Raw genomic sequence first — 55,801 nt, forward strand, 5'->3', positions numbered from 1 at the left:
CGCTTGGACAGGTGGTGCAGGTCGGCCATCAGCAGCATGTTCTCCTCGCCGGTGATCAGCCCGTCCACCGCCGAGAACTGCCCGGTCACCCCGATGGCCGCCCGGACCGCCTGGGCCTCGGCGGTGAGGTCGTGCCCGGAGATCCTCGCCGCGCCGCCGTCGGCGGAGATCAGCGTGGACAGGATGCTGACCACCGTGGTCTTGCCGGCGCCGTTCGGGCCGAGCAGGGAGAAGACCGTGCCGGCGGGCACCTGGATGTCGATGCCGTCGAGGACGTTCTTGTCCCCGTAGGCCTTGCGCAACCCGGTGGCCGAGATCGCGAGTTCGTGTTCCGTCGTCGTCATGCCCCAGATCGTGCGGCCGGGGCGGTTCAGCGCGGCTTCAACCGGGTTTCAGCCGTGCGGGACGGGCTTCAGCCCGCTGAAACCCGCAGGTGGGCGGTGGGTGCCGAGGGTCGGCGCGACGGCCTTTAGGCTTCTTCTTGCAGGCAAACCGCTTCGGAAACTCGGAATGGGGTCCCGTTGAGCTTCTGGTCGATCTACCAGCACGGCTTCGCGCGCGTCGCCGCGTGTACGGGCCACACCGTCATCGCCGACCCGCCCGCCAACGCCGAGACGGTCCTGCGCCACGCACGCCGGTGCGCCGAGGAGGGCGTCGCCGTCGCCGTGTTCCCGGAGCTGTGCCTGTCCGGGTACGCGATCGACGACCTGCTGCTGCAGGACGCCATGCTCGACGACGTCGAGACGGCGCTCGCCACGATCGTGGCCGAGTCGGCGGAGCTGCTGCCGGTCCTGGTCGTCGGCGCCCCGCTGCGCCACAGCGACCGGATCTTCAACTGCGCGGTGGTCGTGCACCGCGGCCGGATCCTCGGGGTCGTGCCGAAGTCGTACCCGCCGAACTACCGCGAGTTCTACGAGCGCCGGCAGATCGCCGGGGGCGACGACGAGCGCGGCGGAACGATCCGGCTGGGCGGCGCGGAGGTCCCCTTCGGCGTGGACCTGCTCTTCGCCGCGGCTGACGTCCCCGGTCTCGTGCTGCACGCGGAGATCTGCGAGGACATGTGGGTGCCGGTGCCGCCGAGCGCGGAGGCGGCGCTGGCCGGGGCGACCGTCCTCGTCAACCTGTCGGGCAGCCCGATCACCGTCGGCCGGGCCGAGGACCGCAAGCTGCTGTGCCGCTCGGCGTCCTCCCGCTGCCTCGCCGCGTACGTCTACGCGGCGGCCGGCCTCGGCGAGTCGACCACCGACCTGTCCTGGGACGGCCAGACCCTGATCTACGAGAACGGGGCGCTGCTGGCCGAGACCGAGCGCTTCCCGCTGGGCGAGCAGTACGCGGTGGCGGACGTGGACCTCGACCTGCTGCGGCAGGAGCGGCAGCGGACGGGCACGTTCGGCGAGAACCGCCGAACCCACGCCGCCCGCACCTCCGACTTCCGCACGGTGTCCTTCGAACTCGCCCCGCCGGTGACCGACCTGGGCCTGCGCCGCCGCGTCGAGCGCTTCCCGTTCGTGCCGGCCGACGCCGAGCGCCTCGCCCTGGACTGCTACGAGGCGTACAACATCCAGGTCGCGGGGTTGCAGCAGCGCCTGGCGTCGATCGGCGGCCCCAAGGTGGTCATCGGAGTCTCCGGCGGCCTGGACTCCACGCATGCGTTGATCGTCGCCGCCCGGGCGATGGACCGCGCCCGCCGCCCGCGCAGCGACATCCTCGCCTTCACCCTGCCCGGCTTCGCCACCAGCGACCACACCAAGGACAACGCCCACCGGCTGATGCGGGCGCTCGGCGTGACCGCTTCCGAGCTGGACATCACACCGACCGCGCGGCTGATGCTGAAGGAGATCGGCCACCCCTTCGCGGCCGGCGAGCCGGTGTACGACGTCACCTTCGAGAACGTCCAGGCGGGTCTGCGCACCGACTACCTGTTCCGGCTGGCCAACCAGCGCGGCGGCATCGTCCTCGGCACCGGCGACCTCTCCGAGCTGGCGCTCGGCTGGTCGACGTACGGCGTCGGCGACCAGATGAGCCACTACAACGTGAACTCCGGTGTGCCGAAGACACTGATCCAGCACCTCATCCGCTGGGTCATCGGCAGCGGCCAGTTCGACGACGAGACGGGCAAGATCCTGGCCGCGATCCTCGACACCGAGATCAGCCCCGAGCTCGTGCCCGGCGAGGAACTGCAGTCCACCGAGTCGAAGATCGGCCCGTACGCGCTGCACGACTTCACCCTGTTCCACGTGCTGCGCTACGGCTTCCGGCCCTCGAAGATCGCCTTCCTGGCCTGGCACGCCTGGCACGACCCGCAGGCGGGCGCCTGGCCCCCCGGCTTCCCGGAGGCCGACCGCGGCTCCTACGACCTGGCCCAGATCCGCCACTGGCTGGAGGTCTTCATCCGCCGCTTCTTCGCCTTCTCCCAGTTCAAACGCTCGGCCATGCCCAACGGCCCCAAGGTCTCGGCGGGCGGCTCCCTCTCCCCCCGCGGCGACTGGCGGGCCCCGTCGGACGGCACGGCCCATGCGTGGCTGAGGGACCTGGAGCGCTGCGACCTCGACTCCCCGGCCCGGTAGGGGTACGCCACGGCGTCACCGTGCTGCTGCACCCGGGGTGACCCCGCACACGATCGTGCCGGTGGCCGAAACACCGGCCGTTGCCGGGCGCGCTCAGTTGTTCCAGGTCTCGTCGTACGGGTCGTGCGGGACCGGGACCGGCTTTGCCGAGGTGACCCGCAGATACGGGATGGGGCCGTTGTTCACGGGGTCACGGCTCAGCCGGGGGCTGTACGTGCCGGTCACCTCCAGCCAGGCGTCCGGACGCAGGACCGGCGGCAGCTCGCCGGTGAGGGCGATCTTGACCGGCTGGGCGTCGGCCGCACAGCAGTTGAGGGCCATGCGGACCAGGTACGGCGCGCCCGAGTGGTCCAGGGCGAGGAACCCGGTGACGCGGACCGCGCGGCCGTGCAGGGAGCGGCCGTGGTCGTAGGCGGCGCGGGAGGCGTAGTCGACCACGGAGAGCGGGGCCGGGTCGGCGGCGGGCATCCGGCCGAGGGCGTACGGCTTCTGCAGGGCCGTCCCCGAGCGCAGGGCGCTGTAGGAGCCGAGGGCGGGCGGGGCGATGAGGATGAGGGCGAGGAGGGGGAGCAACAGGAGCCAGGAGATGCGGGGTTCGGGGTGGTGGTGGTCGTGTGCCTCGGCAGCGGAGCTCTTGGCGCGGCGGCGCTCGTACCAGACCGTCGCCGGTGCCGCCGCGATCAGGACCGCGCCCGAGGCCAGCAGCAGCGGTTGCAGTCCCTCCTTGACGTACCGGAGGTAGAGGTCGGTGCTGCCCGCGTGCAGGAGGGCGGCGCCGAGCAGGAACATGACGGCGGCCTGGGCCTGGCGGTTCACAGGAGCACCGTCCCGGTCACCACGGCGCCCGCGACGGCCATCGCGAAGGTGGCGGGGGCGAAGCGGAGGGCGAAGGCACGGCCGAAGGTGCCGGCCTGCATCGCGAAGAGCTTGAGGTCGATCATCGGGCCCACCACCAGGAACACCAGCTTGGCCGTCAGGGAGAACTGGGTGAGGGAGGCCGCGACGAACGCGTCCGCCTCCGAGCAGATGGACAGCAGCACGGCGAGGACGGCCAGGGCGAGGATCGCGACCAGGGGATTGCCGGCGGCCGTGCGCAGCCAGGACGCCGGGGCCACCGCCTTCAGGGTGGCCGCGGCCATCGCCCCGAGCACCAGGAAGCCGCCCGCGTGCATGGTGTCGTGCCGTACCGAGTTCCAGAACGCCTCCCCCTTGGTCGCACCCTCGTGCGCGCCGTGGGCGGGCGGGCGCAGCCAGTCGGTACGGCCCAGCCGCTGCCACAGCCAGCCCATCGCACACGCCACCAGCAGGCTCGCCAGGAACCGGCCCAGCACCATCTCCGGGTTGCGGGGGAAGGCGACGGCGGTCGCGGTGAGGACGATGGGGTTGATCGCGGGGGCGGACAGGAGGAAGGCCAGGGCGGCGGCCGGGGTGACCCCCCTGCGCACCAGAGCGCCCGCCACCGGCACCGACGCGCACTCGCAGCCCGGCAGCACTGCTCCCGCGACCCCCGCCACGGGGACCGCCAGCGCCGGGCGGCGCGGCAGGGCGCGCGCGAAGAAGGCCGGCGGCACGAAGACCGCGATCGCCGCCGACAGCAGCACCCCGAGGACGAGGAAGGGCAGCGCCTGGACCGTCACCGCGACGAACACCGTCATCCAGCTCTGCATCAGCGGGGTCCCGAGGAGCCCGCGGATCGGCGACTGGGCGAGCACCGCGAGGAGCAGCGTCAGCGTCAGCACGAGGGGGGAGCTGAGCCTGCGGCCGTCCTGGCCGGGCGGCGCTCCGGCGGGTCCGGCCTCCGCGCCCGGCGGGGCGTCTTCCGTGATGGCCACGTGCGGTTACCTCCGGCTGGCTGTCCTCGTTCGCTCCCTCCCCCTCGGTACGTGAGTCGTCCCCACGGTGTTCACACCCTTGCTGGAACCACTCCGCTCCTTGGGGCAGTCTTTTCCCTCGTGGGGAGCGTTCCGTATCAAGGTGGGCCCAGTGGGCCGCACATGGTGGTGTGCGGGGACGACGGGCTCGCGCACCGGCTGGCCGCCGAGTTGCGCGGAGTCTACGGCGAGCAGGTCACCCTCGTGGTACCGCCGAACGAGCGCACCGCCAGACCTCCGGTGGTCGGACGGGCCCGGTCCGCTTCGGCCGCGCTGTTCGACCGCGTGGTGAGCGCCGCGGTCGGCCGCGGCGGCAACGGATCCGGCTCCGGATCCGGATCGGGAGCCGGGTCCGGCTCCGGACCGGCCGCACGACCCACCGCGCGACCGGCCGCCACGGCCACGAGCACGGGTGGTACCGGCAGCACCGCCGACGGCGGCACCGGCGGCGGGGCCGAACGGGTGCTGGAGGCCGCCGAGATCACCGAGTCCGTGCTCGCCGAGGCCGGTGTGGAACGGGCCGCCGCGCTCGCCCTCGTCTTCGACGACGACGAGACCAACATCCGGGCCGCGCTGACCGCCCGCCGGATCAACCCGCGGCTGCGGCTCGTCCTCAGGCTCTACAACCGGCGGTTGGGCCAGCACATCGAGGAACTCCTCGACCAGGCGGCCGCGTTGGTCACCGGCGACGGCGCGGGCGGCACCGACGCGTCCACCACCGTGCTGTCCGATGCCGACACCGCCGCGCCCGCGCTGGCCGCCACCGCCGTCGCCGGCACCAGCAAGGTCGTCCAGACCGAGGGACTGCTGCTGCGGGCCGTCGAACGGCCGACGGCCGGCACCGGACTGTGCACGCTCGCCCTGCTGTCCCCGCCGGGCGCGGATCCGGAGGGCGGCGGGGACCAGGAGTCCCGGCTGCTGCCGGACGAGGACGAGGTACGGCAGGCCGCGGGGCGGCCGGCCGTGGTGCTGGAGCAGGTGTCCTCGGCGGGCGGCGGCGAGTCGGCCGCGCCCGGCCGTGGCGGGGTGCCGCCGCTCGCCTCGCTGTTCTCCCCGCGGCTGCGGTGGTCGCTGGCGGGCATGGTGGCGTGCGTGGTCGCGCTCGCCGTCGCGCTGTGGGTGGTCACCGGGATGCATCCGCTCAGTGCCTTCTATCTGACCTTGCTGGACCTCTTCGCGATCGACAATCCGGCCATCGGCGCGTCCCTGGGCCGGCAGATCCTCCAACTCCTCTCCGGGCTCGTCGGGTTGCTGCTGCTGCCGGTGCTGCTGGCGGCCGTGCTGGAGGCACTCGGCACCTTCCGCACCGCCTCCGCCCTGCGGAAGCCGCCGCGCGGTCTCGGCGGGCACGTGGTGCTGCTCGGGCTCGGGAAGATCGGCACCCGGGTGCTGACCCGGCTGCGTGAGCTGAACATCCCCGTCGTGTGCGTCGAGTCCGACCCGGAGGCGCGGGGCCTTGCGACCGCGCGGCGCCTGCGGGTGCCGGTGGTGCTCGGGGACGTCACCCAGGAAGGGGTGCTGGAGTCCGCCAAGATCCACCGGGCGTACGCGCTGCTCGCGGTGACCAGCGCGGACACCACGAACCTGGAGGCCGTGCTGTACGCGCGCAACGTACGGCCCGATCTGCGGGTCGTACTGCGGCTGTACGACGACGACTTCGCCACCGCGGTGTACCGCACCCTGCGGGCCGCCTACCCGCACGCCCTGACCCGGAGCCGGAGCGTCACGCACCTGGCCGCGCCCGCGTTCGCCGGGGCGATGCTGGGGCGGCAGGTGCTGGGCGCCATCGCGGTGGAACGGCGGGTGCTGCTGTTCGCCGCGGTCGACGTCGACGGGCACCCCCAGCTGGAGGGGCGCACGGTACGGGATGCTTTCCGCGCCGGGTCCTGGCGGGTCCTGGCGTTGTCGGGGCGTGCGGACACGTCTGCTGATCACGTACTGGAGAAGGGCGACCGGGTGGTGGTCGCCGCCACCCGCAGAGGGCTCGCGGAGCTGCGCTGACCAGCCAGGGGGCTCGGACGGCGTCCTACGCGCCCACATGCCGTGCCGCGAAGGCCATTTCCAGTCTCACCTGTTTGATCCGCTCGTCCACCACCAGGGAGCCGTGCCCGGCGTCGTAGCGGTAGACCTCGTGGGTCGTGCCTCTGGCCTCCAGGCGCTTGACGTAGTTGTCGATCTGGCGGATCGGGCAGCGGGGGTCGTTGACGCCCGCCGAGATGTAGACCGGGGCCTTGACCGCGTCGACGTACGTGAGCGGGGACGAGGCCTCGAAGCGCTCGGGGACCTCCTCGGGGGTACCGCCCAGCAGGGTGCGGTCCATCGCCTTCAGCGCCTCCATCTCGTCGTGGTACGCGGTGACGTAGTCCGCGACGGGTACGACCGCGATGCCCACCGTCCACGCGTCGGGCTGGGTGCCGAGACCGAGCAGGGTGAGGTAGCCGCCCCAGGAGGCGCCCGTGAGGACCAGCCGGGCGGGATCGGCGAGCCCCGAGGAGACCGCCCAGTCGCGGACCGCTGCCACGTCCTCCAGCTCGATCAGGCCGACCCGGTGCTTCAGGGCGTCGGTCCAGGCGCGGCCGTAGCCGGTGGAGCCGCGGTAGTTGATGCGGATCACCGCATACCCCTGGTCGACCCACGCGGCCGGGCCTGCCGCGAAGGAGTCGCTGTCGTGCCAGGTCGGGCCGCCGTGCAGGTCGAAGACCGTGGGCAGCGGGCCGCTCGCGCCCGCCGGCTTCTGGATCAGGGCGTGGATGCGGCCGCCGGGGCCCTCGACCCAGGCGTCCTCCACCGGCACCGAAGGGGGGCAGGCCATGCCGGGCGGGTCCAGGACGACACCGCCGGAGGTGGACCGCACCGCCGGGGGCTCGGCGGCCGACGACCACAGGTACTCCACGCTGCCGTCGGGGCGGGCGGTGGCGCCGGAGACCGTGCCGGGCGGGGTGGGGATGCGGGTCAGCTCGTGGCTCGCCAGGTCGTAGCGGAACAGCTCGCTGCGGGCCTCGAAGCCGTGGGCGATCAGGAGGGCCGAGCCGTCCGGGTACCACTCGGCGCTGACGTCACCCGGCAGGTCCAGGGCGAGGTCGGTCTCCTCGCCCGTCGCCACGTCCCACACCATCGGCTCCCAGCGGCCCCGGCGCTGGTGGCCGATGAGGAGCCGGGTGTCGCCGTCGACCGGCGCGAAGCCCAGCACCTCCAGGCCGAGTTCCTCGGTGCCGCCCTTGGTGTCGTCCAGCTCGGCGACCGGCGTGCCGTCCGGGCGGAGCACGCGCAGCGCCGCGTGCATGGCGTCGCCGTGCTCGGTGTGTTCGACGGCGATCAGGGTGCCGTCGTGCGAGAGGTCGCCGACGCCCGCCGACTCGCGGTGCCGGTAGATCTCGACCGGGTCCTCGCCCTCGCGCGCCAGGTGGATCGTCGTGCCCTCGTCGTCGGTGGAGCGGCCGACGACCGCCGTGCGCCCGTCCCGGGACAGGGCGAGCCCGGCCGGGTAGGACGGATCGAGCCCCGGGACGGCCGGCTCGTCCTCGCCGCCCCCGAAGGGCTGGCGGCGCCAGATGCCGAACTCGTCGCCGTCCTTGTCGTCGAACCACCAGATCCAGGCGCCGTCCGGGGAGAGCGCACCGTCCGTCGTGCCGTTCGGCCGGTGCGTCGCCTGCCGCTGCCCGCCCGTCGCGCGGTCCCATGCGTACAGCTCGTAGGTGCCCGTCGCGTTCGACACGAACAGGGAGCGGTCCGGCGCGTCCTCCGCCCAGTCGGGCAGCGACACGCGTGGCGCCCGAAACCGCTTCTCCCAGTCCGGCATGCCGGCCGCATCCACCGCGCCCGGCCCGTTGCTCTCACTCATCGCCCCAGTCATGCGCCCATACTGCCTGGCCCCGCCGACAATTGGGTGGCGGGCGTGCGCAGCCTGTGGATAACTTCCCGACCATGAGCACCTATGCCGACCCCAAACCCGCCCCCGACGGCTGGCGCGAGGACAACCGGGCCATGTGGGACGAGCGCGTCCCCGTGCATGTCGCCGGTGAGTACTACGACCTCGACGGCTTCCGCGCCCACCCGGACGTGCTGCGGGACTTCGAGACCGCCGAGGTCGGCGACGTCACCGGCAGGACGCTCCTGCACCTGCAGTGCCACATCGGGACCGACACCCTCTCCTGGGCCCACCGGGGCGCCGCCCGCGTCGTCGGCCTGGACTTCTCCGCCCCGGCCGTCGAGGCCGCCCGCTCCCTCGCCGCCGGCCTCGGGTACGGCCCCGAGCGCGCCGCCTTCGTCACCGGCGACGTGTACGACGCGGCCGACGCCGTGCCCGAGGCCGCGTACGACATCGTCTACACCGGGCTCGGGGCGCTGTGCTGGCTGCCCGACATCCGCCGCTGGGCAAGGACGGCGGCCTCGCTGGTCGCCCCCGGCGGGTTCCTGTACCTCGCCGAGTTCCACCCGATCACCGAGGCCCTGGACGACGCGACCGGCTCGCGGATCGTGCGCGACTACTTCGCCCGCGACGCCCAGGTGTGGGACGAGCCCGGCACCTACGCCGATCCGGGTGCCGAGACGGTTCACAACCGCAGCGTCCAGTGGCAGCACACGCTCGCGGACGTCGTCTCCGCGCTCGCCGCGGCCGGGCTGAGGATCGAGTTCCTGCACGAGCACGACGTGTCGCTGTTCCCGCGCTTCGAGAACTTCGAGGTACGGGACGGCTACCACCGCTTTCCCGCGGACCATCCGCGCATCCCGCTGATCTACTCGCTCAAGGCCACGAAGAGCCGATAGCCGACCCGCGGGCGGGCGCCCCGCGGCGGCGCCGTACCGTGGAGGGCGTGTACCGGTTTCTGCTGACACCCCGCTGGTGGGGGATCAACGTCTTCGTGCTGCTCGCCATCCCGTTCTGTGTCTTCATGGGGTCCTGGCAGCTGAGCCGGTTCGAGGGGCGGGTGCAGGAGCACCGGAGCGCGACGCGGCAGGCCGGCTCCGACCAGCACGAGACCGCGCGCCCGCTGCGGGCCATGCTGCCCGTCGACAAGGCCACCTCGGGCCGCCGGGTCACCGTGAGCGGGCACTACGGCACCCAGCTGCTGGTGCCCGGCCGGCAGCTGGACGGCCGGAACGGCTTCTACGTCCTCACCCTGCTGCGCACCGACTCCGGCAAGGCGCTGCCGGTGGTGCGGGGCTGGCTGCCGGGCACGGCGGACCCGGCGAAGGCGCCCGCGCCGCCGAGCGGTGAGGTCACCGTCACCGGTGCGCTCCAGGCGTCCGAGACGCCCGGGGACAACGGGGTCAGCGCGGCCGGCGGGCTGCCGGCCGGGCAGACGGCGGCGATCAGCTCGGCGTCGCTGGTGAACCTGGTGCCGTACAAGCTGTACGACGCCTGGGTGACCCTCGACAGGGGCGACGCCGGGATGAAGGCCGTGCCCGCGACGGCGCCGGACGGCACCGGGCTGGACCTGAAGGCGTTCCAGAACCTCGGCTACACCGGCGAGTGGTTCGTCTTCGCCGGCTTCGTGGTGTTCATGTGGTTCCGGCTGGTGCGGCGTGAGGCGGAGTACCAGCGGGACGCCGCGCTGGGCCTGCTGCCGGAGGAGACACCGGCACCGGTGCCCAGTAGCTGACCGTACGACGGCGCTCCTACGCCCCCGCCAGTACCCCGGTGTAGATCACGGTCCCCGCGCACTCCCCCGCCAGCGTCGCCGTGGCCGAGGGCGAGCCCCCCTGCGCCTTGTGGGTGATCTGTACGCTGCCGTCGGCCGTGCCGTCCTCGGTCGTCAGCTGGGTGGTGGTGCCGCCCGACCCCGCGCTCTCGGTCGAACCGCCGGAGGCGGTCGGCGACGGGTCCGGCGTGGCACCACCGGTGGCGGAGCCGGCGCTGGTGCCGGTGCCGCCACCGGTGGTGGGGCAGGTCTCGGAGGGTACGAAGGCGAACTTCTCCTCGTAGGCCGCGCCCGGCTGCAGGACCAGCCCGGAGACCTCCAGCGAGGGGTCGGGCAGGCTGGTCGCCGCGTCCCCGGCCACGTGCCGGGCGGTGCTGATCTTGGTCTGGTCGGCCGCGCCCACCGCGGTCGGGGTGATGGTGCCCGCGCCGGCGACGGTGCAGGCGGCGGTGGAGACGTTGACGACGCGGAAGGTGCCGTAGACCACGCCCGCGGAGTCGGGGGCGTCGGCGGTGCCGGTGGCCGAGCCGAGCTGGGCCGTCGTACACAGCGGGACGCCGCTCGGGGCGAGGCTGGAGGACGGGTCGGCGCCGCCGGTGGAGCCGGTGCTGCCGCCGCCGGTCCGGCCCTTCCCCCCGGGCGTGCCGGACTCCTTGCCGCCGGGCCTGGCGCTCGCGCTGCCGGTGTCCTTCCTGCCGCCCGTGTCGCCGCCCTTGTCCTTGCCCTGCCCGGTGCCGCCCTGGGCCTGGGAGGACTGGCCGGCCATGGCGGTGTTGGGGTCGGTGCCGCCGGACTCGGAGACGTGCACGAGGGCGGGGACGGCGGTGCCGATGAACAGGGCCGCGGCGGCCATGCCGACGGCGGCCTGCCGCTTGCGGGCCCGGCGCGCGGGCACGGCCCGGCGCAGATGCTCCAGGGTGCCGGTGCGCGGCTCGATGTCGTCGACCGCGGAGTGCAGCATCCGGCGCAGCGCCGACTCGTCGTCACCGAGGCCGTCGAGACCGGTCCCGAGGCCGTCCAGCTCGAACCCGTCGGGACCGGCGCCATGACCGTCCCGACCCGGGCCGCGCCCCTCGGGGCCGTCGCCGCGTCCCTCGGGTCCCGGGCCCTGGTCGAGGCCCTCGGGGCCCTTCTCGTCGGGGCCGTGGTTCACAGTTCCGTTCCCAGCGTGCGATGGCGTGTGCTCTTGCTCGTCCCTCGTCGGCTCGTGCCAGGCGAAGGGCTCGTGACGTTCGTGGGAGTGACGTTCATCGGAATCGCCCCCTTGGGCGCGCTCGCTCATGCCGGTGCCCCCATGGCCACCCGCAGCGCGGCGATGCCCCGCGAGCCGTACGCCTTCACCGAGCCCAGGGAGATCCCCAGGGTCTCGGCGACCTGGGCCTCGGTCATGTCCGCGAAGTAGCGCAGGACCAGGACCTCGCGCTGGCGGCGCTGCAGGCCCTTCATCGCCTTGATGAGGTCGCGGCGCTCCAGCTGGTCGTAGGCGCCCTCCTCCGCGCTCGCCATGTCCGGCATCGGCTTGGAGAGCAGCTTCAGGCCGAGGATGCGGCGACGCAGGGTCGAACGGGAGAGGTTGACGACCGTCTGCCGGAGGTAGGCGAGGGTCTTCTCGGGGTCGCGGACGCGTTTGCGGGCCGAGTGCACGCGGATGAAGGCCTCCTGGACCACGTCCTCGCAGGAGGCGGTGTCGTCGAGGAGCAGCGCGGCGAGACCGAGCAGCGAGCGGTAGTGCGCCCGGTAGGTCTCGGTGAGGTGGTCGACGGTCGTGCCGGCGGCCTCGGTCGCGGTCGGCGCCGCGGCCTCCTCGGCACCGTCACGCTGACTGGGTATGCGGGCGGGCCGCGCTGCGGGCATGGGCGCGATCACCGGCATGCCGCCGGGCGTGCGGGGCCGGAGCGCCGCACGGGGCGGCCGTAGGACCGCCGTGCCGCGGGCCGCGCTGAGTTCGAGTACCTCTGCCACGCCAGTTGGACACGTCTACCCCCACCAGGGTTGTACGTGCCGGGCGCCACATCTGCGACAACCGGCCGTACCTCAAGTGCCGTCATGCGTCCCGCTCTTCCCCTATGTCCGATATGGACGGGCGTCCCCGCACCCGGCCCGACCACGGCGTCCCCACGCCCGAAGGGTGACCGCAAAGACGCTCCCCGCCCTCCGCACGGTTGCGGGGACGGGGAGGGAAATCATCTGTTGCCCTGAGCAATGATTCAAGTGGTTTGGACCCCTGCTCGCGACCACACTTCTTACACGGATCCTACAAACCTCTGGCCAGGCCTTCTCTCAGTGGTCGGCGTCCCGGCGGTCGGCCCACTCCGCGGCGACCAGCTCCGCGATCTGCGCGGTGTTCAACGCGGCGCCCTTGCGCAGGTTGTCGCCGCACACGAAGAGTTCGAGCGCGGTCGGGTCGTCCAGGGCCCGCCGCAGCCGGCCCACCCAGGTCGGGTCGGTGCCCACGACGTCCGCGGGGGTGGGGTACTCACCGGCGGCCGGGTCGTCGCACAGCACCACACCAGGGGCGGTGGCGAGGATCTCCCGGGCGCGGTCGACCGTGACCTCGCCCTGGAAGCGGGCGTGCACGGTCAGGGAGTGGGTGGTGATCACCGGGACGCGTACGCAGGTCACGGCGACCGGCAGCCGCGGCAGTCCGAGGATCTTGCGGGACTCGTCGCGGACCTTCATCTCCTCCGACGACCAGCCGTCCTCCCTGAACGACCCGGCCCACGGCACGACGTTCAGCACGACCGGCTCCGGGAACGGCCCGGTGTCCTCCCCAACGGCCCGCCGTACGTCGCCGGGCTTGGTGCCCAGCTCCGTGCCGGCCACCAGGGACAGCTGGGCCCGCAGCGCGTCCACCCCGGCCCGCCCGGCTCCGCTCACCGCCTGGTACGACGACACCACCAGCTCGCGCAGCCCGAACTCGGCGTGCAGCGCGCCCAGGGCGACGATCATCGTCAGGGTCGTGCAGTTGGGGTTGGCGACGATCCCGCGCGGCCGGGTGCGTACGGCGTGCGGGTTCACCTCGGGGACCACGAGCGGCACCTCGGGGTCCAGCCGGAAGGCCGCGGAGTTGTCGACGACCACCGCGCCGCGTGCGGCGGCGATCGGCGCCCAGTGCGCGGCGACCTCGTCGGGCACGTCGAACATCGCGACGTCGACCCCGTCGAAGGCCTCCTCGCCCAGGGCCACCACCTCGACCTCCTCCCCGCGCACGGCCAGCTTGCGGCCGGCCGAGCGGGGGGAGGCGATCAGGCGGATCTCGCCCCAGACGTCCGCGCGCTGGGACAGGATCTGGAGCATGACCGCGCCGACGGCTCCGGTCGCTCCCACGACCGCGAGCGTCGGCTTGGCGGTCATCGGCGGGTACCCGCGCTCACCGGCCGGTGCCGCCGTAGACGACGGCCTCGTCCGTGTCGGAGTCGAGCCCGAAGGCGGTGTGCACGGCACGCACGGCCTCCGGCACGTCGTCCTGGCGGGTGACGACCGAGATGCGGATCTCGGAGGTCGAGATCAGCTCGATGTTCACCCCCGCGTCGGACAGCGCCTCGAAGAAGGAGGCGGTGACGCCCGGGTTGGTCTTCATGCCCGCGCCGACGAGCGAGATCTTCCCGATCTGGTCGTCGTACCGAAGGGAATCGAAGCCGATCCCGGGCCGGTTCTTCTCCAGCGCGTCGATGGCCTTGCGGCCCTCGGTCTTGGGCAGCGTGAAGGAGATGTCCGTCAGGCCCGTGGCGGCGGCGGACACGTTCTGCACGACCATGTCGATGTTGATCTCGGCATCGGCGATGGTCCGGAAGATCGCGGCGGCCTCGCCCGGCTTGTCCGGCACGCCGACGACCGTGATCTTGGCCTCGGAGGTGTCGTGCGCGACACCGGAGATGATGGCCTGCTCCACCTGCTTGTCCCCAATCGGCTCACTGCTGACCCAGGTGCCCTGCAGCCCGCTGAAGCTGGACCGGACATGGATCGGGATGTTGTAGCGACGGGCGTACTCCACACAGCGGTGGAGCAGCACCTTGGAGCCGGACGCGGCCAGCTCCAGCATGTCCTCGAAGGAGATCCAGTCGATCTTCTTCGCCTTCTTCACCACACGCGGGTCGGCGGTGAACACGCCGTCGACGTCGGTGTAGATCTCGCAGACCTCGGCGTCGAGCGCGGCGGCGAGCGCCACGGCCGTGGTGTCGGACCCACCACGGCCGAGCGTGGTGATGTCCTTCTTGTCGGCGCTGACGCCCTGGAACCCGGCGACGATCGCGATGTTGCCCCTGTCCAGCGAGTCGCGGATCCGCCCGGGGGTGACGTCGATGATCCGGGCTTTGTTGTGGACCGAGTCGGTGATGACGCCTGCCTGGCTGCCGGTGAAGGACTGGGCCTCGTGACCCAGGTTTTTGATCGCCATCGCCAGCAGGGCCATGGAGATCCGCTCTCCGGCGGTCAGCAGCATGTCGAATTCACGCCCGGCAGGCATCGGAGAAACCTGCTCGGCGAGATCGATCAGCTCGTCCGTCGTGTCGCCCATCGCGGAAACGACGACGACAACCTGGTTGCCGTTCTTCTTCGCTTCCACGATCCGCTTGGCGACGCGCTTGATGCCCTCGGCATCGGCTACGGAGGAGCCTCCGTACTTCTGCACGACAAGGCCCACGTGCGCTCCTCGCTCGGTTCGTTTGTGTCGGCTCAGTCTAACGAGCGCCCGAATTCCACCGCCCTGCTCCCGCATGGTGAGACATCGGCCGCTCGGTTCCGGAAGGGCTCTTGCCCACCACACGGGGGACCACGCAGAACGTGCCCCGGGTCACAGCGAGCACCGCTAGCGTTCATGGTGAGGGGGGCATGACATGACCGTGGTGCTGCTGGCCGGGATCGTCCTGCTCGGCGGATGCGTGCAGTGGCTGACCGGCATGGGCTTCGCCCTGGTCGCCGTGCCGGCGCTGGTGCTGCTGCTCGGCCCCGCCGACGGAGTGGTGCTCGCCAACTGCGCAGCCGGCGCCATCAGTGTCGTGGGCCTGGCGGGCGGCTGGCGCCGCGTCCGCCCGGCGGCGATGGTGCCGTTGTGCCTGGCGGCGGCCTGCACGGTCCCGTTGGGTGCCTGGACGACCCGCCAACTCCCCCGTCCGGGCCCTGCTGTTGACGATGGGCGCCCTGGTGACGGCGGCCGTCCTGCTGGTGATGCGCGGCGCCCGTCTCCCGGCTCTCGGGGGCGGCAAGGGAGCGGTGACGGCCGGCGCGCTGGGCGGCTTCATGAACGCGGCCGCGGGCGTCGGCGGCCCACCGGTCTCCCTCTACGCCCTGAACGCGGGCTGGACGGTACGGGAGTTCGTCCCCAACGCCCAGTTCTACGGCGTGGCCGTCAACGCCTTCTCGATCGCGGCGAACGGCACGCCCCGGCTGACCGGCGTGCAGTGGGCCGTCGCCGGCGCGGCGATGGCGGTGGGCGCGCTGATCGGCAACACGATCGCCGGCCGCATCCCGGAGCACCGGGCGCGGCACCTGGTCCTGCTGCTGGCGCTGGCGGGCGGGGGGACGGCGATGGGGAAGGGCGCGTGGGGGGTGTGGCCCGGGCATTGAGGCGGCGTTGCACAACCGCCCGGCGCGCACGGCGGACGGCCGTACCCGTCCGGAGGTCACTGATCCGGGCGCCCACGACCGGCTCGGCCGGTCCCGTCCCGGCCCGGACGAGGAGTCCGCCCACGCAGCCGGCGCTCGTACACCGTCACCCGCCTTCCACGGACCTGCTCGTCCGCCACGGCCGTGAAGTACTCCCTCAGCACGGCTGCCTTCGCCCTGTCGCGCTCCCCCGACACCGGCTTGGCCACGGTGGCCGCGTCCGTCACCAGCAGGTCCGCCGCTGAGCCAGCATCGAGGCCCGAATGCGGGCCGGCCCGGCTTCCTCACCCTTCAGCGTCCCGGAAGCCACCGGGCTCTCGGCCAGCGCGATGTCCCGCAGACCGGCGAAGGCCTCGGGCGAGACCAGCGCGGTGTCGCGACGGGCCGCAGGGACGAAGAGGACCGCGTCCCCGGTGTTCTTCAGTCGCTGGACATCGGCCGCCACCGCCAGGACGTCGTCCACCCTGCTCGCCGGAGACCGCTTGGCCAGCAACTGCGGCAGCAGCGCTACCACCGCCACGGCGACCACCACAGGCACCAGCCACATCGACGCTCTCGGGAACCGCGGGGCGGCCGCGCGTACCGCCGCGTCGAGCCCGGTACCGATCAGCAGCGCCAGCCCGAGCAGGCTGAACAGAATGTACCGGTCCACGAACAGCGGCTGGATCAGGGAGAGGCCGATCAGCCCGAGCTGGGGCACCGCCAGCAGCGGCAGCCCGACGGCCGCCACCGACAGTCGGCCGTCCCGCGGCCGGTCCAGCAGCGCGCCGAGACCACCGATCGCCAGCAGGACGGCCGGGGCGATCATCATGTGCCAGGTCAGCGGCGGTATCCAGGACACCTGATCGGACTGCCCCCGGCTGAACAGGATCAACGGCAGTACGCACACCACGGCGGACGCCTAGGCCAGGGCCCAGAGCATCCACTCCCTGCGCCGGGCCCGCGTCCAGACCAAGGTCACCGCATGCGCGGGCAGGATCAGCAGCGAGAGCCACTTCAGCAGCGCGGACAGCAGGATCACGCCGCCGTACGCCATCCAGTACGCCCCCCGGCCACCCCTCTGCAGCAGTGTCACCAGAAGCAGTGTCGCGCCCCCCGCACCGGCCGCGACCAGCGCGTAGGGGCGGCCTTCCTGAAGGTAGAACTGCGCGGACGGGACCAGCCCCAACGCCAGCCCGCCCCCCAGGCCCGCCCAGAACCCCGCCAGTCGTCGGCCCACGACGGCCACACAGGCCGCGGCTGCGGCCATGGCGAGCACGGACGGCAGACGCAACGTCGTGGTGCCGGGCCCGAAGCACTCGAAGAGGACGTGCATCAGGAGGTAGTAGAGCCCGTGCACGGCGTCGACCTGCCCCAGCATGTGCCAAATCTCGGCAACCGGCCGCCGGGCCACTTGCCAGGTCGCGGCCTCGTCCCGCCATACGCTGTGCCGCCGGGACAGCCCCCACAGGCCAAGGCCCAGAGTCCACAACAGCGGGGCCGGCCAGACGGGCAGGCGATGCCGGAGACCGGCTATGTGAGATGCCATGGAGCGGGCGGATCCTCGCTGGGTGTCATGAACAGAACCAACACCCCAGACGGCAAAAGCTCCCGATCGGTGCCATCCACTCGGCAGTCGCGGCGTGTTGATCAAGTCACATGAAGATCCGAACGCGTGACGCCCCGTCACATAATCAAGATGTGTTCGGCAGGCCGGGACAAGCGCACCGCGCTGGTCGGCGCGTTGGGTGGTGGCCAGCGCCATCGGTTCTGTCTCGACATCGGCGAATCGGCGGTTCCCGTGCTGGCCGGTGCGGTGTCGGGCACGCTTCCGGCTCTCGTGGCGATGACGACGGACCGCGTCCGTCTGCCCTGGATCGGCTACTTCCTGTCCGGCGCCGACCTGCGGCACTGGTGGTGGGCCGTCGCCCTGGCAGGCTGCGCGGGAGCAGCGGCCACCTTGCTCCTCGTCTGTCTGATGCACCGCCCCGGCAGACAGTCACGCGCCCGGACCAGCCGGCTGTCGGCTCGTCAGGGACAGGTTGTCCGCTGGGCGGCGCTGGCCTGTCCGCTGCTGGTCTTCGCCACCGTCTGGGGTCCGGCGCTCCTGGATCCCGCACAGTACGCGGATCTCAGGATGAAGCTGTACAACGCGGGTGTGGTGGCGGTCCTGGCCACCTTCCCCTGTGCGGTTGCCCTCGGCGCAGCAGCGGCTGGCTCCAGGATGGCAAACACCGTTCGCCGTACGGGCAGTTCAGGGGCCCTCGTCGCCGGTCGGCACATCGCCGCCCATCCAGGGGTGACCGCTCGGCTGGTCGCCGGGATGGGGATCGCCATGGTGCTGGTCAGCCAGGTCCAGCTGAAGAACTCGCAGTTCGGCGCGAGCGCACAGGCTGCTCAGGGCACTGCGCACCGCATCGGGCGCAGCGTCGTACTGCTCCAGGTCGACCCCACTCGGGTGTCTCGCGAGCAGTTCGCCGATACGCTGCGGCACCTGCCGGAGCACACCGAGAGCCTTGCGCTGTACTCGCCGACGGACTCCGCCCCGAACGGCCTCCCCCGTATCCAGGCGCCCTGCACTGCTCTTCGGGCCGTAGCGCTGCCCTGCTCGCACCAGGTCACGACGACCGGCACACCCCAGGCGGCCCCGCGGATCACCGAAGCCGTGCACTGGTCCGTCCCGGCCGGTGACCGCATCGCCGTACAGGAGGGAAACGTACTCCCGGACAACTGGAAGAAGGCACCGCGGAATCTCGTCCTCACCTCCTCCGACGGGCGGGACCTGGCCTATGACGAGATCAAACGGCTCCTGAGAGACACCCTCCCCGTTGCGGCTGTCACCGCGGAGCTTCCGGGCGAAGGGTGGCTGGTGGGCGCACGAAACGGAGTAGCCCATGGCAGATGGGTCGTCTTCCTCGGGGTACCGGGCCTCCTCATCGTCGCCGTAGCCGCCGCTCTCGGCAATCTCGCCGAGTTCCTGCAGTTGAGCCGCCTCGTCGCGCCACTGAGCGTGCTGACCGGCAGACGGCGGGTCTACTACTCGGCCGCCGCGTGGGCCCTCCTCGCACCGCTCCTGACGGCAATCGCCGCCAGCATCGTCGTCGCGTCCTGGCTGGCCGCTCCCCAGGAGAGCCCGGCCGACGGCATCGGGCTCTCAGGCAGCACATTGTCCGCCACCGCATCGGCGCTCGCCGTCCTGGCCGTTCTCATCTGGTGGTGGGGAGCCCACGCGGCACTCCGCCAGGCGGCCCGGTGGCGCCCCTACGGCGAGTAGGAGCGCGGACGCGCAGGGTGCTGATGCGCGTCCATCCCGCTCAGTCGCTGAACTCCTTGAGCGGCTCGGTTTCCAGGGTGATGTTCACGGGGTCGGGGAGCTTGACGGAGGCGCCGAAGGGCAGCTTCTCCTCGTGCCGGTAGCGGCCGTCCTCGGGCTGGTTGAACACCACGACCGAGCAGTCGTCACGGTCGATGAGGAGGTAGACGGGGATTCCGGCGGCGGCGTAGCCGTCGGGCTTCTCGACGCGGTCGCGCTGGTTCGTGTCGGAGTCGTACGAGGTGATCTCCACCGCCATCAGGGCACTCTCCGACTCCGACCACTCCCCGTGCCCCTTGAGACCCCCGACCCGAACGAGGACTCCATCGGCACGGGCGCGCCCCTTGCGGTACTTCTCCGTCTTCAGACCGCTCTCGGAATGCAACCAGAGGTCCGGACGATGCTGCATGCACACCCGTTGCAGCCACGCGATCATCTCGCGATGGTTGCCGTCCGCCATGGGCTTCGCCACGACCTTTCCGTTGATGAACTCCAGCCACACGGTCTCCGGGGCATGGCGTTCCAGTTCCTCGAACTCCTCGACGGTCATCTGCGGCCGGTCTTCGATCCTGGGGGTCATGGCGTCGCCTCCTCGACTCCATGGTGCCCTGACCGGCGCGTCCTGCACGCTCATACGCCCTCCCACAGCGCCTTGCCGCCGGGCGAGCGCAGTCCACCCGCCGCCCGCACCTGGGCCGCCCAGCGGTGCACCTCCTCGGCACTGGGGATCGGCCCGGCGAGAAACGTCTCCGGCAGGGGCGGGATCGGCTCCCCGTCGGGCGTGTCCAGCCCGAGCTCCACCCGGCAGGCCCGGCACACCCCGCCGACGATCTCCACGGTCCGCTCGTCCTCGTCGCATGTGGCGCAGGCGATCAGCACCCGATCGACACGACCACGGAGCCGGGCCTTCTTCTGACGCACTTTGGCCTTCTTCGGCGGCATCTGCTTCTCCAGTCGATTGCGGGCGAGTCCGCCCGGGTTGGTCACGGGGTTGGGAAGTCCGGCGGTGAGGGCGCGGGTGATGTCCTCGGGAGTCGAGCCGCGCGCCAGCCACTCGGTGGCGAGGGATTCGAGAGACCGGCAGTCAGATTCGGACAGCGGCATACGGCGGTCTGTTTCACGAATTTCCGCCAGCGTCCGGTACGCCACGGTGCCCTGTGGCCCGCCGTCCGGCGCCTGGACGGCCTCGGCCTCCGGGGGCGTCCGCTCGGCCTCCTCGACGTGGGCCAGTCCGTCGCAGTGGTCGTCGGTGACGATCCTGCCGTTGCGCGACCGCGCGAATTCCTGCCACCACTCCACCGACCTGGGAGTACGCGACCAGTATGTCCGCGTGACCCACCGCATCGAGTTGTCTTCGAGGGTGATGTGCTCCCTGATCCGGTGCAGGTGCCCGGCGCGACTCAGGTGTCCCTGCGCGACGCGCACCGCTTGCTGGCCGTAGACCGGGTGCACGGCGGCGATCGCCTTGTAGCCCGCCGCATGGCCGTCTTCCAGGCGGTCCATGAAGATGGCGAGCTCGCGTTCCCGCCCACTCAGGTGTGCGAAGTCCGCGTCCGCGTGCGGGTCTTCGTCACCGGCGGAGCGTTTGCCGTAACCCGTTTTGGCCATGGGGTGAGACGGGGACGGCAGGGCGGGGCTAGGGTAGGCGCAAGCCACCATCGAAGGTTCCGTTCGATGAGTAGGTCCAGGCCCCGGAGCCGGTGTTGGCGCACCGACCGGGGCCGATCTATTTGCCGCGAAACTAGAGCCGCTTTACGTTCCGGCGCAAGCCGATCACGGAACGTCACCCGTTCGGGTTAGACCCGCCTAACTCACGTACAGGCTTGGCTGGTTGGGAGGTTCAACCAAGCCCAAAAACCCAGGGGAAGGGCTCGAGGCCCGAGGCTCAAGCCCCGGGCTGAAGTGCGGCGATGAACGCCGTCCAGGCGGGGGCGGGGAGGTGGAGTTCGGGGCCGGTGGGGGCCGTCTTGGAGTCGCGGATGTGGATGGTGGCGGGGGTGGGGGCGACTTCGACGCAGGCGCCGCCCTCGTTGTCGCTGTAGCTCGACTTGAACCACGTGAGCTGGTCAGTCATGGCGATCCACCATCCGCTCGATGAAACGGGACGACTCAGCGGGGCTGAGGGCCTGTGCGCGGATCATGCTAAGCCGCCCGGTCACCCGGCTGACAACCTCCGGATCGGCCGAGAGTTCGCTGGCGAACGGGCCTTCCGTGAATGCGAACCGCTCGTGGTCCCGATCCTCCAGCAGAACCATGGGGCCCAAGTGGGCGTCGCTGGTGGCCCGTTCGAACGGCAGCACCTGCACATCGACGTTCCGCAGGCCCGACGCCTCCTGCAAGTGGCGCAGTTGGTCGGCGTAGACGAACGGGCCGCGCAGAGCTGCCTCATGGACAACGAAGCTGAGGGCCACCAGCGGCTTCCTGTCGGTGAGGATCGCCTGCCGCTCCATCCGCGCCGCGATCCGCTTCTCGACCGTCTCCTCGTCCAGCGGCGGGTAGCGGCTCTCGATGAGGGCGCGTGCGTACGTCTCAGTCTGCAACAGCCCGGGGATGAGCATGGTCTCGTACCACCAGAGGCCGATCGCCTCTCTCTCCCGCTCCATGAACTCCTGGGCCCTGGGCGGGAACTTCTCCCTGCTGAGGTACTCCTTCGCCGCGCTCAGCATCCCCTCCGCCCGGCACAACTCGTCGGCCACGTCGAGGATTCGGGGTGTCGGCATGCGTACCCCCTGCTCCATCGCCTTGACGGTGTCCGGGGAGTAGTTGGAGGCGGCGGCCAGTTGCTCGCGGCTGACGTTGGCCTTCGTGCGCCAGCGTTTCAGCTGGTTGCCGCTGAAGCGCCACATGACGGGCGCCTGGGACACCGCATGCACCTCCGACCGGTACATCTTGCCGTGTATCACCTGGGTCACTACCGAGGGTAGCCACAAAGGCAGCAACTTGTGACCATGACGAACGCAATTCACCGGCCCCCCTGGGTCCCCCTCCGTGGCCACCGACTGCGCGTCGCCGGCGTGCACTTCGACGCCGTGCGGATCGAGGGAAGATGGGGAGAGGCCGTCGCCGACTCGCTGATCGAGCGGAGCGACGACGCGGGGCCCATCGTGTGCGCCGGCGGCAGCGGCACGCGGTGGGTGTACTTCCTGCTGTCGCCCGGGGTCGTACACCACTACGACTGGCCACTCGGCGTGCAGTACTTCGGCCGACGCATCGACCGGACGACCGTCACCTACGTGGGCGTTCCCGCGCTGGACGGCGACACCTGGCCGCTGCGCTGGTACAGCGAGCCGACGCCGACCGCGCCGTACGTCGACGCGGAGGCGCTGCTCGTGGCTACTTCCCCGGCCGCATCCCCAGGGGCGCGCCGATCTCCTCGGCCATGACGCGGCCCGCCTCGAACTCCAGGGTCTCGTCGCCCATGTCGGACTGGTCGGTGTCGAGGCCGTCCAGTTCCTCCAGGGGCTGGTTGAGGCGGACGTGGATGAGGACCGACTGCAGGGCGCGCAGGACGGCGGAGGACGTGGGGCCCCAGTTGGAGAAGTAGGAGAACTGCCACCACCACAGGGCCTCCGTGGTGCGGCCCGCGCGGTAGTGGGCCATGCCGTGGCGGAGGTCGGTGATGATGTCCGCGAGATCGTCGGAGAGACGGGCCGGGACCGGGGCCTTGCGCGGCTCGTAGGGGTCGAAGACCTCCGAGTACACGTCCACCGGCTCCAGCAGGCGGGCCAGGTTCTCGCGCAGCCCGTCCACGTCGGCGTCGGGGCCCGTGTCCGGCTCGTAGCGCTCGTCGGGGACGATGTCCTCGTGGGCGCCCAGGCGGCCGCCGGCCAGCAGCAGCTGGGAGACCTCCAGGAGGAGGAAGGGGACGGTCGAGCCCGGCTCGTCGCCCCTCGCCACCTCCGTGACGGCCACCAGGAAGCTCTCGATCTGGTCCGCGATCTGGACCGCGAAATCGTCCGGGTTCTGAGCGGTCGCGTGCAGTGTGGCGTCAGACATCTAGGAGTCGTCTCCCCTCGAAGGCGCGGCCGAGGGTGACCTCGTCCGCGTATTCCAGGTCGCCACCCACCGGGAGGCCGCTGGCCAGGCGGGTGACCTTCAGGCCCATGGGTTTGATCATCCGGGCGAGGTAGGTGGCCGTGGCCTCGCCCTCCAGATTGGGGTCCGTCGCAAGGATCAGCTCCGTGACCGTCCCGTCGGCCAACCGCGCGAGAAGTTCTCGTATACGCAGGTCGTCGGGGCCCACGCCCTCGATCGGGCTGATGGCGCCGCCGAGCACGTGGTAGCGGCCGCGGAACTCGCGGGTGCGCTCGATGGCGACCACGTCCTTGGGCTCCTCGACCACGCAGATGACCGACGGATCGCGGCGCGGGTCACGGCAGATGTTGCACAGCTCCTCCTGCGCCACGTTGCCGCACGTCGCGCAGAAGCGGACCTTCGCCTTGACCTCCAGGAGCGCCTGCGCGAGCCGCTTCACGTCCGTCGGCTCGGCCTGCAGGATGTGGAAGGCGATCCGCTGCGCGCTCTTGGGACCGACGCCGGGCAGCCGCCCCAGCTCGTCGATGAGGTCCTGGACCACGCCTTCGTACACCGGACTGCCCTTCCCTAAGACCTTTCGGTACGTACCGTAGTTGGCCCGGCCTCAGAAAGGCAGACCGGGGATGCCCGTGCCGCCGCCGAGCCCCTGGGCGAGCGGGCCGAGCTTCTGCTGCTGCAGCGTCTGCGCGTTCTCGTTGGCCGCCTGTACGGCCGCCACGATCAGGTCGGCGAGGGTCTCGGTGTCCTCGGGGTCGACCGCCTTCGGGTCGATCTTCAGCGCACGCAGCTCGCCGGAGCCGGTCACGGTGGCCTTCACCAGGCCTCCGCCCGCCTGCCCGTCGACCTCCGTGTTCGCCAGTTCCTCCTGCGCCCGCTGGAGATCCTGCTGCATCTTCTGGGCCTGCTGGAGCAACTGCTGCATGTTGGGCTGGCCACCACCGGGGATCACGATCAGCTCCTCTACGTTTTTCTCCGCTGAGCATGAGCCTACGTGGTCCACGCGGCCATCGCCCCGCCACTCTTTCGAGTGAGAAGCACGGGTGCCCTATACCTGATCAAGGCCCTCTTCCGGGCGGAAAAGTCGGGAAAGCGTCCTCTCCACCACCCATTGGGCGGTAGGAAGGGTCCCGCGCGTCGTCATGGAATGTCACGGAACGTGACCGGTCGTGATCAGTAGGGAGTGCCGGGTGGGTCAGCCGGAGATGCAGCCCGAGGGTCCGCCTCAGGACGGGCGGGGCGAGGGTGCGGCCGGGCTGCGGCCGGGCGATCTGACCGGGCGGGCGTTTCCGCTCGGGGACTGGGGCGAGCCGGCCGAGCGGCTCGACGAGCTGTACCGGTGGGTGGAGCGCGGGGCGCTGCAGACGGCGTCCTGGTATCTGCGGGACCGGGTGTGGAAGCGGCGCGGTGCCCGGGTGCTGCGTTGCGGCGCGGCCGCGGGCGCGGCGGCCGGGGCGGCACTTCCCCTGCTGGACCTCACCGGGACGGCCCACGGGGTCGCGCCCTGGGGCTGTCTGGCGCTGCTGCTCGCCGTCGGCTGCGTGGGCATCGACCGGTTCTTCGGCGTGACGTCCGGCTGGATAAGGGACGTGGCCACCGCACAGGCCGTACAGCGGCGGCTGCAGGCGTTGCAGTTCGACTGGGCCTCCGAGAGCATCCGGGAGGTGCTGGGCCCGGCGGAGGGCACGGCTGGCGAGGCGGCCGAGCGGTGCCTGGGGGTTCTGCGGCGCTTCGCGGAGGACGTCACTGAGCTGGTCCGTACGGAAACCACCGACTGGATGGTCGAGTTCCGCACCGGTTCCGCCCCGCTGGGCATGCAGGCCGCGGTGGCGTACGTGCCCCGGCAGGAGCCCGGCGCCCCGGCGGGCCGCTTCCCCCTCCCACCCGCCAACGGAACCCGCCCGAACATGCCCAGGCAACGGCCGCCGGAGCCGCGGTAGACCCGGAGCCGCGGTAGGGCACGGTCGGGGTCGCTCACCAGCTGCCTCGGCGGAGCCCTACTGTTTTGTATACGTCAGGCTCTCCCCGCCGCCCACCTTCGCCCGCTTCAGCCTGCCGTCCGGCAGCAGTGTGACCTCGGTGGCCTCGCCCGGGGTGCAGGAGGAGGCGGGTTCGCCGCTGGTGACGGTGGACGGACCGATCTCCAACGGCCCGCCCGCGCCGGGCTGTTCGGCGAGCGTGGCGTCGAAGACACAGTGGTAGGTGCCGCCGCCGTCGGTCGGCCCGTCCGCGACCAGCGTCAGCACACTCTGTCCCACCTGGCCCTGCCGGATGGTCAGTTGGCGGGTGTTGGTGCCGTTGGCGTTGTCGATGGTCGTCTCCCAGGTCCCCAGGTAACCGGCCGGAATCGGCCCGTCCGACGAGGCGGAGGCGGAGGCGGAGTCGGACGGCGTGGGCCCGGCCGTGCTGGGCGCCCCCGAGGTGCCGGAGCCGCTGACGGTGGGCGCCGGGCTGACGGTCCCGCCGCCCTTGTCGTCGCCCCCGCCGCCGTTCCGCATCAGCGCGTACACCGAGCCGCCCGCGCCCAGCGCCACCACCAGCGCGATCACGACGAGCAGCGCGGTCGAGCGCCCGTTGCGCGGCTCCCGCTCCCGCGCCCCACCGACGGGCGGCGGCCCGTACGGCGGCGTGGACCCGAGCCCGCCGCCGTAGGGGGCGTACGGCTGCGGGTAGCCGTAGGCGCCGCCCGGCTGCGCATACGGCTGAGGCTGAGGCTGTGGATGCTGCTGTGCATACCCGTACGCCCCCGGTGGGGCCCCGAACCCCGGGGCGACCGGCGGCGCGCCCGGCGGCGGAGTCTGCCCCGCGACGACGGTCGGCAGATGATTCACACCGCCCCCGGCACCCGGCTCCCCCGGCGCGTTCCCGTCATCGGCAACGGCAGCGTGCTCGGCCGGCACGGCGCCGGCACCACCCGCACCCGCCGACGGCGATTCCGCCCCACCAGGGCCACCCGCACCCGAAGACGCACCAGCACCCGACGCCGCCTCCGAACCCGCACCGGGCGCCGCATCCGTCCTCGGACCCCCCTCCTGCTCCGGGTCCTCCACCTCCAGCAACTGCACCGCATGCCGGCCGAGTTGTGCGACCAGCGCCCCCGGCAGCCAGGGATCCCGGGACCGCCCGCCGGTCACGGTGTCCTCCGCCCCCGTCCGCTCCAGAACCGCATCCAGCGAGGGCCGGGCCCCCGGATCCTTGCGCAGGCAGTTCCGCACCAGGTCGGCGATCCCCTCCGGCACCCCCGCCAGATCCGGCTCCTCCTGGGCGATCCGGAACATCAGCGCGTGCACCCCGCTGTTGGCGGTGCCGAAGGGCAGCTTCCCGGTCGCCGCGTACGCCAGCACCGACCCGAGGCAGAAGACGTCGCACGCCGGTGTGATCCGGTCCCCCCGCACCTGCTCGGGCGCCATGAACCCCGGCGACCCGACCAGCGACCCGGTCCGGGTCAGCCCCTCCCCGCCCAGCGAGGTCGTCTCCAGCGCCCGCGCGATCCCGAAGTCGATGACACGGGGACCGTCGATGGTGACGAGGACGTTCGACGGCTTCAGGTCCCGGTGCACGATCCCCGCCGCGTGGATGTCCTTCAGCGCGTGCGCGAGCCCCGCCGCGAGGATCCGTACCGACCGCTCGGGCAGCGCCCCGTGATCGTGACCGACCACCTGCTGCAGGCTCGGCCCTGCGACGTACCCGGTGGCCACCCACGGCACCGCCGCCTCGGTGTCCGCGTCCAGCACGGGCGCGGTCCAGTACCCGCCGACCCGCCGCGCGGCCTGCACCTCCTGCCGGAACCGCGCCCGGAACTCCTCCTGCTCGGCGAGTTCCTCGCGGACCAGTTTCACGGCGACGGTACGGCCCCGGTCCGACCGGGCCAGATACACGTGCCCCATGCCGCCCGCGCCCAGCCGCGCCAGCAGCCGGTAGCCCCCGATGCGCTGCGGATCCCCCGCCCCGAGCTTCTCCATGCCCGCCCTGCCCTCCCCCGGGACACACGCCGCATACGTGTGCAACAGACTGAGAATAATGCGGCCCCACCGGGGAGTCGCGCGGCCCGGCGCCTACGGTTCCGTAACAGGCTCGTCCGGCCCTGCGCAGTTCGTCCAGAACCGCCGACAGCCGCTCCGGCAGCCGTGCCGAGTGTCGACAACCTGTCGCGGAATCCCCTCGCCCAGGGAACAGGACGCCGATGTCGCTTCCGCATCGCGGACATTTACCCTCACCGGCATGACCCCTCAGCCCAACCCCGACGCCGGCGCCGCAGTCAAGGCCGCGGACCGCGCGCACGTCTTCCACTCCTGGTCCGCCCAGGACCTCATCGACCCACTCGCCGTCGCCGGCGCCGAGGGGTCGTACTTCTGGGACTACGACGGCAAGCGGTACCTGGACTTCACCAGCGGGCTGGTGTACACGAACATCGGCTACCAGCACCCGAAGGTCGTCGCGGCCATCCAGGAGCAGGCGGCGCGGATGACGACCTTCGCGCCCGCCTTCGCGATCGAGGCGCGCTCGGAGGCGGCCCGGCTGATCGCCGAGCGGACCCCCGGCGACCTGGACAAGATCTTCTTCACCAACGGCGGCGCCGACGCCGTGGAGCACGCGGTGCGCATGGCCCGGCTGCACACGGGCCGCCCCAAGGTGCTCTCGGCGTACCGCTCGTACCACGGCGGCACCCAGCAGGCGATCAACATCACCGGTGACCCGCGCCGCTGGGCGAGCGACAGCGCGGCAGGCGGTGTCGTCCACTTCTGGGCGCCGTTCCTGTACCGCTCCCGCTTCTACGCCGAGACCGAGGAGCAGGAGACCGCGCGGGCGCTGGAGCACCTGGAGACGACGATCGCCTTCGAGGGGCCGGGGACGGTTGCCGCGATCATCCTCGAGACCATCCCCGGCACGGCCGGGATCATGGTCCCGCCGCCCGGCTATCTGGCCGGGGTCCGCGAGATCTGTGACCGCCACGGCATCGTCTTCATCCTGGACGAGGTCATGGCGGGCTTCGGGCGCACGGGTGAGTGGTTCGCCGCCGATCTCTTCGGTGTCGTACCCGACCTGTTGACCTTCGCCAAGGGTGTGAACTCGGGTTACGTGCCCCTCGGCGGTGTCGCGATCTCACAGGAGATCGCCGCGACCTTCGGCAAGCGGCCCTACCCCGGCGGTCTGACGTACTCCGGGCACCCGCTGGCCTGCGCCGCCGCCGTCGCCACGATCAACGTGATGGCGGAGGAGGGCGTCGTCGAGAACGCGCGGCAGCTCGGCGAGAGTGTCCTCGCCCCCGCCCTCGCCGAGCTGGCCGGGCGCCACCCGAGCGTCGGCGAGGTACGCGGTGTCGGCATGTTCTGGGCGCTGGACCTCGTGAAGAACCGCGAGACCCGCGAGCCGCTGGTGCCGTACAACGCGGCCGGCGAGACGAACGCCCCGATGGCGGCGTTCGCGGCCGCCGCCAAGCGGCACGGCGTGTGGCCCTTCGTGAACATGAACCGCACCCACGTGGTCCCGCCGTGCAATGTCACGGAGGCCGAGCTGAAGGAGGGCCTCGCCGCCCTGGACGCGGCGCTGGGCGTGGCCGACGAACACATGGAGTAGCCGTACCGCACCTGCCGCCGGGGAGGTTCGAACGCGTAAGGTGACGTGCTCGTACGCAATCTCGTAGGAGATGCCCGAGCACGTCGTCTACGCGCAAGGAGTGACCCCGACCATGCCCGGCAACGGCGCCGTGACACGCAGCACCCTGCGCCAGCAGATCGCGGACGCGCTCCGTGACGAGGTGCTCGCGGGGCGGCTGCGGCCGGGCCGGGCGTTCACGGTCAAGGAGATCGCCGATCAGTACGGCGTCTCCGCCACCCCCGTCCGCGAGGCGCTGGTCGACCTGTCCGCGCAGGGCATCCTGGAGGCCGACCAGCACCGCGGCTTCCGGGTGCCGGAGTACTCCGTCACCGACTACCGGAACATGATCGAGGCCCGCAGCCTGGTCACCGACGGCATGTTCCAGGCCCTCAGCACCGGCCACCCCGCCTTCCGCACCCCGCCCGAGGACCCCCGTACGAGGGCCGCGCTGACCACGGTGCGCCGGCGCGGCGAGGAGGCCGCGCGGGCCGCCGCGGCCGGTGACCTCACCATCCTCATCGGCTATGACCTGCGCTTCTGGCGCGAGCTCAGCGCGCTCTTCGGCAACCCCTACCTCGGCGACTTCCTCAACCGCCTGCGCGTGCAGTCCTGGGTGTGCGCGGTGCAGCACCTGCTCCGCCTGCCCGACCTGCGCGGCCGCCTGTGGGCCGGGCACACGGACCTGGTCGACGCGCTGTCCCGCCGCGAGGCCGACACCGCCCGCGGCATCGTCGCGGCGTCCAACGCCCATTCGCTTCAGCTGCTGGAACACCTGACCAACGGGTAGATGACCAGTACCCTGCCCTGACCACCTGCTGTGCGGACCCTTCTGTGCGAGGAGCTCTCTTTGGCCTGTGACCTGTGGCTGGTACCGCTCGTGGACGTGTTGTGCCACACCCCGGACAACCCGTTCGCCGAGGAACTCGGGCAGTACAACGACGCACTGGCGGCGGCAGGCCTCCCGCCGGTGCCGGTGTACCAGTACATGCCGGGCCTGTCCGGCGAGGTCGCGCCCGTGGCCGGCTTCGACTACGACGCCCTCCACTTCCTGCGCCGCGCGTATCTGCTCCAGGTCTGCGGCCTGCCGGTGACCCCGGTGGACGAGCTGGGCGGCGACTACGAACAGCTCCTGGAGATGTTCGAGTCGACGGCCCAGCAGTCCCATCTGGTCTGGCACTACGACCACGCGGGCGCGTACGTCCCGGTGGACTTCCCGCACCCGCTGTCGAACGACGAACTCCTCGCGGGCGGCGGCCCGTTGGGCAGCTCCCAGTCGCTGCTGCGCGAACTGGAGTACGTCGCCGCGACGATCGGCATCGACCCGGCCAACCCCCCGGCCGCGCCGGCCCCGCCCACGGCCCCCACGGAACTGGAGGAACCGGCCGTCCCGGCGCCGTACGACCCCAGCCCCTTCGCCCGCGAACGGCACGTGTGGCTGGGCCTGCACGCGGCGGCGACCCGCTCACTGGCCCAGGGCTCGATGATCGTGTTCAGCTGAGGGTCACATCGGCGCGGTGTGATTTCACCCACCTGTTCTTGCCGTGGGGGAAATGCCCGGCCTACGTTCGAGGGCATGTCCCCCCACGGCCCCACCTTCGACTTCAGCCTCGACCTGAGCGCGCACGAGATGCTCCGGCGGACCCACGTCATGGCCGCACTCGGCCCCGGCTGGGACCCCGCGGCGGCGCTGCGGGGCGAGGAGGAGGCGCGTGCGCTGCTGTACTCCGGCCTGGACACCGAGCAGCAGCGCATCTACGACGAGCTGGTGGCGGCCGGTGTGCTCCCGGCGGAGCCCGGCGATGCTGCCGCTTGACCCACAGGCCGACAGGGCCCGGCGCGCCTGGGGGGTGGACTGCCCGAACTGCGACGACCGGAGCGGGTGGCGCTACCTGCTCTCCAACACCGGCAGCCTGCTGCACCTGCAGTGCCCCGCGTGCCACCACGTGTGGACGCACGAGACCCATTTCGGCGCCACCCGCTCCACCCCCTGACGCGACCTGTTCAGCCCTGCGGCAGCGGCCACCCGAGCTGCACGAACAGGCCCGGCCGGTCGGCTCCGGCATGCGCGGATGCGCCCCGCCGTGGACGCCCCGCTGGGTCACGCGGGCCACCACCCGGTCGCCCTCGCCGATGAGCTCGTCGACCTGGACGGTGAGCGGTGCGAGGGCCGCTCACCACTCCCCCTGTCCTGAAGAACGTTCCGCTCAGAAGACCGGCGTGCCCGCCTGCGTCAGCTTCCAGTTGGTGACGGCGAAGTCGGCCGGGTCGAGGGTCTTCTTCGCGGTCACGTAGTCGATCATCAGCTGACGGATCTCGTTCGTCGAGCTGTACGCGATCGGGGCGGAAGCGATGTGCGGGTAGCCCGAACCACCGTTCGCGCGGTAGTTGTTGACCGCGACGACGAAGACCTGGTCGTCGGCCACCGGAGCGCCGTTGTAGCTGAGGTTCTTGATCCTCGAGCCCTCCGGCTGCGCGATGTCGATCTCGTAGTCGACGCCCGCCGCCGTGTCGTACATGTAGTCCCAGAAGTTGTTGGCGTTGGTCAGCGTCGCGGTGTCGACCTTCGTGCCGGCCGGGACCTGGTGGTAGTACTTCGCCGCGTACTCCAGGTAGTCCCGGAGCTGAGCACCCGTCAGCTTCTTGCCGTACAGGGTGTTGTCGTAGATGTAGAGGCCGGCGATGTCCTTGATGGTGACGTTGCCCTGGGGGATGTCCGCCGTGCGGGAGAACGGGGCCGCGACCGAGATGAGGGGGAGGGCGGCGTCCGACGCGGACAGGCCCGCCTTCACGCTCTCCGTCTGGACCTTGTGGATGAAGTCCATGATGGGGACGTCCTTCCAGCAGGAGTCCGCCGCCGACAGGTCCGCCGTGCAGGTGCCGACCGCCGTGTTGACGTACTTGACCACCAGCTCGTGGTCGGCCTCCAGGAGCTTCTTGATCTCCGGGTCCTCGTCCACGTCCTTGGGGTTGAGGGTCTGCGCCGTCTTGCTCGTCACCTTCCACTGTCCGTGGTGGAGTTCGAGCTCGAAGTCGAAGACGCTGAGGCGGTAGCCCCAGCAGTACGGCTCGGAGAGGAGGACCTCCTCGCCGGTCTCCGCGTTCTTCACCGTGTAGGACGGGACCTCGACGTGGGTGTGGCCCACCAGGATCGCGTCGATGCCCGGCACCTGCTCGGCCACCAGGTTCGACGCGTTCTCGACGTACGGGAGTTCGTCGCCGTACGAGGACGAGCCGTCCAGGCCCGAGTGGTCCGTCAGGAAGACGACGTCACAGCCCAGCGCGCGCAGGCGCGGCACGTACTTCTTCGCCTGCTCCACCAGACCCGGGAACACCATCTTCCCGCTGACGTTGTCCTTGTCCCACAGCGCGATACCGGGGTTGGTCAGGCCGAGGATGCCGACCTTGATGTCCGGGGCGCCCGGCACACAGATGCGTTTCACGGTGTACGGCTGGAAGGCCGGGCGCAGGGTCTTGGCGTCGAGGGCGTTGGCGCCGAGCAGCGGGAAGTGGCACTGGCTCTCGAACTTGCGCAGCACCTCGATGCCGTAGTTGAACTCGTGGTTGCCGAGGGCGGCGGCGTCGTAGCGCATGTGGTTCATGGCCGCGGCCATCGGGTGCCTGGGGCCCTTCTTGCCGTCGGTGCCCGTGATCGGGTCGACGCGCGCGAAGTAGTAGGCCAGGGAGGTGCCCTGGATGATGTCGCCGGCGTCGACGAGGAGGACGTGGTCCTCGCCCTTGGCCTCGCGCTGCTGCTTGATGAGGGTGGCCACGCGCGCCACGCCCACGGAGTTGCCCGCCTTGTCGGTGTAGGGGGCGTCCTTGTAGTAGTCCCAGTCGAAGACGTGGCTGTGCAGGTCGGTCGTGCCGAGGATGGAGAACGACCAGGTGCGGGGCGGCTTTCCGGGGCGGTGGTGGGCCTCGGCCGCCTGCGCGGTACCGGTGCCGACGGCCCCGGCGGCGGCCACCGCCGCACCGGTGACGGCCGACTTCTTCACGAACTCCCGGCGGTTCATGGGACTGAGGGGCATTCAGGGCTCCTGGTATGGCTGGAAATGGGCGACGAGCAGCGGCGGGTGCAGTGCGGAGGCTACCCGCGTAGATGCTGCTCGCGCCCATGATTGCCGGAAAACCAGGGAATGACCATGTCCAGGTCAAGGATGGGTCAGTGCGCGCCCTGGGCGAACTCCAGGGAAACAGCCGGTGTCAGATACGGCCGATCATCCTGATCTCCGGCGGCCACAGCACCCCGCTCGCCAGCAGCAGGGAGGGGCCGAGATGCACCGGGCACACCCGGAGCGGGGGCAGCTGGTACCGGGCGACCTCGAAGACCGCGGGATCGGAGCAGTCCGTGCCGTCGGCGGCGACACCTTCGCCGCCGTACGGTCCCCGGCACCGTGCGTTCCGGTGGACGCTCATACCTCGATTGTCCACCGCAACGCACGACCGCGGCTCCTCTACAGGAACGAGTTGATCTCGATCGTCTCGTCCCGGCCCGGGCCCACGCCGATCGCGGAGATCGGGGCGCCGGACATCTCCTCCAGCGCCTTGACGTAGTTCTGGGCGTTCTTCGGCAGGTCGGAGAAGGACTTCGCCTTGGTGATGTCCTCGGACCAGCCCGGCAGGGTCTCGTAGACCGGCTTCGCGTGGTGGAAGTCGGTCTGGGAGTACGGCAGCTCCTCGACGCGCTTGCCGTCGATCTCGTACGCCACGCAGACCGGGATCTGCTCCCAGCCGGTCAGCACGTCCAGCTTGGTGAGGAAGAAGTCGGTCAGGCCGTTGACGCGGGTCGCGTACCGGGCGATGACGGCGTCGAACCAGCCGCAGCGCCGGTCACGGCCCGTCGTCACGCCCCGCTCGCCGCCGATCCGGCGCAGCGCCTCGCCGTCCTCGTCGAACAGCTCGGTCGGGAAGGGACCGGCGCCGACGCGGGTGGTGTAGGCCTTGAGGATGCCGATGACCCGGCTGATCTTCGTCGGACCCACGCCGGCGCCGGTGCAGGCGCCGCCCGCGGTCGGGTTCGAGGAGGTCACGAAGGGGTACGTGCCGTGGTCGATGTCGAGCAGCGTGCCCTGGCCGCCCTCGAACAGGACGACCTTGTCGTCCTCCAGGGCCTGGTTCAGGACCAGCACGGTGTCGGCGACGTACGGCTCGATCCGCTCGGCGTAGCCCAGCAGCTCCTCGACCACCTGGTCCACGGCGATCGCGCGCCGGTTGTACAGCTTGGTGAGGATCTGGTTCTTGACGTCGAGGGCCGCCTCGACCTTCTGGGTCAGGATCGACTCGTCGTACAGGTCCTGGACCCGGATGCCGACGCGGTTGATCTTGTCGGCGTAGGTCGGGCCGATGCCGCGCCCCGTCGTCCCGATCTTCCGCTTGCCGAGGAAGCGCTCCGTCACCTTGTCGACGGTCACGTTGTACGGCGTGATGATGTGCGCGTTGCCGCTGATCAGGAGCTTGGACGTGTCGACGCCACGCTCGTTCAGACCGCTCAGCTCGGAGAGCAGTACCGACGGGTCGACGACGACACCGTTACCGATGACCGGAACACACGTGGGCGAGAGGATTCCGGAAGGGAGGAGGTGGAGCGCGTACTTCTGGTCGCCGACGACGACCGTGTGGCCGGCGTTGTTGCCGCCCTGGTACCGCACTACATAGTCCACCGAGCCACCGAGCAGGTCGGTCGCCTTTCCCTTGCCTTCGTCACCCCACTGAGCACCGAGCAGCACAAGTGCGGGCACGCGCGTACACCCCTTCCGGGCGGGGCATGTCCAAGGTCGGGGGCGTGGGCGTAAGGTTCACCGCCGCGTGCCACAGCGACCGCCGTTGGTCGCACAACCGTCGGACCGGATGCCCCGGAATAGACGAAGCCCCTGGCGCAATAGCGCAAGGGGCTCTTGCACAAAGATGCTACCCGAGGAAGCGAGGCAGGACCGAGGTGGCGACTTTCGCGATGTCCGAACAGCTGCTGGTGATCATCGATCCGGCGGCACGGCAGACGGACGGGGAGTCCGTACGGATCGCGAAAGACGTGCTCAGCGCGGGTGCGGCGGCGAAGGTGTGCCTGCCGGACGGGCCGGAGGAATTCGCCCGCGCGCTGGGCCGGAGGGGTTCCAGGCGGCCGGTCGTGGTGGGCGACGGTCACGCTCTGGTACGGGCCGTGACGCTGCTGCACCGGATGCGCGAGCTGGCCGGATGTGCGCTGTCGGTGGTCCCGGTGGGTGACACCGGCCTCGCCGAGTCGCTGGGCGTGCCGGGTGGCACCGTGGCGGCGGCGCGGGCCGTGCTGGACGGCTCCGAGCGGCGGCTGGACCTGCTGGTCGACGAGAGCGACGGGGTCGTGCTGAGCCGGCTGGGCATCCCGCCGGAGCCGGTGCTGCGGGTGCCGGCGGCCGAGCCGGTCCCCGTCGCCTCCGGCCGCCCCTGGTACCGCTCCCTGGTCCGCACCCTCGCCCCCCGCCCGCCCCGGCTCTCCGCCGTACCGGCGCCGGGCCCCTCCCGGCTCCGGGTCGAGGTCGACGGGGAGACGGTGGTCGACCTGGGCCAGCCCGTGGAGGCCGTCTCGGTCACCCCGGGCACCGGCGGGCTCGCGGAGGTGGAGGTACGGCCCCTGTCGGTGGGCGCGGAGGCCACGCCGGTACGGACGTCCGGCCGGACGGTGACCGTGCTCGGCGCCGATTTCCGGTACCGGGCGGACGCGGCGGTGACGGGGCCGGTACGCCGGCGGACGTGGCGGGTGGCGGAGGGGGCTTGGGGGCTGGTGTTGCCGTCAGCTTGAGGCGGGGGCCTGGAAGCCGGTGGTGTCGAGGGTGCAGTCGAAGGGCGCCGGGATGTGGAGCTTCTCGCCGAAGGGCTTGGTGAAGCGAGCCTCGTAGCCCTGGGGCGAGGGCGACCAGAACACGGTGGCGTGTTCTTCCTGCATGTCCAGGAGCAGGTGGACGGGGATGCCGGCTCTTGCGTACACGAGGGCCTTGTCCGTGATGTCATCGTCCCGGGTCGAGGAGGACGTCAGCTCGGCGACAAAGGAGAGGGCCTCGCCGTCGAGGCGGTTGCTGTCCGTCTCGAAGACCTGCTCAGGTGCGGCATGGATGTCAGGACCGTACGCACGCTCGTCGCCGGGGAAGACGTACAGAAAGGGTCCTTCTGCGATGAGGTGCCCCTCGGGAAGGTGGGGCCGCATCTGTTCGCACACCGAGCGCATGACGAGGGCGCAGTATCCCGGGTGCCACGGAGACAGGACGATGTTCCCCCTGATGATCTCGGCCTTGTAGCCGTCCGGCGCGATCAGCCGGTCCAAGTCGTCCAGCAGGTTCTCGAAGCTTGTCATCATCGCTCACAGTAGCGGACTGCACGCGTGGCGCTACGGAGACCTCAACAGGAGCCGGCCAATGGTCTGGTGACAGATATTTAACCGCGCCGACCCCTTCCCGTGCCCCCGTGTCGTCCACCATCCTGCTGAGTCAGAGCCCACCAGGACTCATGGACCGGACACGGAGGGGGCCACCCGATGGCAATAGACGAGGGCGTCGCCCCGGCGGCCGACACAGGGGACGGCGAAGCGGTTCACCGGCTGAAACCCAACGCCGTGGGGCTGCTAGGGGTGGTCTTCATGGCCGTCGCCACCGCCGCCCCGATCACCGCGATGACCGGCAACGTGCCCTTCATGGTGTCGTCCGGCAACGGCATCGGGGCGCCCGCGAGTTATCTCGTCGCAATGGTCGTCCTGGCAATCTTTTCCGTGGGTTTCACGTCGATGGCCAAGCACATCACGTCCACCGGAGCCTTCTACGGGTTCATCTCCTACGGCCTCGGACGGACCGCCGGCCTCGCCTCCGGGCTGCTCGCGACCTTCGCGTACGTCGTCTTCGAGCCCGCCCTGATCGGCATCTTCTCCACCTTCGCGACGACGACCCTGAAGGACCAGACCGGCGTGCACCTGCCCTGGTGGGCCTTCGCGATCCTGATGCTCGCGATCAACGCGACCGGCACCTGGTTCGGGATCAGCGTCGCCGAGAAGCTGCTGGTGGCGCTGCTGGCGACCGAGGTGACCGTGCTGGCCGCGATGGCGGTGTCCGTGGCCCTCCACGGCGGCGGCCCGCACGGGTTCAGCCTCGCCCCGGTCGACCCGGTCAACGCCTTCAGGGGCACGTCCGCCGGACTCGGGCTCTTCTTCGCCTTCTGGTCCTGGGTCGGCTTCGAGTCGACCGCGATGTACGGCGAGGAGTCCCGCGACCCGAAGAAGATCATCCCCAAGGCCACGATGATCAGCGTCCTGGGCGTCGGTGTCTTCTACGTCTTCGTGTCCTGGATGGCCATCACCGGAAACGGCGCGGCCGAGGCCGTGAAGGCGGCCTCCTCCGCGAACCCGCTCGCGCTGTTCTTCGACCCCACCGAACGCTACGTCGGCCACTGGGCCGTCGACGTCATGCAGTGGCTGATGATCACCGGCTCGCTGGCCTGCGGCATGGCCTTCCACAACTGCGCCGCCCGGTACCTCTACGCCCTCGGGCGCGAGGGCGTCCTGCCCTCGCTGAAGAACACCGTCGGCCGTACCCACGCCCGGCACGGCTCCCCGCACATCGCCGGCCTGGTGCAGACGGTGGTGAGCGCCGTACTGATCGCCGCGTTCTGGATCGCGGGCAAGGACCCGTACAACGCGCTCTACGTCCTGCTGGCCATCCTCGGCACGATGGCGATCCTCATCGTGCAGGCCGTGTGCTCCTTCGCGGTCCTTGTGTACTTCCGCAGGCACCACCCCGAGAGCCGCCACTGGTTCCGGACCTTCACCGCTCCGCTCATCGGCGGCATCGCGATGCTCGGCGTGGTCGTCCTGCTGGTGTCCAACATGGGGGTCGCGGCGGGCACGGAGTCCGGCTCACTGCTGCTGAAGGCGACGCCGTGGCTCGTGGCACTGGTCGCGGCGACGGGCGTGGGCTACGCCCAGTACCTGAAGCACCGGGCGCCCGAGCGGTACGCGCTGCTGGGGCGGACGGTGCTGGAGGAGACCAAGGAGCGCTGAGAAGGTTCAGCGTCCGTACTTGCGCTCCCGATAGGCGCGCCAGCGTTCCATCATCTGAGCCACGTCCTTCTCCACGAACTCGAAGAAGTCCAGCGTCTCGGCGAGCCGGCGTCCCGCGGGGGTGTCGGCGCCGAGGCTGTTCACCCCTTCCCGCAACCCCTCCTCCCAGCGCTTGATGATCGCCTCGCGGTTGGTGAGCGCCTCGTACCACTGGTCGCTGTGCACCCGGTACCGCTCCCGGCGCGAGCCCGGCTCGCGTTCGCGGGAGACCAGGTGGACCTGGGCGAGATAGCGGACGGCGCCGGAGACGGCCGCCGGGCTGATCCTGAGCTGTCCGCCCAGCTCGGCGGAGGTCAGGGTGCCGTCGTCGGAGGCGAGCAGCGCGGCGAAGACCCGGGCCGGCATGCGTGGCACGCCCGCCTCCACCAGCTGTGCCGCGAAGTGCTCCACGAACCGCGAGACCGTCTCCGGGTCCCGCTCCGGCGTTCCTGTCCTCGGCTCCGTCATGCCCCTCAGCCTATCCGCGCTTCATGTGATTCCTTAACTTCACAAATTTCTGAAAGAAGCGTACTTTCGGAGGCATGACGAAGGCAATCACGGTCTCTGGGCTCCACAAGTCCTTCGGCCGTACGCACGCGCTGGACGGCCTCGACCTGGACGTCGAGGCCGGTGAGGTGCACGGCTTCCTCGGCCCGAACGGCGCCGGCAAGTCGACCACGATCCGGGTGCTGCTCGGCCTGCTGCGCGCCGACGCGGGCGCCGCGCAGGTACTGGGCCGCGACCCGTGGCGGGACGCGGTGGACGTGCACCGCAGGATCGCCTACGTGCCCGGTGACGTGACGCTGTGGCGCAACCTCTCCGGCGGCGAGGTCATCGACCTCTACGGCCGCCTGCGCGGAGGACTGGACCGGCGGCGGCGCGCCGAGCTGGTCGAACGGTTCGAGCTGGACCCGACCAAGAAGGGCCGCACCTACTCCAAGGGCAACCGGCAGAAGGTCGCCCTGGTCGCCGCCTTCGCCTCGGACGTGGACCTGCTGATCCTGGACGAGCCGACCTCGGGCCTGGACCCCCTGATGGAGGCGGTCTTCCAGCGCTGCGTGGAGGAGGAGCGGGAGCGCGGCCGTACGGTCCTGCTCTCCTCGCACATCCTCAGCGAGGTCGAGGAACTCTGCGACCGCGTCAGCATCATCCGCAAGGGCCGGACGGTGGAGAGCGGCTCACTGGCGGACCTGCGGCACCTGACCCGGACCAGTGTGAGCGCCGAACTCGCCGGGCCACCCAACGGGTTGGCCCGGCTGCCGGGCGTGCACGACCTCGACGTACAGGGCCGCCGGGTCCGGCTCCAGGTGGACACCGACCAACTCGACGCCGTACTGCGCTCGCTGACCGCCTCCGGGGTGCGCTCGCTGACCTCGAAGCCGCCGACGCTGGAGGAGCTGTTCCTGCGGCACTACCAGGACGAGGTGCCCGCATGAACTCCCCACTCGCCGGTACCGGAACCCTGCTGAGGTTCGCCCTGCGCCGCGACCGCGTGCTGATCCCGGTCTGGGTCGCGGTGAACGCGCTGATGGTCCTCTCCATGCCGAACACCCTGCGGACCCTGTACGGCACCCCGGCCGCCCGTGCCGACCTGATGCACCAGATGGCCGGCAACACCTCCCTGCGCGCCATGGTCGGCCCCGTCTTCGACGACTCCCTCGGCGCACTGACGGCCTGGCGGGTAGGGGTGTACGCGGGCGCGCTCGCCGCCGTGACGAGCCTGCTCGTCGTCGTACGGCACACCCGGGACGAGGAGGAGAGCGGGCGGCAGGAGCTGGTGTCCTCCGGGACGGTGGGGCGCCGGGCCCCGCTCACGGCGGCCCTGCTGACGGCGGCCGTCGCGAACGCGGCCCTGTGCGTGCTGGTCGTGGCGGGGCTGGCCGGGCAGGGTGCCCCGGGTGCCCTGGCCTTCGGGCTCGGTGTGGCGGGCGTGGGCATGGTCTTCGCCACGATGGCGGCGATCGTCGCCCAGCTGACGGAGAGCGCCCGGCTGGCCCGGGGGCTGACGGCGGCCGTGCTGGGCGCGGCGTTCGTCCTGCGCGCGGCGGGCGACTCGGCGGCGGACGACGGTTCGTCGGTGCTGACCTGGCTGTCCCCGCTGGGCTGGCTGGAGGACCTTCGTGCCTTCGCGGCCGAACGCTGGTGGGTGCTGCTGCTGTTCGCGACGGCCGCCGCCCTGCAGGGGCTGGTCGCCTACGCGTTGGCCGGGCGGCGGGACATCGGCATGAGCTTCCTGCCGACCCGGCCGGGTCCGGCGACCGGCCGCCTCGGCACGGCGGGCGCGCTGGCCTGGCGGCTGCAGCGCGGCAGCGTGCTCGGCTGGTCGATCGGGTTCTTCGTCGCCGGGGTCGTCTACGGCGGGATGACGGACGGTGCGGCCAAACTCGTCGGCGACAACGCCAAGGCGCGGGAGATCTTCCAGCGGATGGGCGGCCAGTCGGGGCTGACGGACGCGTTCCTCGCCGCGATGGTCGGCATGCTGGGCCTCGTCGCCGCGCTCTACGTCGTCTCCTCCGTGCTGCGACTGAGCGGTGAGGAGACCTCCGGCCGGGCCGAACCGGTGTTGGCCGCGGCCGTGGGCCGGCTGCGCTGGGCCGCCGGCCACCTGCTGATCGCCTTCGGCGGCTCGGCCCTGCTGATGCTCGTGGCCGGCCTGGGCTTCGCCGTCGGCTACGGCCGGCAGACCGGGCCGGTGCTGGGGGCGTGCCTGCTCCAGGTCGCCGGGGTCTGGGTGATCGGCGGCGTCGCCGTCCTCCTCCTCGGCGTCCTGCCGCGGGGCGCGGTCGCGGCCTGGGGCGTGGCCGGTGCGGTCCTGCTGATCGGCTGGATCGGCCCCGCGCTGAACGTGCCGCGGGCGGTGCTGGACCTGTCCCCGTTCGGCCATCTCCCCAAGCTGCCGGGGGGCGCGATGGAGTGGGGCCCGGTGCTGGCCCTGCTGGGTCTGGCCGTGATGCTGGTGGCCGGCGGGCTCGCGGGGGTGCGGCGGCGGGATCTGGCCGGCTGAGGGATCCGGCCGGCCGTCAGCCGACCACCACGCTCAGCCCCTCCAGCCCCCTGATGACGAAGTTCGGCTTGCGCCGCGGCTCCGCCGCGAGGGTCAGCGTGGGGGCCTGCTGGAGGAGGGCCGTCATGGAGGCGGCGAGCTCGATGCGGGCCAGGGGCGCACCGATGCAGTAGTGGATGCCCGCGCTGAAGGAGATGTGCGGGTTGTCGCTGCGGGTGAGGTCGAGTCGCCCGGGGTCGTGGAAGACCTCGGGGTCGTGATTGGCGGAACCGAAGAGCATCGCGATCTCCGAGCCCCTCGGGATCGTCGTGCCGTCGATCTCGATGTCGTCCAGCACCCAGCGTTCGAAGAGCTGGAGCGGGGTGTCGTAGCGCATCAGCTCCTCGATCGCGGACGGGATCAGGGAGTGGTCGGCGCGCAGGGCGGCCAGCTGGCCGGGGTTTCGGAACAACGACCACCACCCGTTCACCGTGGCGTTGACCGTGGCCTCGTGGCCGGCGTTGAGCAGCAGGACCGCCGTGGAGATCATCTCCTGCTCGGTCAGCCGGTCGTCGTCCTCGTCGTGGGCCGCGATCAGGCCGGAGATCAGATCCTCGCCCGGCTCCTTGCGGCGGGCCGCGATCAGCGTCCGCAGATACTCCGAGAACTCCACCGAGGCCCGGACCGCCTGCTCCGCGGTCTCCGGCGACGGGTTCAGCTCGTACATCCCGCAGATGGCCGCCGACCAGGGGCGGAGCTGGGCGCGGTCCGCCTCCGGGATGCCCAGCATCTCGGCGATCACCGCGACCGGCAACGGCTCGGCCACGTCGGTCAGCAGATCACCGCCGCCGTTGTGGACCAGCGCCGCGACCAGGTCGTTCGCCAGGCCCCGCACATACGGCCCCAGCCGCTCCACCGTGCGCGGCGTGAACGCCTTCGACACCAGGCGCCGGATCCGGGTGTGGTCCGGCGGCTCCAGGTCGAGCATGCCGTGGTCGTTGAGGGTGTGGAACGGCTCGTGGTCCGGCGCGGGCGGGGTCCGGCCGAACTCCTCGTGCGAGAAGCGGTGCTGGTACGTCCGCCCCAGCCGGCGGTCCCGGAGCAGCGCCGAGACATCCGCGTGGTGCGGGACCAGCCACTGGTCGGTCGGCTCGTACCGGATCACCCGGCCGCGTGCGCGCAGCTCGGCGTAGGCCGGGTACGGGTCCGCGAGGAACGCCGGGTCCCAGGGATCGAAACCGAGGTCGGTGGGGCCTGCCATGCCGGGACGCTAACCTGCCGGACCGACGTCTGACCAGGGGTCGCCCGTCCGAAGGGGCCGCCGTCCGAAGGGGTCGCCCGTCCCCTCAGCCCGGTGTCACCAACCGCGCCTCGTACGCGAACACCGCCGCCTGCGTGCGGTCTCTGAGGCCCAGTTTGACCAGGACACGGCTCACATGGGTCTTGATCGTCGACTCCGCCACCACCAGGCGCTCGGCGATCTCCGCGTTGGACAGGCCCTGGGCGATCAGGATCAGGACCTCTGTCTCGCGTTCGGTGAGTTCGCCGTAGGCCGCCTGGGCCGACGGGACCAGGCGCGGGGCGTCCGAGAGGCGGGAGAACTCCGTGAGCAGGCGTTTGGTGACCGAGGGAGCCAGGAGGGCCTCGCCCGCGGCCACCACCCGTACCCCGTCGGCCAGTTGGCGGGCCGAGGCGTCCTTCAGCAGGAAGCCGGAGGCTCCTGCGCGCAGGGCCTGGTACACGTACTCGTCCAGGTCGAAGGTCGTCAGGACCAGCACCTTCGCCGCCGCGTCCGCCGCCACGATCTCCCGGGTGGCCTCGATGCCGTTCAGCTCCGGCATGCGGATGTCCATCAGGACGACGTCCGGGGCGAGTTCCCTGACCCGGTCCACCGCCTCCCTTCCGTTGACGGCCTCGCCGACGACCTCGATGTCCGGCATCGCGTTCAGCAGGACGGAGAAGCCCTCGCGGACCATCATCTGGTCGTCCGCGATCAGTACGCGGATGGTCATGCGTCCCCTTCGCTCGCGGTGGCCGCCGGCACCGGCAGGAACACCGTCACCTCGTAGCCCCCGTCCTCCGCCGGTCCCGCCGTCATCTCGCCGTTCAGCATCGACACGCGCTCCCGCATGCCCGTGATGCCGTGTCCCGCACCCGGAGAGGGCTTCACGAGGTGCGGCGCGGGCGGGCGGGTGTTGACTATGCGCAGGCCCAGACCGCCGAGGACATAGCCGATCTCCACGCGGGCGCTCGCTCCCGGTGCGTGCCGCAGGGTGTTGCTGAGGGCCTCCTGCACTATTCGGTACGCCGACAGCTCCACGCCCTGCGGCAGTTCACGCACCGCGCCGGTCACCGCCCTGTCCACCGTCAGGCCGGCCTCGCGCACATTGGCCAGCAGCCCGTCGAGGTCGGCCAGGGTCGGCTGGGGGGCGTCCGGCGCCTCGTAGTCGTCCGCGCGGACGACCCCGAGGACCCGGCGCAGCTCGGTCAGGGCCGCCACCGCGTTCTCCCGGATGGTGACGAACGCCTTCTCCAGCTCCTCCGGCGGGTTCTGGACCCGGTAGGGCGCGGCCTCCGCCTGGATGGCGACCACCGACATGTGGTGGGCGACCACGTCGTGCAGCTCACGGGCGATCGTCGTGCGCTCCTCCAGGAGGGTGCGGCGGGAGCGTTCGTGCTCGGTGACCGTCTGCTGGGCGGTCACCTCCTGCTGGGCCTGACGGCGGATGTGCCGGACCGAGACGGCCAGCAGGACCAGGGCCGACACGAGCAGCATCGGGGCGACATTGGTGTCGTAGCGGTGCCAGCCGAAGACGCCTCCGATGACGAAGCCGTAGACCGCGGTCATCACCCACATCGAGGCCGCGGTGCGCGGGCGGGTGCGCAGCGCGACAACCGTGAGCACCACCAGGTGGGACAGGAAACTGCCCGGCAGCCAGGGCCAGTCGCCGAAGTCGCCGCGGCCGATCAGGGCGGCGACCGTGCTCGCGGCCAGCGAGAACCAGAACGCCCCCACCGGACGCGCCAGCGTCAGCAGGACCGGCCCCAGCGCCAGCAGCCCGCACAGCAGGCCGGCCGGACCGGACTCGAAGGAGCCCGCCACGGCGAGGGACATCGCGATCACGCCCAGGGCGGCCACCACCAGGTGCGGCAGCCAGACCGCGCCGGACAGACGGCGGACCAGCGGGCCGTCGGCGCTCCGGCGGGGCAGCGGGTCGTAGGCGAAGGCGTCCTGGAACAGGTCCTGCCGCAGCCCTCGCAAAGCGTCCGCGGCCAGCCGGAACTCCGGACTGCGCGGCCGGCCGGCCGGGCCCGGCGGTGTCGTCTGCGTGTGCGTCGTCTGGGTCACGTACGCAACGGTAGGCGGGCGGCGGGGCGCGGTCGTCACCTTGGAGAGGGGTTCTCGCGGGTCCCCCTCAGGTACTACGGGTCGCCCCGTGAGGGCTCTCACCGGCCGCCACCGGGGCGGACCACGCCGGACTCGTAGGCGAAGACCGCCGCCTGGGTGCGGTCGCGCAGGCCCAGCTTCACCAGGATCCGGCCCACATGCGTCTTCACGGTCTGCTCGGCCACGACCAGCCGCTCGGCGATCTCCGCGTTCGACAGGCCCTGCGCGATCAGCGCCAGCACCTCCGTCTCCCGCTCTGTGAGGTCACCGACGCGCTGCTTGAGCGGGGCCCGGGGGCTGCCGTCCATGCGGGAGAACTCGGCGATGAGACGGCGGGTGATGCCGGGCGCGAGCAGGGCGTCGCCCGCCGCCACGACCCGGACCGCCTCGGCCAGCTTGTCCGCGGAGGCGTCCTTGAGCAGAAAGCCGGAGGCCCCGGCCCGCAGCGCCTCGTACACGTACTCGTCCAGGTCGAACGTGGTCAGCACCAGCACTTTGACGGCGGGATGCCCGGCGGTGATCCGGCGGGTCGCCTCGATGCCGCCGAGCTCGGGCATCCGGATGTCCATCAGCACCACGTCCGGGGCCAGTTCGGCGGTCTGCACGATCGCGTCCAGACCGTCCACCGCCTGCCCGATCACCTCGATACCGGGCTGGGCGCTGAGCAGCACGCCGAAACCCTGCCGGACCATCTCCTGGTCGTCGGCGATGAGTACGCGGATGGGACCGGCGCCGCTCGTCATGGGTCCTGTTCTCCTGTCGGGGGCTCGGGCGGGTACGGGTCAGGGGTGGAGCCGGGTGGCAGCCGGTGCTGGAACGCGGCGGGCAGGGCGAGGCCGGCCGGCACCGGGGTGCCGTCGCGCGGGAGGAACGCGGTCACCCGGAATCCACCGTCCTGCTCCCCCGTCGCGACGACGTGCCCGCCCAGCATCGCCGCCCGCTCCCGCATGCCGAGCAGACCGTGACCGCTGCCCGGGGTCGGCGGGACCGGACGGCTGGGCGGGGAATTGGTGATGTCCAGGCATATCCCGTGGGGGTGGTGGAGGACCGCCACACCGACCCTCGCACCCGGGGCGTGCCGCAGGACGTTGCTCAGGGCCTCCTGGACGATCCGGTACGCCGACAGCTCCACACCCTGTGGATAGCCGCGGGGCTCGCCCTCCACCGTCTTGACCACGTCCAGACCGGCCGCCCTGGTGTTCTCTATCAGCGCGTCCAGGCGGGCGAGATTCGGCTGCGGCGCGTCGGGGGCCGGGCCGGTGCCGGGGGCGGACAGCCGGTGGGCCTCCTCCACGGCCTCGGGGTCGTCCGGGCCCTCCGACCGCAGCACCCCGAGGACCCGGCGCAGCTCGGTCAGGGCCTCCAGGGCGTTGTTGCGGATGCCGGCGAGGTTCTCCTTCAGCTCCTCGGAGGGGTTCTCCACCAGGTGCGGGGCCACCTGGGCCTGGATCGAGATCACCGACATGTGGTGCGCGACCACGTCGTGCAGTTCGCGGGCTATACGGCTGCGCTCCTCCAGCAGCGTGCGCCGGGCCCGTTCCTCTGCGGTGATCGTCGTCTGCTGGACCAGTTCGCTGCGGGCCTCGCTGCGGCTGCGCAGGGCCGCGCCGATGACGGCGGCGATCGCGAACAGGCCGACGGCCACCGTGCCCGTCGGGGAGTAGCGCGACGCTCCCAGGCCGCCCTCCACGACGGCGGTCACCAATGCGGTCGTCACGAGCGCGGCGACCGTCCCGCGGAACCGGACGCGCAGGGCGAGGAGCAGCAGTACGGCCATGTGGGCCAGCAGGAGGGGTGTGGTCCAGGGCCAGTTGGGGCCGGGCGGCCGGAACTCCAGTGCCGCCAGCTGCCGGCGTGCGAGCAGCGCGGTGGCGACGGCGCCGGACAGGGACAGGGCCCAGGCGGGCACCGGGCGCCACAGGGCCAGGACGACGGCGACGGCCTGGAGGAACGTACCGAAGAAGGCCACGGCTGTGGTGAAGCCGTAGGTGTTGGCCAGTTCCTCGCCGCCGCCGAGGGCGATCGCCAGGGCGAAGTAGAAGGTGACCAGGTAGGTGAGGAGACGGGCCCAGCGGTGCCGGGACAAGGGGGGTGACTGGGGTGAGGGGTTCTCGCCGAGCCAGGCGCGCAGGCGGCGCCGGGCGGCCTTGGGGGTGGGTGCAGCGGCCGTCGCGGGGGCGTGGTCGGGTGCGGGTGGCCCCTGGGGGGCGTTCTCACCGTCGGCGGCCGCGGGCTTCACAAGGTCAACACTAGGCATTGGGCGGATTCTTTGCTGGGGGCAGATGGCGGCGGACCACATGGGACCTGCGGTTTATGGGGCGACGCGGGCCCTGTTCGTGATGGCGGAAGGCCGTCCAGCACAGGGCGAGGACCAGGCCGAAGACAGGGAGCCAGGCGAGGCGGTACGGCACCCAGCCCAGGGAGTCGGGCGAGGTGTGCAGGCCGGGCAGCCGGCCGGCCAGCAGGCCCGTGGCCGTCGTGGCCATCATGGCCGTCTGGTGCCAGAGGTAGATCGTCATCGCGGAGAGGTTGACCAGCGCCACCGCTGCCCAGAGCAGCGGGCGGGCCATCGCGCGGCGCAGCCGGTCGCGGAGGAGGAGGGCGAGCCCGCACTGGGCCAGGCCGAAGGTGACGGCAGCCAGGGTCGGGGGGTCGAGGTTGGAGATCCTCGCGCCGGGGACACCGACCATGGACGCCGGGTATCCGGCGCAGCCGACGAGGACGGCCGTGGCCGCCGTACCGCCGAGGAACAGGACCCGGGCCGCGCGACGGCTGTCCAGCTCGCCCCGGGTCCAGGCCGCACCCAGGGTGTACGGGACCAGCCAGCCCGCCGGGAGGTTCAGCCAGCCGAGCCAGGCCGGGCCGGTGTGCAGGCCGAAACGGAGCAGGTCGACGTGCAGGACGACGGCCAGGGGCCAGAGCGGGTTGAGGCGGGTGAGGAGCGGGGTGGCGGCCGTCAGACCGGCGAAGACCAGCAGGAACCACAGCGGTGACAGGGCCAGCTTGAGCAGGGCCTCGATGGTGGCGAGCGGGGTGCCGGACAGCAGGAGGGCCGTGGCGGCCACCGCCCACAGGCACAGGAGTGCGGTCACCGGACGCAGCAGGCGGGTCAGGCGGGCGCGCAGCCAGGAGCCGTAGGTGTCGCCTCTGCCGCGGGCGGTGGCGAGGCTTCGGGTCGCCACATGGCCGCCGACCAGGAAGAACACGGCCAGGGTCTGGAACAGCCAGGAGATCGGCGCCAGCCAGGGCATGTGCTGCAGGGGGCTGGTGGTGTGCAGTCCGCCGTCCTTGGCGACCAGGGCTGTCACCAGCCAGTGGCCCAGGACGACGCCGAGGACCGCGAGGGCCCGCAGGGCGTCCACGGCTCGGTCGCGGGAGGCGGGGGTGAGGGTGTCGAGGCGGCGGGCGGAGTGGTGGAGGGTGCGGAGGGGGTGGCGCCGGTTTCGGGTGTGGGTCGGGTGCGGGTTCGTGTGCGGCTGCGGGGCCGTGCGCGGGGAAACGACACGAGGGGCCGGAGTCGGTCGGGGGTTGCTGGGCGCGGTGGGGGTTGGGTCAGGCACGGGGCACCTCCGGGGTCTCGCCGAGGGTGATGCGGGCCAGGTTGGCGAGGGAGTCCGAGCCCGGGGTGAAGTAGCCGCTGTGGTCGGCGTCGCCCGCGTCGAAGACCCGGGCGCCGAAGGCACGGGAGACCGGGTCGGCGCCGAGACCGACGGTGGTGCCGAAGAGGGTGGCGCTGACGTGCGGCACATCCGCGACCCAGTCCTCGCTGCCGCGGGCCGCCCAGATTCGTGCCCGGGTGTGCAGGGCCGCGGCGGAGTCCGCGCCGGTGCCGGGGCTGCCGACGAGCACGATGTCCTCGGCGTCCAGGCCCGCGGCGGCCCGGCCGCAGACGACCGTGCCGTAGGAGTGGCAGAGCAGTGAGATGTGCGCCTGCGCCGGGGTCGCGGCGCGCAGGTGACGTATGAAGGCGCGCAGTTGGGGGGCTGCTTCCTTGGCGCGGGTGGTCGTGGTCACCGTGGTGCTGACGGTGGCCGGTGTCTCGTAGCCGAGCCAGGCGACGACCGCGGTGCGGGTGTCTCGGGGCGCGCGGTGGGTGAGGTCCGTGTACAGGGCCGCGGCCGCCTTGTGGAAGCGGGCGTAGGTGTCCAGGGAGGTGTCCGAGCCGGGGACCAGGACGGCGACGCGGTCCGCGTGAACGAGGTCGCCGAGCACCTCCGTGGCCCGGCCGGTGCCTCGGCCGTCGAAGGTGAGGAGGTGACGGGACGGGGCGGCCAGGGCGCGGTCGGCGGCGGCGCGGTGGGTGTCGCCGTGCGCGGCGGCCATGTCGGCGGCACGGGAGGCGTCGGCCCGGTTGGCGGCGTAGGCCGTCTGGAGGGTCGTCGCCGTGATCGGGGGGAGGGTGGCGGGGGCCGGAGCGGGGATCTGGGGGCGGGTGGCGCCGGAGAGGGGGGCCGCTATGGCTGCGGTGAGGAGGGTGGCGAGGAGGGCGCGGCGCCATTTCCGGGTGCGGTGAGTTCTGGTCCGGGTTCCCACCCGCACCATCCGTGCTGCTTTCGTCGCCGGGTGCGGGTGGCGCTCGTGGGCCCCCATCGCCGTCGGCGACTGCGGATGTGTGGTTTCGTGGGTGTGCCCCATGGGCGGGCTTCCTTTCAGATCGCCCGGCCATCGGGCTTGTCTGACAAGGAAGTTATGGATCGGGGCGGGTCGCCGGCGTCCCGCCAGGGAGCTGTTCTGCGGGGTAGCTCTCAGGTACTACGGGTATCACCGGGACCGCCCCTCAAGGGGCGGCTACCAGGCCAGTTGGGCGATCTCCTCCGCCACCACCGCGCACGCGTCCGCCGCCGGGTCGATGAGCGGGAAGTGACCGACGTCCTCCAGCAGTGTCAGGCCCACCACCTCGCCGGCCTTCGCCGCCGCGTCCGCGTACGACTCGGCCACCGCCTGGGGCACCACCAGGTCCGTACGGCCCTGGACGAGTGTCGTCGCGATGCCCGTGGGGAGAAGCAGGACGGGGTCGGCGCTGGGGCGGCGCTCGGCGAACGTGTCGTGGCCGCCGAGGAGTTGCAGACTCGCGTTGCCGCAGACGTCCAGCTTCTCCGCCACCTCGAAGTCCGCGATCGGCGCGAGGGCGACGACACCGCGCAGCGGGGCGGGCCCGCCGGTGCGCCAGGGGGCGCCCGCGGGCAGGACGTGGCGGGCCGCTGCCCACAGGGCGAGGTGACCGCCGGCCGAGTGACCGGTCAGCACCGTGCGGCGGGAGTCGGCCTGCGGGAGCGCCTCCCGGACCAGGGCGGGCAGCGCGTCCAGGGCGGCCGCGATGTCGTCGAAGGTGTCGGGCCAGCGGCCGGCCGCGGGGGTGGCGTCGCCGCCGTCGCCCTTGCTCTGGCCGGGGATCAGAGGATCGGCGCCGCGCCGGTACTCGACGTTGGCCACGGCGAAGCCCCGGCGGGCCAGGTAGTCCGCGAAGGGGGTGATGTGGCGGCGGTCGTAGCGGGCGCGCCAGGCGCCGCCGTGCAGGACCACCACCAGAGGGACCGGGGAGTCCTGGGCGGTCCGGGGGGCGTAGAAGTCGATCACCTGGTCCGGGTGGCCGCCGTACGCGGCGGTGACGTCGGGGTCGACCGGGGGGTGCGAGAAGGCCGACTCCTCTTCGGCGGCGGCGCGGGCTGCTGCGGAGTCGTCCGGCATGCTCCAACCTCTCAGCGATGGAACGTGTTTGGGGTCTGGCGGACCGGGTGGGGAATCTTCGTTCGCCGTTGGCGGGACGGTATCAGGCCGGTGACGTGCGGGGACACGGGGATGTCACGCAGGGTGAGGGATAAACGGTTCTGTGGGGAACGGCCTGGGAGGAAGCCGCCCCTCCCAGGCCCCTCCCAGGCCCCTCCCAGGACCTCCCCAGGCCCGTCCAGACCTCTCCCAGGCCCCTCGAGCCCCTCCCCCTACGCCAGTTCCTCGGCCAGGATCCGGGCCGCGCGCTCGGTCTCGGCGAAGGTGACGTACAGCGGGGTGAAGCCGAAGCGGAGGACGTCGGGATGGCGGAAGTCGCCCACGACGCCCCGGGTGATCAGGCGTTTCATCACCTCACCCGCGTCGTCGCAGCGCAGGGCGACCTGGCTGCCGCGCTCCTCGTGGCGTTCCGGCGTCACGGACTCGACGTGCCCCGGCCCGGTGTACGCCCGCACGCACCGCAGGAAGAAGTCCGTCAGCGCGAGGGACTTGGCGCGGACGGCGGAGACGGACACGTCGTCCCAGACCTCCAGGGCCGCTTCCAGGGCCAGCATGGACAGGATGTCCGGGGTGCCCACGCGGCCGCGCAGGGCGCCCGGCGCCGGGGCGTACGAGGGGCTCATGCCGAACGGGTCGGTGTGCGAGTTCCAGCCGGGCAGCGGGGAGTCGAAGCCGGGCTGGAGATCGCGACGGACGTACAGGTACGCCGGTGAACCCGGACCTCCGTTCAGGTACTTGTAGGTGCAGCCGACCGCCAGGTCGACCCCGTGCTCGTCCAGGCCCACCGGCAGCGCGCCCGCGCTGTGGCACAGGTCCCAGACCGCGAGGGCGCCGGCGGCGTGGATCGCGGCGGTCAGCCCCGGCAGGTCGTGCAGCCGGCCGGTCCGGTAGTCGACGTGGTTCAGCAGCACCGCCGCCGTACGGTCGCCCAACGCCGCCGGCACCTCCGCCGGTGTCACCGCGCGCAGGGTGCGGCCGGTCAGGCGGGCCGCCGACTCGGCGATGTAGCCGTCCGTGGGGAACGTCGTGGCGTCCACCAGGATCTCGGTACGGTCCTCGCCCGCCATCCGTACGGCGGCCACGAGCGCCTTGAACACGTTGACACTTGTGGAGTCGCCCACGACGACCTGCCCGGCCGCGGCGCCGACCAGCGGGGCGATCCGGTCGCCGATCCGCTCGGGCGCCGTCCACCAGCCGCTCTCCTCCCAGGAGCGGATGCGCAGTTCGCCCCACTGCCGGCGGACCACGTCGGCCACGCGGTCGGGGACGTTCGCGGGGAGCGCGCCGAGCGAGTTGCCGTCGAGGTAGACCACCTCGTCGAGGACGAAGCGGTCACGCAGCGGCGCCAGTTCGTCGGCAGCGTCCAGCTTCTCTGCTTCCAGGGCCGGTTCAGACATGGGACCTCGCCGTCCACAGCTCCGGGAACACGTTCTTGCGGGCGCGCTTCTCCAGCCAGGCCACGCCGGCCGAGCCGCCCGTGCCGGGCTTGGCGCCCATCGCGCGGCGGGTGGCCACCAGGTGGTCGTTGCGCCAGCGCCAGACCAGTTCGCCCACGTCGGTCAACGCCTCGCCCAGCCGGGCGAGTTCGGCGTCCTGGTCGCCGGAGTAGATCGCCGCCCAGGCCTGCTCGACCACGTCGGAGGGCTCGTAGCGCCGGGAGACGTCCCGGTGCAGGACGGACGCGGGGATCGCGTGCCCGCGCCGGGCCAGCAGCCGCAGCACCTCGTCGTACAGGCTCGGCTCGTGCAGCGCCTTCTCCAGTTCCGCGTGTGCGCGCGGGGCGCCGCGGTGCGGTACGAGCATGGACGCGGACTTCTCGCCGAGCAGGAACTCCATGCGGCGGTACATCGCCGACTGGAAGCCGGAGCCCTCGCCGAGGGCGGAGCGGTACGAGTTGAACTGCGCCGGGGTGAGCTGGCCGAGGGGCTTCCAGGAGGCGTTGAGGGCCTCCAGTTCCCGTACGGAACGCTTCAGCGCGGCGATCGCGGTCGGCACGTCGTCGCCGCGCAGGGCGGCCGCCGCGGTCTCCCACTCATGGACGACGACGGTGAACCACAGCTCCATGACCTGGGTCGTGACCAGGAAGACCATCTCTCCGGGATCGTCGGAGAGGGTGTGCTGGAGGTGGGTGAGCACGTCCGCCCTGACGTAGTCCTCGTACGGCGTCGTGCCCGCGAAATCGAGATGCGGAGTCTCGGGCTCCTGAGTCTCCATGGACTGCTGAGCCGGTTGGGACATCGCTGTCTCCTGTTGTTGCTCCGGGTAGCGGTCCGCCCCTGCCGATGCCGGCACGGGGGCCCCGGTCCCCACCCGGCATCCTCCGCAATGGACCCCGATACGGCAAGGCCCGCCTGCTGCCAGACGGGCCACACCACCGGCCTCCCGCCGGACTAGCCCAACGTCTGCGCCGCCGTCGGGGAGGAGTCCTTCAGGAACTGCGTGCAGCGCTCGTACTCCTCCTGCTCGCCGATCGCGTGGGCGGCACGGGCGAGGGCGTGCAGGGCGCGCAGGAAACCGCGGTTCGGCTCGTGCTCCCAGGGGACCGGGCCGTGCCCCTTCCAGCCGCTGCGGCGCAGGGCGTCGAGGCCGCGGTGGTAGCCCGTACGGGCGTAGGCGTACGACTCCACGACCGCGCCGCGCTCGAACGCCTCGTCGGCCAGCTGGGCCCAGGCGAGGGAGGAGGTGGGGTACTTGGCGGCGACGTCCGCGGGGGCGGTTCCGGCGGCGAGTTGTTCGCGGGGCTCGGGGTCGTCCGGGAGGTGGGTGGGGGGCGGACCGCCGAGAAGGTTTTCGTGAATCGTCATGGGGTCCAGTCTGGCCCACCTCGCGGTTCCGTGTGCCGGGGCCACTGCGCGCCGAGAGATGCTGCTAGGGCCTGTCTGACAATTCGCGTCGTCGCCCGAAGGGCGGCCGCGCGGCGTCAGGTGCGTGCTCTGGGGGTCCCCCCGGCCGAAGGCTGGGGGAGTGCCGGCCCCAGACCCTCGTACTGGACGTACTTGGGTCTGGGGCCGGTGCGGCGAGAGTGCGTGCATGGCGTCGCGCGGCAGACGGGAATTGTCAGACAGGCCCTAGTCCCGCCGCTCCCCCTCCAACGGAGGGGCCGTCACACAGCCGTGTACCTGGCACTCCGGGTGGCGGCAGTCCGGAGCCGGGCGGCGGACCAGGGCGAAGGCCAGCAGAGCGCCGACCACCAGCACCCCGGAGCAGATCGGCATCGCCCGCCGGAACGCCGCGTCGAAGGCGGACGGGACCCGGTACGCCTCCGGACCCATCCCCGCCAGCAGCGGCAGCGCGGCGACCGCGATCAGGCCCGCCGCCCGGGCCGCCGCGTTGTTGATGCCGCTGGCCAGGCCCGCCCTGGAGGTGTCGACCGAGGCGAGCACCGTCGCCGTCAGCGGTGCTACGAGAGTCACCATGCCCGTACCCATGACCAGCAGGGCCGGGAGGACGTCGGTGAGATAGTCGGCGCCCGGGCCCACGCGGAGCATCAGCAGCATCGCCGCCGCGCAGAGGAGAGGACCGATCGTCAGGGGCAGGCGCGGGCCCGTGCGGTCGGACAGCGCACCGGAGCGGGCGGAGAAGAGGAGCATCAGGGCCGTCGTCGGGAGCAGGGCCGTACCGGCCGCAAGCGGCGAGTAGCCCGCCACCACCTGGAGCTGGAGCGCGGTCAGGAAGAAGAAGCCGCCGAACGCGGCGTACACGCACAGGGTGACCAGGTTGACCGCCGTGAACTGGCGCGAGGCGAAGATGTCCGGCGGGAGCATCGGGGCCGGGCGGTGTCGCTCCACGTACACGAAGGCCACCGCCGCCGCCAGGCCCGCCACCGCCGTCAGGGCCACCACCAGCGAGCCCGCCCTCGCCTCGATCAGCGCGTAGGTCAGCAGGGCCAGGGCCAGGGCGCCCAGGGCGGCACCCAGCACGTCGAAGCGGCCCCGGCTGCCGCTGTCGGAGGACTCCGGCACGTGCCGCACCGCGACCGGCACGCAGAGCAGGGCCAGCGGGACGTTCAGCAGGAACACCCAGCGCCAGCCGGGGCCGGTCACCAGCCAGCCGCCCAGGAACGGGCCGACCGCCGCACCGATCCCGCCGAAGCCGGACCAGAGGCCGACGGCCCGGCTGCGGTCGTCGCGGTGGAAGGACGACTGGATGATCGCCAGGGAGCCGGGGGTGAGGAGGGCGCCGCCGATGCCCTGCAGGGCCCGCGCGGCGATGAGCACCGGCGGGTTCGGCGACAGGCCGCACAGCAGGGACGCCGCCGCGAACCACACCACGCCCAGTACGAAGATCTTCCGGCGGCCGTAGTGGTCACCCAGCGAACCGCCCAGCAGGATCAGGCCGGCCAGCGTGACCATGTACGCGTTGACCGTCCATTGCAGGGCGGCCAGGCTCGCGCCCAGGTCCTGCCCGATGCGCGGGAGCGCCACGTTGACGACGGTCGAGTCCAGCAGCGCCATGCTGGAGCCGAGGACCGTGGTGAGCAGGATCCACTTGCCCTGGGGCGAGGTCAGCCGGACATCGGGCACCTCCCCAGGTATACAGCGGGCCCGGCGGCGAGGACAGCCGCCGGGCCCACCGCGGGGGCACCGCTTACTTGATCTTGTTGCCCGCCGAGCGCAGGTTCTGCGTGGCCTCGACGACACGCGCGGCCATGCTCGCCTCGGCCAGCTTGCCCCAGGTGCGCGGGTCGTAGGCCTTCTTGTTGCCGACCTCGCCGTCGACCTTCAGGACGCCGTCGTAGTTCTGGAACATGTGGGCGGCGACCGGACGGGTGAAGGCGTACTGGGTGTCCGTGTCCAGGTTCATCTTCACGACGCCGTTCTCGAGCGCGGTCAGGATCTCCTGCTCGGTGGAGCCGGAGCCGCCGTGGAAGACGAAGTCGAACGGCGACGCCTTGCCGAACTTGGCGGCCACGCCGTCGTTCAGCTCCTTCAGCAGGTCGGGGCGGAGCACGACGTTGCCCGGCTTGTACACGCCGTGGACGTTGCCGAAGGAGGCGGCCAGCAGGTAGCGGCCCTTCTCGCCGAGGCCCAGGGCCTCCGCGGTGCGGATCGCGTCCTCGACCGTCGTGTAGAGGGAGTCGTTGATCTCGTGCGAGACGCCGTCCTCCTCGCCGCCGGTCGGGGTGATCTCGACCTCAAGGATGATCTTGGCGGCGCGGGTGCGCTCCAGCAGCTCCTGGGCGATGGCGAGGTTGTCGGCGAGGGTCTCGGCGGAGCCGTCCCACATGTGGGACTGGAACAGCGGGTTCTTGCCGGCCTTCACGCGCTCCTCGGAGACCGCGATCAGCGGACGTACGTACCCGTCGAGCTTGTCCTTCGGGCAGTGGTCGGTGTGCAGCGCGATGTTGACCGGGTACTTCTCGGCGAGGATGTGCGCGTACTCGGCGAGGGCGACCGCGCCGGTCACCATGTCCTTGCTGTACTGGCCGCCGAGGAACTCGGCACCACCGGTCGAGATCTGGACGATGCCGTCGCTCTCCGCCTCCGCGAAGCCGCGCAGCGCCGCGTTCAGGGTCTGGCTCGAGGTGACGTTGATGGCCGGGTAGGCGAACTTGCCTGCCTTCGCCCGGTCGAGCATCTCGTTGTAGACCTCGGGGGTTGCGATGGGCATCTGTCCGCTCCTTGTGTTGCGGGTTGGGGTTGTGCGTTACGGCCCTGACCTAGACCTGGGGGTTTCGACGCCGTCGTCGTCCCCATCTTTCCAGACATGGACCGGTGGTCCATGCGCCGGTCAAGTCCAGGTCAATCCGCGTCGTCAGTCCAGACCCAGTTCATCCTTCGAGAAGGCGAAACGGTACGGAACGCCCGCGCCGGCCTCGATCTTCTCGGCGGCGCCGGTCGCGCGGTCCACGATGGTCGCGACGGCGACGACCTCGGCACCGGCCTCGCGCACGGCCTCGACGGCGGTGAGCGGGGAGCCGCCGGTGGTGGAGGTGTCCTCGACGACGAGCACCCGGCGACCCGCGATGTCCGGGCCCTCCACGCGCCGCTGCAGCCCGTGCGCCTTCGCCGCCTTCCGTACGACGAACGCGTCCAGCCGCTG

52 protein-coding genes and 2 pseudogenes (1 of these 54 cut by a window edge) are annotated in these 55,801 nt (G+C 71.7%); 18 read left to right on the plus strand and 36 right to left on the minus strand.

Annotation, left to right across the window (positions count from 1 at the left end; translation table 11 throughout):
- Positions 1-344 (minus strand): ATP-binding cassette domain-containing protein (locus ACFYZB_RS24045; protein ID WP_388762100.1); only part of this gene is annotated, 344 nt, incomplete at its 3' end.
- Positions 345-521: 177 nt separating this feature from the next.
- Between ACFYZB_RS24045 and ACFYZB_RS24050 the strand changes: the two genes are divergently transcribed.
- On the plus strand, positions 522-2,567 hold the full coding sequence (locus ACFYZB_RS24050; protein ID WP_388762103.1) for an NAD(+) synthase: 2,046 nt from the start codon (positions 522-524) through the stop codon (positions 2,565-2,567).
- Positions 2,568-2,660: 93 nt separating this feature from the next.
- Here ACFYZB_RS24050 and ACFYZB_RS24055 read toward each other — a convergent pair whose 3' ends face one another.
- Both ACFYZB_RS24055 and ACFYZB_RS24060 read right to left on the minus strand, forming a co-directional pair.
- Positions 2,661-3,383 (minus strand): TIGR03943 family putative permease subunit, encoded by a 723-nt coding sequence (locus ACFYZB_RS24055; RefSeq protein ID WP_388762106.1) that lies wholly within the window; start codon positions 3,381-3,383, stop codon positions 2,661-2,663.
- Positions 3,380-4,399: a permease gene (locus tag ACFYZB_RS24060; RefSeq protein ID WP_351209856.1), complete on the minus strand. Its 1,020-nt coding sequence runs from the start codon at positions 4,397-4,399 to the stop codon at positions 3,380-3,382. The genes ACFYZB_RS24055 and ACFYZB_RS24060 overlap by 4 nt, the downstream gene beginning before the upstream one ends.
- A 162-nt stretch (positions 4,400-4,561) precedes the next feature.
- Here ACFYZB_RS24060 and ACFYZB_RS24065 point away from each other — a divergent pair, with 162 nt between their 5' ends.
- The gene (locus tag ACFYZB_RS24065) at positions 4,562-6,439 is read left to right on the plus strand and encodes an NAD-binding protein (protein ID WP_388762109.1); all 1,878 of its coding nucleotides are present in this window, start codon (positions 4,562-4,564) and stop codon (positions 6,437-6,439) included.
- A 25-nt stretch (positions 6,440-6,464) separates the two neighbouring features.
- On the opposite strand, the gene ACFYZB_RS24070 is transcribed toward ACFYZB_RS24065, so the two are convergent.
- Positions 6,465-8,279: a prolyl oligopeptidase family serine peptidase gene (locus tag ACFYZB_RS24070; RefSeq protein ID WP_388762113.1), complete on the minus strand. Its 1,815-nt coding sequence runs from the start codon at positions 8,277-8,279 to the stop codon at positions 6,465-6,467.
- An 83-nt stretch (positions 8,280-8,362) separates the two neighbouring features.
- Here ACFYZB_RS24070 and ACFYZB_RS24075 point away from each other — a divergent pair, with 83 nt between their 5' ends.
- The gene (locus ACFYZB_RS24075; protein ID WP_388762116.1) at positions 8,363-9,205 is read left to right on the plus strand and encodes a class I SAM-dependent methyltransferase; all 843 of its coding nucleotides are present in this window, start codon (positions 8,363-8,365) and stop codon (positions 9,203-9,205) included.
- Between the two features lie 47 nt (positions 9,206-9,252).
- The gene (locus ACFYZB_RS24080; protein WP_388762119.1) at positions 9,253-10,041 is read left to right on the plus strand and encodes an SURF1 family protein; all 789 of its coding nucleotides are present in this window, start codon (positions 9,253-9,255) and stop codon (positions 10,039-10,041) included.
- 16 nt (positions 10,042-10,057) lie between these two features.
- Here ACFYZB_RS24080 and ACFYZB_RS24085 read toward each other — a convergent pair whose 3' ends face one another.
- From ACFYZB_RS24085 to ACFYZB_RS24100, 4 genes are all read right to left on the minus strand, one after another.
- The gene (locus ACFYZB_RS24085; protein ID WP_388762122.1) at positions 10,058-11,233 is read right to left on the minus strand and encodes a hypothetical protein; all 1,176 of its coding nucleotides are present in this window, start codon (positions 11,231-11,233) and stop codon (positions 10,058-10,060) included.
- A gap of 125 nt (positions 11,234-11,358) precedes the next feature.
- Positions 11,359-12,042, minus strand: a complete 684-nt coding sequence (locus ACFYZB_RS24090) for a SigE family RNA polymerase sigma factor (protein ID WP_388762125.1) — start codon at positions 12,040-12,042, stop codon at positions 11,359-11,361.
- Between the two features lie 318 nt (positions 12,043-12,360).
- Positions 12,361-13,434 (minus strand): aspartate-semialdehyde dehydrogenase, encoded by a 1,074-nt coding sequence (locus ACFYZB_RS24095; RefSeq protein WP_388762128.1) that lies wholly within the window; start codon positions 13,432-13,434, stop codon positions 12,361-12,363.
- Positions 13,435-13,450: 16 nt separating this feature from the next.
- Positions 13,451-14,722 carry an aspartate kinase gene (locus ACFYZB_RS24100; RefSeq protein ID WP_351209840.1) on the minus strand — a complete coding sequence of 424 codons (1,272 nt, stop codon included), beginning with the start codon at positions 14,720-14,722 and terminating at the stop codon, positions 13,451-13,453.
- 193 nt (positions 14,723-14,915) lie between these two features.
- Here ACFYZB_RS24100 and ACFYZB_RS24105 point away from each other — a divergent pair.
- Positions 14,916-15,645: pseudogene (locus ACFYZB_RS24105) on the plus strand (sulfite exporter TauE/SafE family protein).
- Positions 15,646-15,701: 56 nt separating this feature from the next.
- On the opposite strand, the pseudogene ACFYZB_RS24110 reads toward ACFYZB_RS24105, so the two are convergent.
- Positions 15,702-17,212, minus strand: a pseudogene (locus ACFYZB_RS24110) (hypothetical protein).
- 150 nt (positions 17,213-17,362) lie between these two features.
- On the opposite strand from ACFYZB_RS24110, the gene ACFYZB_RS24115 reads away from it, so the two are divergent.
- Complete coding sequence (locus ACFYZB_RS24115; protein WP_388762131.1) at positions 17,363-18,937, plus strand: hypothetical protein; 1,575 nt, start codon at positions 17,363-17,365, stop codon at positions 18,935-18,937.
- Between the two features lie 40 nt (positions 18,938-18,977).
- Here ACFYZB_RS24115 and ACFYZB_RS24120 read toward each other — a convergent pair whose 3' ends face one another.
- The 4 genes from ACFYZB_RS24120 to ACFYZB_RS24135 form a co-directional block, all read right to left on the minus strand.
- Complete coding sequence (locus ACFYZB_RS24120; RefSeq protein ID WP_388762134.1) at positions 18,978-19,556, minus strand: Uma2 family endonuclease; 579 nt, start codon at positions 19,554-19,556, stop codon at positions 18,978-18,980.
- Positions 19,557-19,606: 50 nt separating this feature from the next.
- Positions 19,607-20,584: a hypothetical protein gene (locus ACFYZB_RS24125; RefSeq protein ID WP_388762137.1), complete on the minus strand. Its 978-nt coding sequence runs from the start codon at positions 20,582-20,584 to the stop codon at positions 19,607-19,609.
- Between the two features lie 277 nt (positions 20,585-20,861).
- Positions 20,862-21,050 carry a DUF397 domain-containing protein gene (locus ACFYZB_RS24130; RefSeq protein ID WP_388762140.1) on the minus strand — a complete coding sequence of 63 codons (189 nt, stop codon included), beginning with the start codon at positions 21,048-21,050 and terminating at the stop codon, positions 20,862-20,864.
- Positions 21,043-21,864 carry a helix-turn-helix domain-containing protein gene (locus ACFYZB_RS24135; protein WP_388762657.1) on the minus strand — a complete coding sequence of 274 codons (822 nt, stop codon included), beginning with the start codon at positions 21,862-21,864 and terminating at the stop codon, positions 21,043-21,045. The genes ACFYZB_RS24130 and ACFYZB_RS24135 overlap by 8 nt, the downstream gene beginning before the upstream one ends.
- Positions 21,865-21,924: 60 nt before the next feature.
- On the opposite strand from ACFYZB_RS24135, the gene ACFYZB_RS24140 reads away from it, so the two are divergent.
- The gene (locus tag ACFYZB_RS24140) at positions 21,925-22,359 is read left to right on the plus strand and encodes a hypothetical protein (protein WP_388762142.1); all 435 of its coding nucleotides are present in this window, start codon (positions 21,925-21,927) and stop codon (positions 22,357-22,359) included.
- Here ACFYZB_RS24140 and ACFYZB_RS24145 read toward each other — a convergent pair.
- From ACFYZB_RS24145 to ACFYZB_RS24155, 3 genes are read right to left on the minus strand one after another with little or no spacing between them, the layout of a single operon-like run.
- Complete coding sequence (locus tag ACFYZB_RS24145) at positions 22,310-22,972, minus strand: DUF5063 domain-containing protein (RefSeq protein WP_388762145.1); 663 nt, start codon at positions 22,970-22,972, stop codon at positions 22,310-22,312. The two genes, ACFYZB_RS24140 and ACFYZB_RS24145, sit on opposite strands and share 50 nt — an antisense overlap.
- A complete protein-coding gene (gene recR / locus ACFYZB_RS24150) occupies positions 22,965-23,564 on the minus strand; it encodes a recombination mediator RecR (RefSeq protein ID WP_031164801.1) in 600 nt (199 codons plus the stop codon). The genes ACFYZB_RS24145 and recR overlap by 8 nt, the downstream gene beginning before the upstream one ends.
- Positions 23,565-23,615: 51 nt before the next feature.
- On the minus strand, positions 23,616-23,960 hold the full coding sequence (locus tag ACFYZB_RS24155) for a YbaB/EbfC family nucleoid-associated protein (RefSeq protein ID WP_351209821.1): 345 nt from the start codon (positions 23,958-23,960) through the stop codon (positions 23,616-23,618).
- A gap of 238 nt (positions 23,961-24,198) precedes the next feature.
- Between ACFYZB_RS24155 and ACFYZB_RS24160 the strand changes: the two genes are divergently transcribed.
- Complete coding sequence (locus tag ACFYZB_RS24160; RefSeq protein ID WP_351209819.1) at positions 24,199-24,948, plus strand: SLATT domain-containing protein; 750 nt, start codon at positions 24,199-24,201, stop codon at positions 24,946-24,948.
- A gap of 57 nt (positions 24,949-25,005) precedes the next feature.
- Here the strand turns inward: ACFYZB_RS24160 and ACFYZB_RS24165 are convergent, their stop codons facing one another.
- Positions 25,006-26,970 carry a serine/threonine-protein kinase gene (locus tag ACFYZB_RS24165; protein ID WP_388762150.1) on the minus strand — a complete coding sequence of 655 codons (1,965 nt, stop codon included), beginning with the start codon at positions 26,968-26,970 and terminating at the stop codon, positions 25,006-25,008.
- 259 nt (positions 26,971-27,229) lie between these two features.
- Between ACFYZB_RS24165 and ACFYZB_RS24170 the strand changes: the two genes are divergently transcribed.
- The 6 genes from ACFYZB_RS24170 to ACFYZB_RS24195 all read left to right on the plus strand — a co-directional run bounded on the left by ACFYZB_RS24170 (position 27,230) and on the right by ACFYZB_RS24195 (position 30,798).
- Positions 27,230-28,585, plus strand: a complete 1,356-nt coding sequence (locus ACFYZB_RS24170) for an aspartate aminotransferase family protein (RefSeq protein WP_388762153.1) — start codon at positions 27,230-27,232, stop codon at positions 28,583-28,585.
- 112 nt (positions 28,586-28,697) lie between these two features.
- Complete coding sequence (locus ACFYZB_RS24175; protein ID WP_388762660.1) at positions 28,698-29,393, plus strand: GntR family transcriptional regulator; 696 nt, start codon at positions 28,698-28,700, stop codon at positions 29,391-29,393.
- 60 nt (positions 29,394-29,453) lie between these two features.
- Positions 29,454-30,104: a hypothetical protein gene (locus tag ACFYZB_RS24180; RefSeq protein WP_388762155.1), complete on the plus strand. Its 651-nt coding sequence runs from the start codon at positions 29,454-29,456 to the stop codon at positions 30,102-30,104.
- Positions 30,105-30,179: 75 nt separating this feature from the next.
- Complete coding sequence (locus ACFYZB_RS24185; RefSeq protein ID WP_388762158.1) at positions 30,180-30,419, plus strand: DUF6400 family protein; 240 nt, start codon at positions 30,180-30,182, stop codon at positions 30,417-30,419.
- The gene (locus ACFYZB_RS24190) at positions 30,406-30,597 is read left to right on the plus strand and encodes a hypothetical protein (protein WP_388762161.1); all 192 of its coding nucleotides are present in this window, start codon (positions 30,406-30,408) and stop codon (positions 30,595-30,597) included. Before ACFYZB_RS24185 ends, ACFYZB_RS24190 begins: the two co-directional genes overlap by 14 nt.
- Positions 30,598-30,675: 78 nt before the next feature.
- Positions 30,676-30,798, plus strand: coding sequence for a hypothetical protein (locus tag ACFYZB_RS24195; RefSeq protein ID WP_388762164.1), 123 nt, complete (start codon positions 30,676-30,678; stop codon positions 30,796-30,798).
- A gap of 12 nt (positions 30,799-30,810) precedes the next feature.
- On the opposite strand, the gene ACFYZB_RS24200 is transcribed toward ACFYZB_RS24195, so the two are convergent.
- From ACFYZB_RS24200 to ACFYZB_RS24210, 3 genes are all read right to left on the minus strand, one after another.
- A complete protein-coding gene (locus ACFYZB_RS24200; RefSeq protein WP_388762167.1) occupies positions 30,811-32,634 on the minus strand; it encodes a bifunctional metallophosphatase/5'-nucleotidase in 1,824 nt (607 codons plus the stop codon).
- A gap of 175 nt (positions 32,635-32,809) precedes the next feature.
- A complete protein-coding gene (locus ACFYZB_RS24205) occupies positions 32,810-33,022 on the minus strand; it encodes a hypothetical protein (protein WP_351209806.1) in 213 nt (70 codons plus the stop codon).
- Positions 33,023-33,060: 38 nt separating this feature from the next.
- Positions 33,061-34,344, minus strand: a complete 1,284-nt coding sequence (locus ACFYZB_RS24210) for an adenylosuccinate synthase (protein WP_351209804.1) — start codon at positions 34,342-34,344, stop codon at positions 33,061-33,063.
- A 212-nt stretch (positions 34,345-34,556) separates the two neighbouring features.
- On the opposite strand from ACFYZB_RS24210, the gene ACFYZB_RS24215 reads away from it, so the two are divergent.
- Positions 34,557-35,381 (plus strand): diacylglycerol kinase, encoded by an 825-nt coding sequence (locus tag ACFYZB_RS24215; protein ID WP_388762171.1) that lies wholly within the window; start codon positions 34,557-34,559, stop codon positions 35,379-35,381.
- Here ACFYZB_RS24215 and ACFYZB_RS24220 read toward each other — a convergent pair.
- Complete coding sequence (locus ACFYZB_RS24220) at positions 35,373-35,933, minus strand: Uma2 family endonuclease (RefSeq protein WP_388762174.1); 561 nt, start codon at positions 35,931-35,933, stop codon at positions 35,373-35,375. The two genes, ACFYZB_RS24215 and ACFYZB_RS24220, sit on opposite strands and share 9 nt — an antisense overlap.
- A 177-nt stretch (positions 35,934-36,110) precedes the next feature.
- On the opposite strand from ACFYZB_RS24220, the gene ACFYZB_RS24225 reads away from it, so the two are divergent.
- Positions 36,111-37,622, plus strand: a complete 1,512-nt coding sequence (locus ACFYZB_RS24225; RefSeq protein ID WP_388762177.1) for an APC family permease — start codon at positions 36,111-36,113, stop codon at positions 37,620-37,622.
- Between the two features lie 6 nt (positions 37,623-37,628).
- Here ACFYZB_RS24225 and ACFYZB_RS24230 read toward each other — a convergent pair whose 3' ends face one another.
- On the minus strand, positions 37,629-38,129 hold the full coding sequence (locus ACFYZB_RS24230) for a MarR family transcriptional regulator (RefSeq protein WP_351209798.1): 501 nt from the start codon (positions 38,127-38,129) through the stop codon (positions 37,629-37,631).
- Positions 38,130-38,203: 74 nt separating this feature from the next.
- On the opposite strand from ACFYZB_RS24230, the gene ACFYZB_RS24235 reads away from it, so the two are divergent.
- Positions 38,204-39,097, plus strand: a complete 894-nt coding sequence (locus ACFYZB_RS24235) for an ATP-binding cassette domain-containing protein (RefSeq protein WP_388762180.1) — start codon at positions 38,204-38,206, stop codon at positions 39,095-39,097.
- A complete protein-coding gene (locus ACFYZB_RS24240) occupies positions 39,094-40,665 on the plus strand; it encodes an ABC transporter permease (protein WP_388762183.1) in 1,572 nt (523 codons plus the stop codon). Before ACFYZB_RS24235 ends, ACFYZB_RS24240 begins: the two co-directional genes overlap by 4 nt.
- 16 nt (positions 40,666-40,681) lie before the next feature.
- On the opposite strand, the gene ACFYZB_RS24245 is transcribed toward ACFYZB_RS24240, so the two are convergent.
- From ACFYZB_RS24245 to pyrE, 14 genes are all read right to left on the minus strand, one after another.
- A complete protein-coding gene (locus tag ACFYZB_RS24245; RefSeq protein ID WP_388762186.1) occupies positions 40,682-41,905 on the minus strand; it encodes a cytochrome P450 in 1,224 nt (407 codons plus the stop codon).
- An 85-nt stretch (positions 41,906-41,990) separates the two neighbouring features.
- The gene (locus tag ACFYZB_RS24250; protein ID WP_351209790.1) at positions 41,991-42,656 is read right to left on the minus strand and encodes a response regulator transcription factor; all 666 of its coding nucleotides are present in this window, start codon (positions 42,654-42,656) and stop codon (positions 41,991-41,993) included.
- A complete protein-coding gene (locus ACFYZB_RS24255) occupies positions 42,653-43,993 on the minus strand; it encodes a sensor histidine kinase (RefSeq protein WP_388762189.1) in 1,341 nt (446 codons plus the stop codon). Before ACFYZB_RS24255 ends, ACFYZB_RS24250 begins: the two co-directional genes overlap by 4 nt.
- 98 nt (positions 43,994-44,091) lie before the next feature.
- A complete protein-coding gene (locus tag ACFYZB_RS24260) occupies positions 44,092-44,775 on the minus strand; it encodes a response regulator transcription factor (protein ID WP_351209786.1) in 684 nt (227 codons plus the stop codon).
- Positions 44,772-46,289: a sensor histidine kinase gene (locus tag ACFYZB_RS24265; RefSeq protein WP_388762193.1), complete on the minus strand. Its 1,518-nt coding sequence runs from the start codon at positions 46,287-46,289 to the stop codon at positions 44,772-44,774. Before ACFYZB_RS24265 ends, ACFYZB_RS24260 begins: the two co-directional genes overlap by 4 nt.
- Entirely contained in the window at positions 46,282-47,394 is a 1,113-nt protein-coding gene (locus tag ACFYZB_RS24270) for an acyltransferase (RefSeq protein ID WP_388762663.1), read from the minus strand. The genes ACFYZB_RS24265 and ACFYZB_RS24270 overlap by 8 nt, the downstream gene beginning before the upstream one ends.
- A gap of 190 nt (positions 47,395-47,584) precedes the next feature.
- Positions 47,585-48,574, minus strand: a complete 990-nt coding sequence (locus ACFYZB_RS24275) for an alpha/beta hydrolase (RefSeq protein WP_388762666.1) — start codon at positions 48,572-48,574, stop codon at positions 47,585-47,587.
- Positions 48,575-48,820: 246 nt separating this feature from the next.
- Positions 48,821-49,720, minus strand: a complete 900-nt coding sequence (locus tag ACFYZB_RS24280; protein ID WP_388762196.1) for an alpha/beta hydrolase — start codon at positions 49,718-49,720, stop codon at positions 48,821-48,823.
- A 251-nt stretch (positions 49,721-49,971) separates the two neighbouring features.
- The gene (gene kynU, locus ACFYZB_RS24285) at positions 49,972-51,156 is read right to left on the minus strand and encodes a kynureninase (protein WP_388762199.1); all 1,185 of its coding nucleotides are present in this window, start codon (positions 51,154-51,156) and stop codon (positions 49,972-49,974) included.
- Complete coding sequence (locus ACFYZB_RS24290; protein ID WP_351209778.1) at positions 51,149-51,997, minus strand: tryptophan 2,3-dioxygenase family protein; 849 nt, start codon at positions 51,995-51,997, stop codon at positions 51,149-51,151. Before ACFYZB_RS24290 ends, kynU begins: the two co-directional genes overlap by 8 nt.
- A gap of 152 nt (positions 51,998-52,149) precedes the next feature.
- Positions 52,150-52,563 carry a DUF3151 domain-containing protein gene (locus tag ACFYZB_RS24295; protein WP_351209776.1) on the minus strand — a complete coding sequence of 138 codons (414 nt, stop codon included), beginning with the start codon at positions 52,561-52,563 and terminating at the stop codon, positions 52,150-52,152.
- A 264-nt stretch (positions 52,564-52,827) separates the two neighbouring features.
- Positions 52,828-54,282 (minus strand): MFS transporter, encoded by a 1,455-nt coding sequence (locus ACFYZB_RS24300; protein WP_388762202.1) that lies wholly within the window; start codon positions 54,280-54,282, stop codon positions 52,828-52,830.
- Positions 54,283-54,346: 64 nt separating this feature from the next.
- Complete coding sequence (fbaA, locus tag ACFYZB_RS24305) at positions 54,347-55,369, minus strand: class II fructose-bisphosphate aldolase (RefSeq protein WP_351209772.1); 1,023 nt, start codon at positions 55,367-55,369, stop codon at positions 54,347-54,349.
- A gap of 144 nt (positions 55,370-55,513) precedes the next feature.
- Positions 55,514-55,801, minus strand: partial view of an orotate phosphoribosyltransferase gene (pyrE, locus tag ACFYZB_RS24310; protein ID WP_351209770.1) — the 3' portion only. 261 nt of this gene lie beyond the right edge of the window; 288 of the gene's 549 nt are visible here — the last part of the coding sequence; its start codon lies off the right edge, out of view; its stop codon occupies positions 55,514-55,516.

The organism is Streptomyces sp. NPDC001852 (genome assembly GCF_042891825.1).
GTDB lineage: Bacteria > Actinomycetota > Actinomycetes > Streptomycetales > Streptomycetaceae > Streptomyces.

What these genes read in the sequence shown, in the direction of transcription:
- ACFYZB_RS24065 (WP_388762109.1), top strand. Translation starts at nt 4,562, where the DNA reads ATGGTGGTGTGCGGGGACGACGGGCTCGCGCACCGGCTGGCCGCCGAG.
- ACFYZB_RS24070 (WP_388762113.1), bottom strand. Translation starts at nt 8,279, where the DNA reads ATGAGTGAGAGCAACGGGCCGGGCGCGGTGGATGCGGCCGGCATGCCG.
- ACFYZB_RS24075 (WP_388762116.1), top strand. Translation starts at nt 8,363, where the DNA reads ATGAGCACCTATGCCGACCCCAAACCCGCCCCCGACGGCTGGCGCGAG.
- ACFYZB_RS24095 (WP_388762128.1), bottom strand. Translation starts at nt 13,434, where the DNA reads ATGACCGCCAAGCCGACGCTCGCGGTCGTGGGAGCGACCGGAGCCGTC.
- ACFYZB_RS24115 (WP_388762131.1), top strand. Translation starts at nt 17,363, where the DNA reads ATGTGTTCGGCAGGCCGGGACAAGCGCACCGCGCTGGTCGGCGCGTTG.
- ACFYZB_RS24120 (WP_388762134.1), bottom strand. Translation starts at nt 19,556, where the DNA reads ATGACCCCCAGGATCGAAGACCGGCCGCAGATGACCGTCGAGGAGTTC.
- ACFYZB_RS24125 (WP_388762137.1), bottom strand. Translation starts at nt 20,584, where the DNA reads ATGGCCAAAACGGGTTACGGCAAACGCTCCGCCGGTGACGAAGACCCG.
- ACFYZB_RS24130 (WP_388762140.1), bottom strand. Translation starts at nt 21,050, where the DNA reads ATGACTGACCAGCTCACGTGGTTCAAGTCGAGCTACAGCGACAACGAG.
- ACFYZB_RS24135 (WP_388762657.1), bottom strand. Translation starts at nt 21,864, where the DNA reads ATGTACCGGTCGGAGGTGCATGCGGTGTCCCAGGCGCCCGTCATGTGG.
- ACFYZB_RS24140 (WP_388762142.1), top strand. Translation starts at nt 21,925, where the DNA reads ATGACGAACGCAATTCACCGGCCCCCCTGGGTCCCCCTCCGTGGCCAC.
- ACFYZB_RS24145 (WP_388762145.1), bottom strand. Translation starts at nt 22,972, where the DNA reads ATGTCTGACGCCACACTGCACGCGACCGCTCAGAACCCGGACGATTTC.
- ACFYZB_RS24165 (WP_388762150.1), bottom strand. Translation starts at nt 26,970, where the DNA reads ATGGAGAAGCTCGGGGCGGGGGATCCGCAGCGCATCGGGGGCTACCGG.
- ACFYZB_RS24170 (WP_388762153.1), top strand. Translation starts at nt 27,230, where the DNA reads ATGACCCCTCAGCCCAACCCCGACGCCGGCGCCGCAGTCAAGGCCGCG.
- ACFYZB_RS24175 (WP_388762660.1), top strand. Translation starts at nt 28,698, where the DNA reads ATGCCCGGCAACGGCGCCGTGACACGCAGCACCCTGCGCCAGCAGATC.
- ACFYZB_RS24185 (WP_388762158.1), top strand. Translation starts at nt 30,180, where the DNA reads ATGTCCCCCCACGGCCCCACCTTCGACTTCAGCCTCGACCTGAGCGCG.
- ACFYZB_RS24190 (WP_388762161.1), top strand. Translation starts at nt 30,406, where the DNA reads ATGCTGCCGCTTGACCCACAGGCCGACAGGGCCCGGCGCGCCTGGGGG.
- ACFYZB_RS24195 (WP_388762164.1), top strand. Translation starts at nt 30,676, where the DNA reads ATGCGCCCCGCCGTGGACGCCCCGCTGGGTCACGCGGGCCACCACCCG.
- ACFYZB_RS24200 (WP_388762167.1), bottom strand. Translation starts at nt 32,634, where the DNA reads ATGCCCCTCAGTCCCATGAACCGCCGGGAGTTCGTGAAGAAGTCGGCC.
- ACFYZB_RS24205 (WP_351209806.1), bottom strand. Translation starts at nt 33,022, where the DNA reads ATGAGCGTCCACCGGAACGCACGGTGCCGGGGACCGTACGGCGGCGAA.
- ACFYZB_RS24215 (WP_388762171.1), top strand. Translation starts at nt 34,557, where the DNA reads ATGTCCGAACAGCTGCTGGTGATCATCGATCCGGCGGCACGGCAGACG.
- ACFYZB_RS24220 (WP_388762174.1), bottom strand. Translation starts at nt 35,933, where the DNA reads ATGATGACAAGCTTCGAGAACCTGCTGGACGACTTGGACCGGCTGATC.
- ACFYZB_RS24225 (WP_388762177.1), top strand. Translation starts at nt 36,111, where the DNA reads ATGGCAATAGACGAGGGCGTCGCCCCGGCGGCCGACACAGGGGACGGC.
- ACFYZB_RS24230 (WP_351209798.1), bottom strand. Translation starts at nt 38,129, where the DNA reads ATGACGGAGCCGAGGACAGGAACGCCGGAGCGGGACCCGGAGACGGTC.
- ACFYZB_RS24235 (WP_388762180.1), top strand. Translation starts at nt 38,204, where the DNA reads ATGACGAAGGCAATCACGGTCTCTGGGCTCCACAAGTCCTTCGGCCGT.
- ACFYZB_RS24240 (WP_388762183.1), top strand. Translation starts at nt 39,094, where the DNA reads ATGAACTCCCCACTCGCCGGTACCGGAACCCTGCTGAGGTTCGCCCTG.
- ACFYZB_RS24245 (WP_388762186.1), bottom strand. Translation starts at nt 41,905, where the DNA reads ATGGCAGGCCCCACCGACCTCGGTTTCGATCCCTGGGACCCGGCGTTC.
- ACFYZB_RS24250 (WP_351209790.1), bottom strand. Translation starts at nt 42,656, where the DNA reads ATGACCATCCGCGTACTGATCGCGGACGACCAGATGATGGTCCGCGAG.
- ACFYZB_RS24260 (WP_351209786.1), bottom strand. Translation starts at nt 44,775, where the DNA reads ATGACGAGCGGCGCCGGTCCCATCCGCGTACTCATCGCCGACGACCAG.
- ACFYZB_RS24265 (WP_388762193.1), bottom strand. Translation starts at nt 46,289, where the DNA reads ATGCCTAGTGTTGACCTTGTGAAGCCCGCGGCCGCCGACGGTGAGAAC.
- ACFYZB_RS24275 (WP_388762666.1), bottom strand. Translation starts at nt 48,574, where the DNA reads ATGGTGCGGGTGGGAACCCGGACCAGAACTCACCGCACCCGGAAATGG.
- ACFYZB_RS24280 (WP_388762196.1), bottom strand. Translation starts at nt 49,720, where the DNA reads ATGCCGGACGACTCCGCAGCAGCCCGCGCCGCCGCCGAAGAGGAGTCG.
- kynU (WP_388762199.1), bottom strand. Translation starts at nt 51,156, where the DNA reads ATGTCTGAACCGGCCCTGGAAGCAGAGAAGCTGGACGCTGCCGACGAA.
- ACFYZB_RS24290 (WP_351209778.1), bottom strand. Translation starts at nt 51,997, where the DNA reads ATGTCCCAACCGGCTCAGCAGTCCATGGAGACTCAGGAGCCCGAGACT.
- ACFYZB_RS24295 (WP_351209776.1), bottom strand. Translation starts at nt 52,563, where the DNA reads ATGACGATTCACGAAAACCTTCTCGGCGGTCCGCCCCCCACCCACCTC.
- fbaA (WP_351209772.1), bottom strand. Translation starts at nt 55,369, where the DNA reads ATGCCCATCGCAACCCCCGAGGTCTACAACGAGATGCTCGACCGGGCG.